The sequence below is a fragment of the Streptomyces anthophorae genome (assembly GCF_049310305.1).
Classification (GTDB): Bacteria; Actinomycetota; Actinomycetes; order Streptomycetales; family Streptomycetaceae; genus Streptomyces.
In genome coordinates this window covers 6,969,901-7,024,999 of the sequence record NZ_JBLWQQ010000001.1, presented here as the reverse complement: position 1 = coordinate 7,024,999, position 55,099 = coordinate 6,969,901, and the positions used below count along the sequence as shown (strand labels likewise).

The window sequence follows — 55,099 nt, the reverse complement described above, 5'->3', positions numbered from 1 at the left end:
GTCGAGGTCGGCGAGGAACTCGTCCTCGTGTCCCGGCAGGAAGCGGCCGTCGACGTGGGCGGTGGCCTCGCCGGGGATCACGTTGACCTTGTAACCGGCGCCCAGCTGCGTGGGGTTGGCGGTGTTGGAGAAGGCGGCGCCGATCAGCTTGGCGATGCCGCCGAGCTTGGCGACGGTCTCCTCCATGTCCTCCGGGTCGAGCTCGGTGCCGAGCGCGTCGCCGAGTTCGTCGAGGAAGGCGCGCGTCGTCTTGGTGACGCGGATCGGGAACGTGTGGCGGCCGAGCCGGGCGACCGCCTCGGACAGCTCGGTGATCGCGTTGTCCCGGTGGATCATCGAACCGTGCCCCGCGGTGCCGGCCACGGTCAGCTTCATCCAGTGCATGCCCTTCTGGGCGGTCTCCACAAGGTAGAGCCTGCGCTGCTCGTTCACGGTGAAGGAGAAGCCGCCGACCTCGCTGATCGCCTCGGTGACGCCCTCGAAGAGGTCCGGGTGGTTGCGCACCAGGTGGCGGGCGCCGAACACGCCGCCCGCCTCCTCGTCGGCGAGGAAGGCGAGGACGATGTCGCGCGGGGGCTTGCGCCCGGTGCGCAGCCGGTCGCGGACGACCGCGAGGGTCATCGCGTCCATGTCCTTCATGTCGACGGCGCCGCGGCCCCAGACGCAGCCGTCGGCGATCTCGCCGGAGAACGGGTGGTGGGTCCAGTCCGCCGCGTTCGCCGGGACGACGTCGGTGTGGCCGTGGATGAGGAGGGCGGGCCGCGAGGGGTCCTCGCCCTCGATCCGGGCGACCGTGGAGGCGCGGCCGGGGTGCGACTCGAAGATCTTCGGCTCGAGGCCGACCTCGGCGAGCTTCTCCGCCGTCCACTCGGCGGCCTTGCGCTCGCCCGGGCCCGAGTGGTCGCCGTAGTTACTGGTGTCGATCTGGATCAGTTCGCGGCAGAGGTCGACGACCTCGTCCTGCCCGGAGACCGCCCTGCCCGTGCTCGGCTCGCTCACGCTGGTTCCTCTCTTGCCGTGGATGCCTCTCATCCTCTCTCTCCCGACCTCAGGACCCAAGGCCGGGCACGTCTCGTCACGTGCCGTTCACAGGCGGGACCGCCCGGCCGGGGGGCTGATCGAGGCACTCGGAAACCCTGGTAATGTTCTCTGTGTCGCCGCGGGGAACACCCGCACAGAGGCGGCAGACACCTTGTCCGGGTGGCGGAATGGCAGACGCGCTAGCTTGAGGTGCTAGTGCCCTTTATCGGGCGTGGGGGTTCAAGTCCCCCCTCGGACACAGAGAAAGACCCCAGATGAATCTGGGGTCTTTTGCGTTGTCGCGGCACCGACGGCGGGGTGCGCTACGTCACGTGATGCAATGGTCGGCCACGAGACGGAACAGGGGTGGAGTGCGGCGTGTTGGCGAACGGTGGGCCCGATGCGGAGAATTTCCGTCCACTGGACGACCGCGATCCACGGACGGCGGGCGGATACCGCCTGATCGCAGGGCTCGGCTCCGGCGGCATGGGGCGCGTCTACCTGTCGCACACGCCGGGCGGCCGGGCCGTCGCGGTCAAGGTGATCAGACCCGAGCTGGCCGAGGACCCCGAGTTCCGGCGCAGGTTCCGCACGGAGGTCGCCGCCGCGAGCAAGGTGCACGGGCTCTACACGGCGCCGGTCGTCGACAGCGACACGGAGGGCCCGGTGCCGTGGTGCGCGACGGCGTACGTGCCGGGCCCCTCGCTCGCGCAGGCGGTGCGCGAGCACGGGCCGCTGCCGGTGGACACGGTGCTGCGGATGACGGCCGGGATCGCGGAGGCGCTGCAAGCGGTGCACGACGCGGGGATCGTGCACCGCGACCTGAAGCCCTCGAACGTGCTGCTGGCCTCCGACGGGCCCCGCGTCATCGACTTCGGTGTGGCCCGGGCGGCGGACGCGACGTCCGTGACGCGCAGCGGGGCGGCCGTGGGCACGGTCGCGTACATGGCTCCGGAGCAGGTGCTCGGCGGCTCCGCGAGCGGCTCCGCGGATGTGTTCGCGCTGGGCCAGACCGCGGTGTTCGCCGCCACCGGGAGCACGGCGTACGGGGAGGGCGAGCCGCACGCGGTGCTCTACCGGGTCGTGCACGAGGAGCCGGATCTGTCCAAGGTCCCCGAAGCCCTGCGGGAGTTGATATCCGGCTGCCTGCGCAAGGAAGCGGAGGACCGGCCGACGGTGACGGAGGTCATCGAGTCCGTCCAGGCGATACGTGAGGCGCAGCCCGGTGGCCCGGGTCCCGCGACGGACGCGTGGCTGCCGGGCGAACTCGCCGAGGGGATCGCGGCGCGTGCCGAGGGCGCCCGGGTGGCCGGGGCGGAACCGACGGGGCTCGCGACGCCGCCGCGCGGTGCCGCGAGTGGTCCCGGGACTCCCGGGAGTCCGGCCCCCGCCGGGGCGTTCGGGCCGCCCGTCGCGTTCGCCGAGGAGCCGCCCGCAGGCCCCGCCTCCGGCTCCCCCGCAGGCCCCGCGCCCGGCTCCCCCGCCGGGCCCTTCGGCGCCGAGACCGCCGCCGTGAGCACCGGCGCCCCGCGCAAGCGCTCGCGTGTCTGGTTGCTGGCGGCCGCCGGGGTCGCCCTTGTCGCGTGCGGTGCGGCGGCCGCGCTGTACTTCGTGCCGGGCGACGGGCCGCGGGACGACCGTGCGGGAGGGCAGGTGGCCTCGGGCGCGCCCGAGGCGACGGGGTCCGCGTCCCACTCGGCCTCGCCCTCGAAGCCCGGCTCGCCGAGCGGGTCCGCGTCACCGGGGAAGTCCGGTGGCGCCGCGCAGCCCGCGCCGTCGGGGGCGCCGGACGACGGCGCGTCGGCCGCTCCCCCGTCCCCCGGCACGAGCGAGCCGGAGACCTCGGAGCCGCCGGCCCCTTCGACGTACAACGGCATCGTGATGACGGACGGCCAGGACCTGTTCCTCGCCGACGAGCCGGTGCGGGCGAAGGCGGACGACGGGCAGCCGAGCGAGGATCTGGCCTACGACGTCTACGAGAACGGCGCCAAGCTGTCGCCGGGAACCGGGTCGGGGAGCACGCTCGCGCCGCTCCCGGCGGACCAGCCGGCCACCCCCGACGCGTGCCGCGAGGCGGAGGGGGCGCAGGACTTCTTCTGGGTCTACAACCTGTCCGTGGGGCAGCGGCTCTGCCTGGTCAGCGGCTCGGGGGACGTCGGTCTTCTGACGCTTCGGGGCAAGACGGAGGGCAAGAACGTGACCCTGGACGCGAAGGTGTGGCGGGCCACCGGCCAGTAGGCGCACCGCAGTAGGTACGAGAGAGCCCGCCGGACCGCGAGGTCCGGCGGGCTCTTTGTGTGTCGCTTACTTGGACTCGACGGCGTGGCCGCCGAACTGGTTGCGCAGCGCCGCGATCATCTTCATCTGCGGCGAGTCCTCCTGGCGGGAGGAGAAGCGGGCGAACAGCGACGCGGTGATCGCGGGCAGCGGCACCGAGTTGTCGATCGCGGCCTCCACCGTCCAGCGGCCCTCACCGGAGTCGGCGGCGTAACCGCGCAGCTTGTCCAGGTGGGTGTCCTCGTCGAGGGCGTTGACGGCGAGGTCGAGCAGCCAGGAGCGGATGACCGTGCCCTCCTGCCAGGAGCGGAAGACCTCGCGGACGTTGTCCACGGAGTCGACCTTCTCAAGCAGCTCCCAGCCCTCGGCGTAGGCCTGCATCATGGCGTACTCGATGCCGTTGTGGACCATCTTGGAGAAGTGCCCCGCGCCGACCTTGCCCGCGTGGACGTAACCGAAGTCGCCCTCGGGCTTGAGCGCGTCGAAGACCGGCTTGACCTTCGCGACGTTCTCCTCGGAACCGCCGACCATCAGCGCGTAGCCGTTCTCCAGGCCCCACACGCCGCCGGAGACGCCCGCGTCGACGAAGCCGATGCCCTTGGCCGCCAGCTCCTCGGCGTGCTTCTCGTCGTCCATCCAGCGCGAGTTGCCACCGTCCACGACGATGTCGCCCTCGGAGAGCAGCTCCCCGAGCTCGTCGATCGTGGACTGGGTCGCGGCACCCGCCGGGACCATCACCCACACCACACGCGGGCCCTCGAGCTTCTCGACGAGCTCCTGGAGGGAGGCGACGTCGGAGATCTCCGGGTTGCGGTCGTATCCGATGACGGTGTGGCCGGCGCGGCGGATGCGCTCGCGCATGTTGCCGCCCATCTTGCCGAGACCGATGAGACCGAGCTGCATGTCAGTTCACTTACCTTCAGTGCTAGTTAGGGCTGGTTGAGGCTACTTGCGGCCGCGCAGCGCGCGGTACGTGCTGACCAGGGACTGCGTCGAGGCGTCGAGGCCGGGGACCTCGGCGCCCTCGGTGAGGGCGGGCTCCACGCGCTTGGCGAGGACCTTGCCGAGCTCGACGCCCCACTGGTCGAAGGAGTCGATGTTCCAGATGGCGCCCTGGACGAAGACCTTCTGCTCGTAGAGGGCGATGAGCTGGCCGAGGACCGACGGGGTCAGCTCGCGCGCGAGGATCGTCGTCGTCGGGTGGTTGCCCTTGAACGTCTTGTGGGGCACCAGCTCCTCGGCGACGCCCTCGGCGCGCACCTCGTCCGGCGTCTTGCCGAAGGCGAGCGCCTGGCCCTGCGCGAACAGGTTGGCCATCAGCAGGTCGTGCTGGCCCGCGAGGGTGTCGGACAGCTCGTCGACCGGCTTCGCGAAGCCGATGAGGTCCGCCGGGATCAGCTTCGTGCCCTGGTGGATGAGCTGGTAGTAGGCGTGCTGCCCGTTGGTGCCGGGGGTGCCCCAGACGACCGGGCCCGTCTGCCACTCCACGCGGCGGCCCTGGCGGTCCACGGACTTGCCGTTGGACTCCATGTCGAGCTGCTGGAGGTACGCGGTGAACTTGGAGAGGTAGTGGCTGTACGGCAGCACCGCGTGCGACTGCGCGCCGTGGAAGTTGCCGTACCAGACGCCGAGCAGGCCGAGCAGCAGCGGCGCGTTGGCCTCCGCCGGGGCGGTGCGGAAGTGGTCGTCGACGAGGCGGAAGCCGTCGAGCAGTTCGCGGAAGGCGTCCGGGCCGATCGCGATCATCAGCGAGAGGCCGATGGCCGAGTCGAAGGAGTAGCGGCCGCCGACCCAGTCCCAGAACGCGAACATGTTGGCCGTGTCGATGCCGAACTCGGAGACCTTCTCGCCGTTGGTCGACAAGGCGACGAAGTGCTTGGCGACGGCCTTCTCGTCCCCGCCGAGCCCGTCGAGGAGCCAGGAGCGGGCGGCCTTCGCGTTGGTGATCGTCTCGATCGTCGTGAAGGTCTTGGACGCGATGATGAACAGCGTCTCGGCCGGGTCGAGGTCGCGGACGGCCTCGTGCAGGTCGGCGCCGTCGACGTTCGACACGAAGCGGAGCGTCAGGTCGCGGGCGGTGAACGGGCGCAGCGCCTCGTACGCCATCGCCGGGCCGAGGTCCGAGCCGCCGATGCCGACGTTGACGATGTTCTTGATCCGCTTGCCGGTGTGTCCGGTCCACTCGCCCGAGCGGATCTTGTCGGCGAAGACGGCCATCCGGTCGAGGACCTCGTGCACCTTCGGCACGACGTTCTCGCCGTCGACCTCGATCACGGCGTCGGCCGGGGCGCGCAGGGCCGTGTGCAGGACGGCGCGGTCCTCGGTCGTGTTGATCTTCTCGCCGCGGAACATGGCGTCGCGCTGCCCGAACACGTCGGTGGCGGTGGCCAGTTCCTGGAGCAGGGCGAGGGTCTCGTCCGTGATCAGGTGCTTGGAGTAGTCGATGTGCAGGTCGCCGACGTCGAGCGTGTAGCGCTCGGCGCGGGCCGCGTCCTTCGCGAAGAGGTCGCGCAGGTGCGTGCCGTTGAACTTCGCGCGGTGGTCCTCCAGGGCCGTCCACTGCGGGCGGCGGGTGAGGAAGGGGCCGTGAGAGGCGGTGTCAGGCATGTTGAACGGACTCCTTGGTGACTTTGCCGGGGGCGGCTGCCTGGAGGGCCACGGCGTACATCTCGTCGGCGTCGAGGCGGCGGAGTTCCTCCGCGATCAGCTCGGCGGTGGAGCGGACCTTGAGGGCGAGGGTGCGCTCGGGCTGGCCGGGGAGGGTCAGCTTGGCGAGCGGTCCTTCGGGGCGGTCGATGCGGATCTCGCCGTTCGGGGTGCCGAGGCGGACCGCGGTGACGACCGGGCCATCGGTGACGACACGCTCGACCGGGACGCCGAGCCGGGCGCCGAGCCAGCGCGCGAGGAGTTCGGCGCTGGGGTTGCCGGCCTCGGACTCGACGGCCGCGGAGACGACGTCGGTACGGGCCTGGTCGAGCGCAGCGGCCAGCATGGAGCGCCACGGGGTGAGCCGGGTCCAGGCCAGGTCGGTGTCGCCGGGCGCGTAGTGCGCGGCGCGCCGGTCGAGGGCGGCGAGCGCGTCCTCGTCGGCGTACAGGTCGGTGATGCGGCGGGCGGCGAGCGCGCCGAGCGGGTCCTTGGAGGGCTCGTCGGGGGCGTCGACCGGCCACCACACGACGACCGGGGCGTCGGGCAGCAGCAGCGGCAGGACGACGGAGTCGGCGTGCTGGCCGGTCTCGCCGTACAGGCGCAGGATCACCGTCTCGCCGGTGCCGGCCTCGGAGCCGAGGCGGACCTCGGCGTCGAGCCGGTTGCCGTGCCGGTCGCGGGGCAGGCGCTTGGTGCGCCGGATGACGACGAGGGTGCGCGAGGGGTGCTCGCGGGACGCCTCCTGGGCGGCCTTCGTCGCGTCGTACGCGTTCTCCTCGTCCGTGACGATGACCATCGTCAGGACCATGCCCACCGCGGGCGTCCCGATGGCCCTGCGTCCTTCGACGAGCGCCTTGTTGACCTTGCTTGCCGTGGTGTCGGTCAGGTCGATCCTCATGGCCTTCGCCAGCTCCGTCCGTCTCGTGCGAGCATCTCGTCCGCTTCCTTCGGGCCCCAGCTGCCCGAGGCGTACTGGGCGGGCTTGCCGACCTTGTCCCAGTGCTCCTCGATGGGGTCGAGGATGCGCCAGGACTCCTCGACCTCCTCCGTACGCGGGAAGAGGTTCGCGTCGCCCAGCAGCACGTCCAGGATCAGCCGCTCGTACGCTTCCGGGCTGGACTCGGTGAACGACTCGCCGTAAGCGAAGTCCATGGACACGTCGCGGATCTCCATCGACGTACCCGGCACCTTGGATCCGAAGCGCACCGTCATGCCCTCATCCGGCTGAACGCGGATGACGATCGCATTCTGGCCGAGTTCCTCGGTGGCCGTGTGGTCGAACGGGGAGTGCGGGGCGCGCTGGAAGACGACCGCGATCTCGGTGACGCGGCGGCCGAGGCGCTTGCCGGTGCGCAGGTAGAACGGGACGCCCGCCCAGCGGCGGTTGTCGATGCCCAGCTTGACCGCGGCATACGTGTCCGTCTTCGACTTGCGGTCGATGCCGTCTTCCTGGAGGTAGCCGGGCACCTTCTCGCCGCCCTGCCAGCCGGCCGCGTACTGCGCGCGGACCGTGGAGCCGTCCAGGTCGGCGGGGAGCCGCACGGACTTCAGGACCTTGAGCTTCTCGTTGACCAGCGACTCGGCGTCGAACGCGGCCGGCTCCTCCATCGCCGTGAGGGCGAGGAGCTGGAGCAGGTGGTTCTGGATGACGTCGCGGGCGGCGCCGATGCCGTCGTAGTAGCCGGCGCGGCCGCCGATGCCGATGTCCTCGGCCATCGTGATCTGGACGTGGTCGACGTAACTCCGGTTCCAGATGGGCTCGTACATCTGGTTGGCGAAGCGGAGCGCCAGGATGTTCTGGACGGTCTCCTTGCCGAGGTAGTGGTCGATGCGGAAGACCTGGTCCGGCGAGAACACGTCGTGCACGATCGCGTTCAGCTCGCGCGCCGACTCCATGTCGTGGCCGAACGGCTTCTCGATGACGGCGCGCCGCCACGAGCCCTCGGCCGCGTCCGCGAGCCCGTGCTTCTTGAGCTGCTGGACGACCTTGGGGAAGAACTTCGGCGGTACGGAGAGGTAGAACGCGTAGTTGCCGCTGGTGCCGCGCTTCTCGTCGAGCTCGTCGACGGACTCGCGCAGCTGCTTGAACGCGGTGTCGTCGTCGAAGTCGCCGGGGATGAAGCGCATGCCCTCGGCGAGCTGCTGCCAGACCTCCTCGCGGAAGGGGGTGCGGGCGTGCTCCTTGACCGAGTCGTGGACGACCTGGGCGAAGTCCTGGTCCTCCCACTCCCGCCGTGCGAAGCCGAGGAGCGAGAAGCCCGGCGGCAGCAGGCCGCGGTTGGCGAGGTCGTAGACGGCCGGCATCAGCTTCTTGCGGGACAGGTCGCCCGTGACGCCGAAGATGACGAGCCCGGAGGGGCCCGCGACGCGCGGCAGACGGCGGTCGCGGGGGTCCCTCAGCGGGTTCTGCCAAGCGGTGGAGCTCACTTGGACTCAGCCTCCGTCAGGCGGGAGGAGACGGTGGCCAGCAGGTCGTTCCAGGCGATCTCGAACTTGGCGACGGCCTCGTCCTCGAGCTGCTGGGTGACCTCGTCGAGCGAGATGCCGAGCGCGTCGACGGCCTTCAGTTCGGCGCGGGCCTGCTCGTAGCGGCCGGTGATGGTGTCGCCGGTGATCTCGCCGTGGTCGGCGGTCGCCTTCAGGGTGCCCTCGGGCATGGTGTTGACGGTGCCGGGCGCGACCAGCTCGTCGACGTACAGGGTGTCCTTGTACGCGGGGTCCTTGACGCCGGTGGAGGCCCACAGCGGGCGCTGCTTGTTGGCGCCGGCGGCCGCCAGCTTCGTGGCGCGCTCGACGGCGAAGGCCTGCTCGAAGGCCTCGTAGGCGAGACGGGCGTTGGCGAGGGCGGCCTTGCCCTTGGCGTCCTTGGCCTCGTCGGTGCCGATCTTGTCGAGACGCTTGTCGATCTCGGCGTCGACGCGGGACACGAAGAAGGAGGCGACCGAGTGGATCGAGGAGAGGTCGATGCCGCGCTCGTGGGCCTTCTCCAGACCGGCCAGGTAGGCGTCCATGACGGCCTTGTAGCGGTCGAGGGAGAAGATCAGCGTGACGTTGACCGAGATGCCGAGGCCGATGACCTCGGTGATCGCCGGGAGGCCCGCGAGGGTCGCCGGGATCTTGATCATCACGTTGGGGCGGTCCACGAGCCAGGCGAGCTGCTTGGCCTCGGCGATGGTGGCCTCGGTGTTGTGCGCCAGGCGCGGGTCGACCTCGATCGACACGCGGCCGTCACGGCCGTTCGTGGCGTCGTACACCGGGCGCAGGATGTCGGCGGCGGCGCGCACGTCCTGTGTGGTCATCATGCGGACGGCCTCGTCGACGGTGACCTTGCGGACGGCCAGGTCGGCGAGCTGCTCCTCGTAGCCCTCACCCTTGCCGATGGCGGCCTGGAAGATCGAGGGGTTCGTGGTGACGCCCACGACGTGGCTGTCCGCGATGAGCGCGGCGAGGTTGCCGGACTCGATGCGGGTGCGGGACAGGTCGTCCAGCCAGATGGAAACGCCTTCGTCGGAGAGCGACTTGAGGGGTGCGACGGCGTTGCTCATGTTCTGCTTCATCTTCTTTCGTACGTACTTGGGTTACGCAGGGGTCAGGCGCGGGCGGCGGCGAGGGACTCCTTCGCCTTCGCGGCGACGTTCTCGGCGGTGAAGCCGAACTCGGCGAAGAGCGTGCCCGCGTCGGCGGAGGCGCCGAAGTGCTCCAGGGAGACGATGCGTCCGGCGTCACCGACGTAGCGGTACCAGGTCAGGCCGATGCCGGCCTCGACCGCCACGCGGGCCTTCACCGACGGCGGCAGGACGGCGTCCTTGTACGCCTGCTCCTGCTCCTCGAACCACTCGACGGACGGCATCGAGACGACGCGGGTGGCGACGCCCTCGGCCTCCAGCTGCTCACGGGCGGCGACGGCGAGCTGGACCTCGGAGCCGGTCGCGATCAGGACGACGTCGGGGGTCTCCTTGGACGCCTCGACCAGGACGTAACCGCCCTTGGCCGCGTCGTCGTTGGCCTCGTACGTCGGCAGGCCCTGACGGGAGAGCGCCAGGCCGTGCGGGGCCGGCTTCTCGGTGCCGCGCTTGAGGATCTCGCGCCAGGCGATGGCCGTCTCGTTGGCGTCGGCCGGGCGGACGATGTTCAGGCCGGGGATGGCGCGCAGCGCGGCGAGGTGCTCGACGGGCTGGTGGGTCGGGCCGTCCTCGCCGAGGCCGATGGAGTCGTGGGTCCACACGTAGGTGACCGGGAGCTGCATGAGGGCCGACATGCGGACGGCGTTGCGCATGTAGTCGGAGAACACGAGGAACGTGCCGCCGTAGATGCGGGTGTTGCCGTGCAGCGCGATGCCGTTCATCTCGGCGGCCATCGAGAACTCGCGGATGCCGAAGTGCACGGTGCGGCCGTACGGGTCGGCCTCCGGGAGCGGGTTGCCCTTCGGGAGGAAGGAGCTGCTCTTGTCGATGGTGGTGTTGTTCGAGCCGGCGAGGTCGGCGGAGCCGCCCCACAGCTCGGGGATGACAGGGCCGAGCGCTTGGAGGGTCTTGCCGGACGCGGCGCGCGTGGCGACCTTGGTGCCGGTCTCGAAGGACGGCAGGGCGTCCTCCCAGCCCTCGGGGAGGCGGCCCGCGAGGACGCGGTCGAGGGTCGCGGAGCGCTCCGGGTTGTTGTTCCGCCACTCGGCGAGCTTCTTGTCCCAGGCGGCGTGCGCCTCGGCGCCGCGGTCGAGGGCCTTGCGGGTGTGCGCGATGACCTCGTCCTCGACGATGAAGGACTGCTCGGGGTCGAAGCCGAGGACCTTCTTCGTCGCGGCGATCTCCTCGTCGCCGAGCGCGGAGCCGTGCGAGCCCTCGGTGTTCTGCTTGGTCGGGGCGGGCCAGGCGATGATCGTGCGCATCGCGATGATCGACGGCTTGTCGGTGACGGCCTTGGCGGCGGCCAGCGCCTCGTACAGGGCCTTCGGGTCGACGTCGCCCTCGGCGGTCGGCTCGATGCGCTGCACGTGCCAGCCGTACGACTCGTAGCGCTTCAGCACGTCCTCGGAGAACGCGGTCGCGGTGTCGCCCTCGATGGAGATGTGGTTGTCGTCGTAGACGAAGACGAGGTTGCCGAGCTTCTGGTGGCCGGCGAGGGAGCTGGCCTCGGCAGAGACGCCCTCCTCCAGGTCGCCGTCGGAGACGATCGCCCAGATGGTGTGGTCGAAGGGGCTCTCGCCCTCGGGGGCCTCGGGGTCGAACAGGCCGCGCTCGTAGCGGGCGGCCATCGCCATGCCCACGGCGTTGGCGACGCCCTGGCCGAGCGGCCCCGTCGTGGTCTCGACACCGGCGGTGTGGCCGTACTCGGGGTGGCCCGGCGTCTTCGAGCCCTGGGTGCGGAACGCCTTCAGGTCGTCGAGCTCCAGCTCGTAGCCGGAGAGGAAGAGCTGGGTGTAGAGGGTGAGGCTGGTGTGGCCGGGCGACAGGACGAAGCGGTCGCGGCCGGTCCACTCCGGGTCGGCCGGGTCGTGCCGCATGGCCTTCTGGAAGATCGTGTACGCGGCGGGGGCCAGGCTCATCGCCGTGCCGGGGTGACCGTTGCCGACCTTCTGCACGGCGTCCGCCGCGAGGAGGCGCGCGGTGTCGACGGCACGCTGGTCGCGCTCGGTCCACTCGAAGGGGCCCTGGAAGGGGTCGAGTCCGTCCGGTGTCTGCGTGCTCATCTGTACAGCTTCCTTCGCATCCGTTGTCCTGCCGAGGTACCGAAAGGCACCGCTCGACCGGGACCAAAGTCCCAGGTCGAACCACCTACGAATGTAAAGGTCATACTTTTCGCTCGACAGGTGCCCCCGTGCCAGCGTTCGGTGAAAATGGGACAGGCAACCGGGCCCGAGCCAAGGAAAGTGAATGACGGAGCAGGACCCCTCACAGACGAGCGCACATCTGCGGGCGCCCACCGAAAATCGAGCGCAGATCCGCACCTATCCGTTCGACCCGAGCGCGAGCCTGTCCGGCGTCGGGATCCAGGTCGGGCCGATGGGTTCCGAGGGACCGTGGGCGGGCGGCGTCGGCCTGTCGCGGCGCGTGCACCGCATCGACTTCCACGTGCTGCTGTTCTTCCGCGAGGGCCCGGTCCGCCACATGATCGACTTCACCGAGTACGAGGTGGGGGCCGGGGACATCCTGTGGATCCGTCCTGGGCAGGTGCACGGGTTCTCGACGGAGGCCGCGTACGTCGGCACCGCGCTGACCATGCAGCCCGGGTTCCTGCCACGGGCCATCGTCGAGGCGACCGGGCTGTACCGCTACGACCGGCCGCCGCTGCTGCACCCCGATCCGGAGCAACTCGCGGCGATCGACGCCTCGTTGGCGCAGCTGCGCCGCGAGTACCTCGACACGACGACGCTGCCGCTGAGCCTGCACACCTCGGTGCTGCGGCACGCGCTGACGGCTCTGATGCTGCGCGTCGCGCACGTGTCGGCGCAGGCCGCGGCGGAGGACGACGGGACGCCGCAGCAGGACACGACCTTCACCCGGTTCCGTACGGCGGTCGAGCTCGGGTTCACGTCCAACCACAGCGTCAGCGCGTACGCCGACGAGTTGGGGTATTCGCGCCGCACGCTGGTCCGCGCGGTGCGGGCGGCGACGGGGCTCACCCCGAAGGCGTTCATCGACCGGCGGGTGATCCTCGAGGCCAAACGGATGCTCGCGCACACGGAGTTGCCGGTCGGGCGGATCGGGGTGGCGGTCGGGTTCGCGGACTCGGCGAACTTCTCGAAGTTCTTCCAGCAGCACGTGGGGGTGTCACCGGCCGGGTTCCGGGCGGAACAGGTGTGACGGTCGGCCGTGGTCGACGACTCGGGGTTCCGCCCCGGACCCCGCTGCTCAATCGCCGCAGGGGCTTAAAGTACGCCCCATGTCACGCACCACCACCTGCCCCTGCGGGCTCCCCTCCTCGTACGAAGACTGTTGCGGGCGCTATCACTCCGGCGCCGCCGCCCCCTCCGCCGAAGCCCTGATGCGGTCGCGGTACGCCGCGTTCGTCCGGCGCGACGGGGCGTACCTGCTGCGCACCTGGCACCCCGACACCCGGCCGCCCGGCATCGACTTCGCCGACGCCCCGAAGTGGACCGGCCTGGAGATCGTGGAGGCGGTCGACGGGTCGGCGTTCCATCAGCGCGGCACCGTCACCTTCCGCGCGCACTACCAGGGCGGCGAGCTGCACGAGCGCAGCCGGTTCTCCCGGGTCGACGGTGCGTGGGTGTACGTCGACGGCGACTTCATCGAGTAACTCCCGGGCGGGACACGGGAGTTCAGGGCGCCAGGATGTCCAGCTCGTGGAGCGCGCCCACCGCGATCTCGCGTGTGAGTTCCTCCGCGCGCTCCGCGTCCCGCTCCCGTACCGCCTCGGCGACCTTGACGTGCAGGCTGACCGCCGCCGGGTCCGGGTCCTCGAACATGACCTGGTGATGGGTGCGGCCCGCGAGGACCTCCGCCACCAGGTCACCCAGGTGGGCGAACATCTCGTTGCCGGATGCATTGAGGACGATCCGGTGGAACTCGATGTCGTGGCCGAGGTACGCCTCCAGCTGCTGCCCCCGTGACGTCGCCACCATGCCGAGCGCGCACTCGGTCAGCGCCGCGCACTGTTCCGCGCTCGCGCTGCGCGCCGCCAGACCCGCGGCGACCGGCTCCACCGCCGAGCGCAGCACCGTCAGAGAGCGCAGCTGGCGCGGGCGATCGGCGCCCGCGAGGCGCCAGCGGATGACCTGCGGATCGTAGACGTTCCACTCCTCGGCGGGCCGGACCGTGACGCCGACCCGGCGCCGCGAGGCCACGAGGTGCATCGACTCCAGGACGCGCACCGCCTCCCGCATGACCGAGCGGGACACCTCGAAACGCTGGGCGAGTTCATCCGTGCGCAGCACACTGCCGGCTGGGTACTCGCCCGCGGTGATCGCGGGACCGAGGCTTTCGAGTACGCGGGCATGCAGGCCCCGGCCCATGGTGGTCATGGGACAACCCTAGCCCCGAGCTCAATGGTCTGACTTTTACGTCACACCCTCTTGAATTAATCAGACCTATTGGGTTTCAGTGTGGTGTCACAGCGATGTCGACGAAGACAGCGAAGCGAGGCAGTACCCGATGAGCACCCCCCACGTCGTCGTGGTCATGGGCGTCGCAGGAACCGGCAAGACAACGATCGGTCCCCTGCTCGCCGAACGGCTCGGCGTTCCGTACGCCGAGGGCGACGACTTCCATCCCCAGGCCAACATCGAGAAGATGACGGCCGGCACTCCCCTGACGGACGACGACCGCTGGCCCTGGCTCGATGCCATCGGCCGCTGGGCGCACGGCCGCGCGGGGCTCGGCGGGGTGGTCTCCAGCTCCGCCCTCAAGCGCAGCTATCGCGACCGCTTGCGGGCCGAGGCCCCCGACGCCGTCTTCGTCCACCTCACCGGCTCGCGCGAGCTGATCGAGGACCGGATGGGCCATCGCGAAGGGCACTTCATGCCCACCTCGCTGCTCGACTCGCAGTTCGCCACGCTCCAGCCGCTCGCGGCGGACGAGGCGGGCGTGGCCGTCGATGTCGCGGGATCGCCGGAGGAGATCGCGGACCGGGCCGTCGCGGCCCTGGCCGAGCTCGACTCCCCCGCCACGACCCCGTAACCCCCCACACCGGCAAGTTCTCTCCCCCGTCCCCCCACTCGTTCTAGGGATTAGACCGTGACCAGACTCAGCGTCGAGATGCTGGCAGCGGACACCGTCGAGCCGATCACGTCCGCGGGCCATGCCCAGCTCGGGATCGCCGTGCTCGCGGGCATCGCCGTCATCGTCCTGCTCATCACCAAGTTCAAGATGCACGCCTTCCTGGCGCTGACCATCGGCTCGCTCGCGCTCGGCGCGTTCGCCGGGGCGCCGCTGGACAAGGTGATCGAAAGCTTCAGCGGCGGGCTCGGCGACACCGTCGCCGGGGTCGGCGTGCTGATCGCGCTCGGCGCGATCCTCGGCAAGCTGCTCGCCGACTCCGGCGGCGCCGACCAGATCGTCGACACGATCCTCGCCAAGGCCGGCAAGTCCGGTGGCAAGGCGATGCCGTGGGCCATGGTGGCCATCGCGGCCGTGATCGGCCTGCCGCTCTTCTTCGAGGTCGGCATCGTCCTGCTGATCCCCGTCGTCCTGATGGTCGCCAAGCGCGGCAACTACTCGCTGATGCGGATCGGCATCCCGGCGCTCGCGGGTCTGTCCGTCATGCACGGCCTGATCCCGCCGCACCCCGGCCCGCTCGTCGCGATCGACGCGGTCGACGCCAACCTCGGCCTCACGCTCGCGCTCGGCATCCTCGTCGCCATCCCGACGGTGATCATCGCCGGCCCGGTCTTCTCGAAGTACGCGGCCAAGTGGGTCGACGTCCCGGCCCCCGAGAAGATGATCCCGGCCCGCGCCTCCGACGAGCTGGAGAGGCGTCCGAGCTTCGGCGCCGCCGTCGCGACGATCCTGCTGCCCGTCGTGATGATGCTGTCCAAGGCCCTGGTCGACGTCATCGTGGACAACCCGGACGCCACCGTCCAGCGCGTCTTCGACGTGGTCGGCAACCCGATGATCGCGCTGCTCGTCTCCGTCGTCGTCGCGATGTTCACCCTCGGCCGCCCGGCCGGCTTCACCAAGGGCAAGATCCTCTCCACCACCGAGAAGTCGCTCGGCCCGATCGCGGGCGTGCTGCTCATCGTGGGCGCGGGCGGTGGCTTCAAGGGCACCCTGGTCGACTCCGGCGTCGGCGAGATGATCATGGAGATCTCCAAGGACTGGGGCCTCCCGACGCTGCTGCTTGCCTGGCTCATCGCGGTCGTCATCCGCGTCTCCACGGGCTCGGCGACGGTCGCCACGGTCTCCGCCGCCGGTCTGGTCGCGCCCCTCGCGGCCCATATGAGCGACACCCACACGGCGCTGCTCGTCCTGGTCATCGGCGCGGGTTCGCTGTTCTTCAGCCACGTCAACGACGCCGGTTTCTGGCTGGTCAAGGAGTACTTCGGGCTCAGCGTCGGCCAGACCGTGAAGACCTGGTCGCTCATGGAGACGATCATCTCCGTGGTCGCCGGTGCGCTGGTGCTGCTGCTGTCCTTGGTGATCTAGCCGAGGTCCAACGGCCCCGCAGTGCGAGGGCGTCCCGCCGGTCGGCGGGGCGCCCTCGCCGCGTTTCAGGGGGCGTCGAGCCACTCGCCGTGTTCCCGCGCCGCCCAGTCCCGGTCCACGAACCCCGTGCGCAGACCGCGGCGCGCCTGCGGATCGCCGACCGCCATGCCGATGTGCCCGGCGAGCACGATGCCGAGGGCGAGCGCCAGCCAGTCGTGCACGAAGGTGCTGCCGGTGCGCACGGCGAGCGGCGCGAGGTGCGTGAACCACATGAGCAGCCCCGTGCCGAGCATCACCAGAACGGCGCCTGCCAGCCACGCCGCCCACAGTTTCTGCCCGGCGTTGAACTTGCCCGCCGGGCGGTGGCCGGGGCGCCGGTGCAGCACCGCGCGCAGCCATTCCCTGTCGTGCGGGTCGAACCGGTTGAGGCGTCCCAGGTCCGCGCGGAAGGCGCGGGAGACGAGGCCCAGCACGAAGGGCGCCGGCAGCAGCAGGCCCGCCCATTCGTGGAGCGTGACCACGAGGTCGCGGCGGCCGACGAGTTCGGCGAGCTGCGGCACGTAGAGGCAGGCGGCCGTCGCGACGCACACACCCATCAGTGCGGCCGTGCCGCGGTGCACCCAGCGTTCGGCGCGCGTGAAACGGCGGACGGCGGCCGTGAGCCGCTCAGTTCGTGGGCTCATCGTCGCGTCCGTTCGAGCGGCCGACCCAGGCGTCGACGTCGTAGCCGCGCTCCTCCCAGTAGCCCGGCTGCACCTCGTCGGTCACGGTGATCCCGGAGAGCCACTTGGCCGACTTGTAGAAGTACATGGGGGCCGCGTAAAGACGCACCGGGCCGCCGTGCGCGTGCGTGAGGTCCTTGTCCCGCATGCGCAGCGCCACCAGGACGTCGGCGCGGCGCGCCTGTTGGAGCGTGAGGCTCTCGCTGTACGTGCCGTCGAAGCAGGTCAGGCGTACGGCCCTGGCGGTGGGGCGCACCCCCGCGGCGTCCAGGATCCGCGAGAGCCGTACGCCCTCGAAGGGCGTGCGCGGGACCCGCCAGCCCGTGACGCACTGGACGTCACGGACGAGGCGGGTCTGCGGCAGCGCCCTCAGCTCGGGGAGCGTGTACGTCGACGGGTGCGCGACCAGGCCGTCGACGGTGAGGCGGTAGGTCTCCGCGCTCTTGTGGGGGACGGAGGCGGCGACCGAGTAGTAGCGGAAGCCGCCGCCGTTCGGCAGCACGCCCGTGAGGCCGGTGGGGTCCTTCTGGGCGATGCCTTCCAGGGCGTGCTGGAGGGTGGGGGCCGCGGCGACGGTCAGGGCGCCGGCGCCCAGCATGCCCAGGACCAGGCGTCGGCCTACCGGGGGGCCTTGGTTCGGTGTCACGTTTCTGATTGCAGCACCGTGGGGGGACGGGAGCCAGGGGTTCCGGCCCGCCGTCAGGGTTTCGTCACCTTTGGTTGCGGTCGCGGGGCGCTGCCCCGGGCCCCGCGCCTCAATCGCCGGCGGGGTTTCAAAAGATCGGGGCTCTGCCCCGGACCCCGCTGCTCAATCGCCGCAGGGGCTGGATCAATCAACCACCGGAGGGGCTTGATTTTTGGTCCAACTGGAACGCCTCGTTGCCCAGGCCGATGCGGGCGTGGGCGTCGGGGTTCTTGCGGTGGAGGAGCACGCCGTGGGCCACGCCCGCCAGCGCGGCCAGGACGATGATGCCGGGGAGGATCCAGTTGAGCGGGGAGTCCGGGCCCGAGCCGACCAGGACGTCGAAGTCCTTGACCGTGTAGACGGCGATCACGAGGAGCGCGACGCCCGCCACGCCGGACGCCACGAGCCGCCAGGCCTGTGCCGCCGCGGCCCCGCGGCGCGCGAAGAACACGATGACGGCGAGGGACGCCGTGGCCATGAGGACGATGACGCCGAGCGCGCCCACGTTGCCGCCCCAGGTGAACAGGTGCAGGACCGGCGCCGTCGGGTCGCCGAACGGGCCCTCGTCGGCGATCGCGAAGCCGACGACCGCGATCAGCGCGATCACCGATTGCAGCACCGAGCCCTTGCCGGGCGCGCCGGTCGCCGTGTTCGTCCGCCCGAACCCGGCGGGCAGCAGTCCCTCGCGCCCCATCGCGAAGGCGTACCGCGCCACCACGTTGTGGAAGCTGAGCAGCGCCGCGAACATGCCCGTCACGAACAGGACATGGACGACGTCGGTGAACGCGCCGCCGAGGCGGTCCTCGGTGAGGCCGAAGAGGAGTCCCGCCGACTGCTTGCGGGCCGCGCCGACGATGCCGGAGGGCCCCGTCGCCACCGTCATCGCCCACGAGCTGAACGCGAAGAAGAGCGCGACACCGCCGACCGCGAGGAACATCACGCGCGGCACCAGGACGTGCGGCCTGCTGGTCTCCTCCGCGTACACCGGCGCCTGCTCGAAGCCGGTGAACGCGGCGATGCAGAAGCACAGCGCCGTGCCGAGCCCGACGCCCGAGAGGGTCTCCGGGTTGAAGGCGTGCAGGGACAGGCCCTGGGCGCCGGGGTCGCCGATGGCCGCGATGTCGAAGACGACCACGACGGCGACCTCGATGAGGAGCAGCACGCCGAGGACCTTCGCGTTCACGTCGATCTTCAGCAGGCCGAGCGCGCCGACGGCGAGGACGGCGGCCAACGCCGGTATCCACCAGGCGAGTTCGAGGTTCAGATACTGCTCGGCGAGGCCCGCGACCTCGTAGCCGAACAGGCCGAAGATGCCGACCTGGAGCGAGCTGTAGGCGACGAGCGCGACAAGGGCCGCCGCGGCGCCGGCCGTCGGGCCGAGGCCGCGGGCGATGTACGCGTAGAACGCGCCCGCGTTGTGCACGTGCCGGCTCAACTCCGCGTAGCCGACGCTGAAGAGCGCGAGGACGACGCCGAGGACGAGGAAGAGCAGCGGCTGGCCGACCACCCCCATCACCGCGAACGTCGTCGGCATGACACCCGCGACGACGAGCAGCGGCCCGGTCGCGGCCAGCACGGAGAGCAGCAGCCCCGCCGTACCGAGCCGCCCGGCGCGCAGCGCGCTCGTCTCGCCCAGATACGTGTGAATGGCCGGATCCGCCGCGGTCTCGGGCGGTCGCTCGCTCGCGCTCATGGGGGACGTTCCTTCCTTCGTGAAGAGTGGAGTGTGCTCTACACCGAGCCGAGCGCGGCGCCGCGCGCGACCCGGAACGCCTCGTACGGGTCCCGGTCCGGATACGACCAGGGGTACGGCGTGCTGTGCCGGCCGATCCGGTGGAACAGAGCGGCCGCCTCGGCGGGGCGGCCCTCGCAGTACTTCGCGTGCGCCAGGTAGTTGAGGTCGATGCGGCCGCGCGGGTGCGGCGCGCCGGGCCGTTCGCGCGCGGCGCCCCACTCCAGCCACCAGTCGAACGCCGCCTTCAGGACGAGCCGGGCGCGCCGACCCGACCAGTGGCCGGACGCCTTCGGGTCGTCGGCGAGCACGCCCGCGCGTGCGAGCACCCGGTAGCGCTCGGCGTGCGCGACGACCGGAAGGACCGCCAACGGTGAGTCGGGAGTGGCCTGTTCGCAAGCCCAGGACGCGAAGTCGTACACCTCGTGCAGCGGGTCCTGCCCGACGTCGGCGCGCCGCTCGGCGAGCCGCGCGACCATCAGATGGTGCGCGTGGTGATGCCCGGGATGCCGCAGGCGCACCTCGTCGAAGAGCCGCACGACGTCCTCCTCGGCCCCCAACTCCCTTTCCAGGAGCATCAGTCCGAGCAGCGGCGTCGGATCCTCGGGCACGAGTTGCGCCGCCTGCGCGCACGCCGCGCGCGCCTTCTCGGGGCGGTCGCGGCCCTCGACGGCGCGCAGTACGCCCGCGCAGGCCAGCAGGACGACGGCGTCGGTGGAGTCGGGTTCGGCGAGCAGCCAGTCGCGGGCCCAGATCCGCGCGGTGGGTTCGCCCGCGAGGCCCAGGACCCGGTGACCGCGCAGGTCCCAGTCGCTGCCGGTGGCGCGGAGCAGGGACCGGGCCTCGGTCCAGCGGCCCCTGGCGAGGGCGGAGCGGGCCGCGACGAGTTCGGCGTCGTCGAGTGCGGGGTCGCCGAAGGGAGGGGCGTGCGCGGGCCTCTTGCGGGAGCGCCCGAGCGGAGGCGGGGGTGGGGGCACCGCGGCGGGGTCCTTACGACTGTTCAGATGTGGGTGGGGTGGACGGCAAGACGATGATCAAGCACAGCAAACCGGTACGGAGGTGTCCGCGTCAAGGGTGGCCGGTGACGTACCTCACCAACTGCTCGAAAGAGCAGGTGAGTTCAGTGGTGATATGGGTGGCGCCCGCCGCTCGCGCGCGGGTGGCCGCGCGGGCCGCTATCGTCGACAGCGTGTCCGTTCTCGTCCTCGTCCTCGCCGTGAGCGCGGCGTTCTGTCTGGGCATCGGTTTCGTCCTCCAGCAGAACGCGGCGGTGCGGGCCCCGCTCGGCGACTTCCTCTCGCCCCGGCTGCTGCTCGACCTGATGCGCGTGCCGCGCTGGCTCGGCGGGATCGGCCTGATGGTGTGCGGGATGGTGCTCGGCGCGCTGGCCCTCGGCCAGGGTGAGGTGACCCTCGTCGAGCCGCTGCTCGCCACGAACCTCCTCTTCGCGCTGCTGCTCTCGCGCCGCCAGACGAGAGCGCCGCTCGGCCGGCAGGGCTGGGCGGGGCTGCTGCTGCTCGCGGGCGGCGTCACGGCGTTCATCGTCGCCGGGCAGCCGCGGGGCGGCAGCGCGGTCACCGACCCGCTGCGGCACTGGCTGATCGTCGGCGCGATGGTCGGCGGGGCGCTGGCCCTCGCGGCCCTCGCCAAGCGCTCCCGGCTGACCGCGGGGCCCGCGCTGCTCGCGGTGGCGGCGGGACTGCTGTACGGGGTGCAGGACGCGTTGACGCGGGTGAGCGGTCAGCGGTTCTCCGCGGGCGGCTGGCCGGAGCTGTTCACCGGCTGGCAGCCGTACGCCGTACTCGTCCTCGGGGTCACGGGGCTCGTCCTGGTGCAGAGCGCGTTCGAGACGGCGCCGCTGCGGATGTCGCTGCCCGCGCTGACGGCGGCGCAGCCGCTGGCCGGGATCGCGTGCGGCGTGGGCTTCCTCGGCGACCGGCTGCGGATGGACACGGGGGCGCTCGCGTGGGAGGCGGTGGGCCTGGCCGGGATCGTGGTGGGCGTCGTCCTGCTCGGGCTGCACCCCGCGATGCCGGGCACCGCCGCGGCCGGAAGGGACCGGGTGGGCGCCCCGCTGTAGTCACCCGCCTAGCCTGCCGTTCATGAACCCCGCTGAAGAGATCCTCGACATCGTCGACGAACAGGACCGTGTCGTCGGGCAGTCGCCGCGCGGCGAGGCCTACGCGAAGAACCTGCGCCACCGCTGTGCCTTCATCCTCGCCAGGAACCCGGCCGGCGAGATCTTCGTGCACCGCCGCACCCCCACCAAGCTCGTCTTCCCCTCCCACCACGACATGTTCGTCGGCGGGGTCGTCGGCGCCGGGGAGACGTACGACGAGGCGGCGCTGCGCGAGGCGGAGGAGGAGCTGGGCGTGAGCGGACTGCCGCAGCCCACCCCGCTGTTCAAGTTCCTGTACGAGGGCGGTGCCGGGCAGTCCTGGTGGTCGTACGTCTACGAGGTCACCTTCGACCTGCCGGTGCACCCGCAGGCCGAGGAGATCGACTGGCACGCGTTCCTGAGCCCCGAGGAGCTGGAGCGCCGGATCGGGGAGTGGGACTGGACGCCCGACGGGCTCGCGGCGTACGAGCGGTGGAAGACGCACAGGTGAGCCGCGGGCCGTGGGAACCCCGCGGGTAATGTGCCCCGGGTGATCGAATTTGTACGCAGTATCCGTCTCTGGTTCGCCCCGGAGCGGATCAGGGACGAGGGTGACACCCCCGACTACCGCTTCTCGCTGGCCAACGAGCGCACCTTCCTGGCGTGGGTGCGCACGGCGCTCGCGCTGATCGGCGGCGGTTTCGCCGTGGACCAGTTCCTGCCGGACCTGCGCTGGGGGTGGCGGGTCGGCCTCGCGCTCGCGCTGCTCGGGGCGGGCGCGCTGTGCGCGCTGCGGGCCGTGGGGCACTGGGTGCGCTGCGAGCTGGCGATGCGGCGCGGCGAGGACCTGCCGGTGTCGAAGTTCCCCGCGGTGCTCGGCGTGGTGGTGGCGCTCGTCTCGGTGGCCATGGTCGTCATCGTGTTCGTCGGGTGGGAGGGGTGAGCGGGGCGGACGCGCCCGTGCGCGACCCCGGGCTCCAGCCCGCCCGGACGCGGCTCGCGTGGCGGCGTACGACGCTGTCGGGCACGGTCGCGGCGGTGCTCGCGGTGAAGGCGACGCTGAACAGCGGCGTCGGGCCCGCCCGGTTCGTGGCCACGGCGCTGTGCCTGGTGCTGTGGCTCGGCTTCGTGGCGGTCGCCCACCAGCGGATCACCGGGCTCGCCCAGAACGAGGCGGCGCCGCCCGTGATGACCCGACGGCAGGCGGCGGCCGCCGCGCTGTGCACGGTGGCCATCACGCTGTGCGCGGCGGTGCTCATCGCGTGAGGCACGTGAGGCATGTGTGGGCGTGGGATCACTCGTCCCAGTCGACCGTGACCACGACCTTCCCGCGCGTGCGGCCCGTCTCGATCAACTCGTGGGCGCGCGCCGCCTCCTGAAGCGGGAGCACCTCGTCGACGTGCACCGTCACCACGTCGGCCTCGGCGAGCTCCGTGAGGCGGGCGAGGTCGGCGGCGTCGGGGCGCACCCAGCAGTAGCGGCCGCCGAGCCCGATCACGTCGCCGTCGGCGATGGAGGCGAGCCGGCCGCCGGGGGCCAGCAGTTCCGCGGAGACCCGCAGCGTCTCGCCGCCCACCGTGTCGAACGCCGCGTCGACGCCCTCCGGGGCCAGCGCCCGGACCCGTTCGGCGAGGCCGTCCCCGTAGGTGACCGGTTCCCCGCCGAGTTCCCGCACGTAGTCGTGATTGCGTTCGCTCGCGGTGCCGATGACCCGGGCGCCGAAGTGCCGGGCGAGCTGCACGGCGAACGAGCCGACGCCACCGGCGGCCGCGTGCACCAGGACCACGTCGCCCTCCCGCACCTCCAGGCCGCCGGTCAGCACCTGGTACGCGGTGAGCCCGGCGAGCGGCAGGCCCGCCGCCTCCTCGAACGTGAGGTTGCGGGGCTTGCGGGCGAGGGTGCGCACGGGCGCGGCCACGTACTCGGCGAAGGTGCCGCGTGACAGGAAGTCCTCGCGTACGTAGCCGATGACCTCGTCGCCCGGCGCGAACTCGGTGACGGCGACGCCGGGCTGCACCACCACGCCGGACACGTCCCAGCCCGGGATCACCGGGAAGACGGGGTCGAGCAGCCCGTCCAGGTGCCCGGCGCGGCAGTGCCGGTCCACGGGGTTCACGGCGGCGGCGCGCACCTTCACCAGGACCGAGTCGGGCCCCACCTTGGGGTCGCGGATCTCGCCGTATTCGAGGACTTCGGGGCCGCCGTACGAGCGGTAACTGATCGCCTTCATGGCCGGAGGCTCCCATAAGCACAGATAAGGGGCATTCCGGACTAGCCTGGGAGGGTCAGCCCAGGACGCCAGTCACGTCACCGAAGGTGAGCGCCATGACCACCCTCCACCAGGAACACCCCGCCCACGAGCACACGCACGGCCCGTCCTGCGGTCACCAGGAGGTGCCGCACGGCGACCACGTCGACTACGCGCACGACGGGCATCTGCACGCCCAGCACGGCGGGCACTGGGACGAGTGCGAGCCGGCGGGGCACGTCGCGCACGAAGGGCACGAACACCGGCACGGCGCGGGCTGCGGCCACGAGTCGGTCACGCACGGCGACCACGTCGACTACCTCCACGACGGCCACCGGCACGCCGAGCACGCGGGGCACTGGGACGACCACTGATCCCGCGCACCACCGAAAGGGCCCGGCACTTCGCGCCGGGCCCTTTCCGCCGCCCTGGCAGCGCGGCACCACCCGCCGTAAGAACGATCACGTTTCCGGGAGGCTCTGGACGCCATACCGACTGGTCGGCATGATGGCAGCCACTGTAGCCAGGACACGGCCCACATACTGCCCCGGATTCTCGGAGGACCGCGATGAGTCACCCCCAAGGCCTCGACCTCGACCAGCTGCGCGCCCATCTCGACAGGGAGCGCCCTGGCCTGGTCGCCGGGCCGCTGACCGGGCGGCTCATCGAGGGCGGGCGCTCGAACCTGACGTACCAGGTGAGCGACGGCACCACGAAGTGGGTGGTGCGCAGGCCGCCGCTGGGGCACGTGCTCGCGACCGCGCACGACATGAAGCGGGAGCACCGGGTGATCGCGGGGCTGCACCCGACGAACGTGCCGGTGCCGGAGCCGGTGCTGCTCTGTGAGGACGAGAACGTCATCGGGGCGCCGTTCTACGTCATGGAGTTCGTCGACGGGACGCCGTACCGGACCTCCGACCAGCTCGCGCCGCTCGGTCCCGAGCGGACCCGGGCCGCCGTGCTCGGGCTCGTGGACACGCTCGTCGATCTGCACGCGGTGGACCCCGCCGCGGTCGGGCTCGGCGACTTCGGGCGGCCCGAGGGCTTCCTCGACCGGCAGCTGCGCCGCTGGGGCAAGCAGCTGGACGCGTCCCGCAACCGTGACCTCGCCGGGATCGACGAGCTCCAGGCGGCGCTCGGCCGCGAGCTGCCGACCTCGCCGGCGCCGACGATCGTGCACGGCGACTACCGGCTCGACAACGTGCTCGTACGTCAGGACCCCGACGGGGTCGACCGGATCAAGGCGATCCTCGACTGGGAGATGTCGACGCTCGGCGACCCGCTCACGGACGTGGGTCTGCTGGCGATGTACAGCGCGCGGCTCGACATGCCGGACTCCCCCATCTCGACGACGGCCTCGGCGCCGGGCCACCCGTCCCCCGCCGAGCTGATCGAGCGCTACGCCGAGCGCTCGGGCCGCGACGTGTCGGCGATCTCCTGGTACACGGCCTTCGCCTGGTTCAAGCTGGCCGTGATCCTGGAGGGCATCCACTACCGCTACACCCTCGGCCAGACGGTCGGCGCGGGCTTCGACCGCATCGGCGAACTGGTCCCGGTCTTCATCAGCCACGGCCTGAACACCCTCAAGGAGGGCTGAGCGGGCGGCGTCCTAGGGCCGCAGCGCCCGCAGCAGGAGGTCGGCCAGTTGGTCCGCCAGCTGCTGCGGCGTCAGCGGCCCGTCCGGGCGGTACCAGGTGGACAGGTGGTGGATCGAGCCGAAGTGGTAGTCGACCACCAGGTCGGCCGGCGTCTCGGTGGTGAAGACGCCGGTCCGCTGGCCCTCTTCGATCAGCGCGCGGAAGCGCTCGTGGTAGCGGCGCCGCTCGGCGCGCACCTGCTTGTTCTTCTCCGGGCTCAGGTGGTGCATGGAGCGGAAGAAGATCGACGCGTCGTCGAGGTTGTCGATCGTCGTGACGACCACGTCCGCGGCGGCGTCCCGCAGCCGCTTCTCGACCGGCTCGTCCCGGTCGGCGAACGCGTCGAGCCGCTCCTGCTGGAGGCGCAGCACGCGCGCGTACACCTCGTGCAGCAGATCGTCCTTCGAGCCGAAGTAGTGGTAGAGGGCGCCCTTCGTGACGCCCGCCGCCTCCACGATCTCCTGTACCGACGTGCGGTCGTAGCCGCGGTCGGCGAAGAGCCGGGTGGCGGCCGCGAGGAGTCGCCTGGGGACGGGCGCGCCGTCGCCGTCGGTCGTCCTGGGCACTGCCGCCACCTGCCTTTCCATAGTTCTCAGCCTTGTCCTGACGGGGAACGCAGTTCCCGTCGGAGGATCTTCCCACTCGCCGTCTTCGGCAGGTCGACGAGCACCTCCACCTCGCGGGGGTACTTGTAGGCCGCCAGGCGTTCCTTGCAGTACGCCGACAGCTCCTCGGGGCTCGCCTCCGCCCCCGGACGCAGGCTCACGTAGGCCTTCACGCTCTCGCCGCGGTACGCGTCGGGGATGCCGACGACCGCCGCCTCGCGCACGGCGGGGTGGCCGTACAGGACGTCCTCGACCTCTCGGGGCCACACCTTGAATCCGGAGGCGTTGATCATGTCCTTCTTGCGGTCGACGACGTACAGCCACCCGTCCTCGTCCATGAAGCCGATGTCGCCGGTGCGCAACTCGCCGTCGGGGAAGCCCTCCTGGGTCGCCTCCGGGCGGCGCCAGTACCCGGGCACGACCTGCGGGCCGCGCACCGCGATCTCGCCGTGCTCGCCGAAGGGGACGTCCGCCCCGTTGTCGTCGACGATCCGGACCACCGAGTCGGGACCGGGCACGCCCACCGCGAGGGTCCCCGACGCCGGGTCGACCGGCGCCTCGACGCCCGGCGGCACGGACGCGCAGGGCGCCGTGCATTCGGTGAGCCCGTAGCCGTTGTGGATGTACGGGCCGAAGGAGGCGCGGAACTTCTCCACCAGAGCGGGCGGCACCGGCGCGCCGCCCGAGGAGATCGAGTGGAACGACGCGAAGTGCTCGCGGGTCGCCTGCGGCTGCGCGCCGAGCGCCATGAAGGCGGTCGAGGGGCCGACCGTGTACGCGGGCCGGTGCTCGGTGAACGCGTCGAGGACGACGCCCGGCTCGAACCGGTAGGCGAGCGCGAGCGTGCCCGCGTTGGCGAAGGAGGCGACGAGCTCGCAGACCATGCCGGTGATGTGGAAGAGCGGCGCGAGCGCGAAGTAGACGGCTCCTTCGGGCAGGCCGAGGCCCGTGCGCTGGCGTTCCGCGTTGAAGGTGATGTTGCGGTGCAGGTTGGTGGCACCCTTCGGGGTGCCGCTGGTGCCCGAGGTGTAGCTGATCAACGCGATGTCGTCGCCGGTGAGTTCGCGCCCGGGCGGCGCCTTGTGGCCCGCGTGCGCGACCGCGACGAGGTCGTCCGCGTCCGAGGCCGCCGGTTCGACCCGCTCGAAGTTCAGCACCCGCTCGTCGCCGCGCGTCTGGAGGTCCAGCTCGCAGGCGGTCAGCGCGATACGGACCGGGGAGTCGGCCGCCGTCTCGCGCAGATACGACGCCCAGGCCCGGTCCGAGCAGACGATCCCGGTCACCTCGGCGTCGTGCAGGACGTGCCGCACCTCCCCCGCCTTGTACATCGGGTTCACCGGGACCACGACCGCGCCCGCCTTGAACGCGCCGAGCAGCGCGAGCACGAAGTGCGGCGAGTTCTGCAACATGATCGCGACACGGTCGCCGCGCTCCAGGCCGCGGGCGGCGAGGTGACCGGCCACGGAGTCGGAGAGCGCGTCCACGTCGGCGTACGAGAGGCGGCCGTCGAAGTAGGCGAGTGCCGTGCGGTCCGGAGCGCGGCGCACCGCGTCGGCGAAGGCGTGCACGACGGTGGCTGCCGGGGTGATCGGGGCCTTCTGCGCCTCGTTGAGGACGCCGAGCCAGGGCCTGGCCTCGTAGATCGAACCGGTCTGTCCCTGCGAATCGTGCACCATCGTTCTCCTTCGAAAGCTCCCCGAAAGCTCCGGCCTGCCGGGCAGACTAACCAGTCGGTATGTCGTGGCGAAAGAGCTTCGTGGTGTCGGTTCGTTCCGTGGCGGGGATTCCCGGACTAGCGTGCGGGGCCAGGCCAGTCCCGAAGATCACGGAGGTTCAGCATGAACGTGTCGAGACGAGGGCTGCTCGCGGCGGGGGCGGGCGCCGCGGGTGGCTTGGGCATCGGCGGGGCATCGGCGAGCGCCGCCCCCGGCATCGGCGGCCCCCGGCTTCGCACCGGCTTCGAGCGCCTGGTGGACAGCGGCTACGCGCCGCTCTCGGGCCAGAAGGTCGGCATGGTCACCAACCCGACCGGGGTCACCCGCGACGTACGGCACATCGTCGACGTGATGCACGCCGACGAGCGGGTCGACCTGCGGGCGGTGTTCGGGCCCGAGCACGGGTTCCGCGGCACGGCGCAGGCGGGCGGCTCCGAGGGGAAGACCGAGGACCCGGCGACCAAACTCCCGGTCTACGACACGTACTTGAAGAGCGGTCAGGCGCTCGCCGACATCTTCACGCAGTCCGGCGTCGACACGATCGTCTTCGACATCCAGGACGTGGGCGCGCGCTTCTACACGTACATCTGGACGCTCTACGACTGCATGGAGGCCGCGCAGCTCGCCGACAAGCGGTTCGTGGTGCTCGACCGCCCGAACCCGGTCACCGGCCGGAACGCCTACGGGCCCATCCTGGACCGCAAGTTCGCGAGCTTCGTGGGCCGCCGCGAGATCGCGCAGGCGCACGGCATGACGGTCACGGAACTGGCCCGCCTGTTCAACGCCGAGTACCTGGAGCACCCGGTCGAGCTGGAGACGGTGCTGATGAGCGGCTGGAGGCGGCGCGACTTCTACGACGCGTCCGGGCTGCCGTGGGTGCCGCCGAGCCCCAACATGCCGACGCCGGACACGGCCCTCGTCTACTCCGGCACCTGTATGTTCGAGGGCACGCTGCTCTCCGAGGGACGCGGCACCACCCGCCCCTTCGAACTGCTCGGCGCCGAGGGCATCGACGCGCGGTGGGCGGCGGCCGCCAATGAACTCGGCCTGCCGGGGGTGCACTTCAGGGAGGCGTACTTCGCGCCCACGTTCTCGAAGTTCCAGGGCAAGACGATCGGCGGCGTCCAGATCCACGTCGACGACCGCGAGGCGTTCGAGCCCGTACGCACCGGCATCGGCCTGCTGGTGACGGCCAAGAAGTCCTGGAAGGACTTCGGCTGGCGGCCCGACAACGCGATCGACCGGCTCACCGGGTCCACGCGGGTGCGCACGATGGTCGACGCGGGCGCCTCCACGGACGAGATCGTCGGGGCCTGGCAGCAGGAACTCGCCGCGTTCCGGGGCGTTCGGCGCAAGTACCTCGCATACAAGTGACCGTCAAGTAACCGGCATCTCGGAATCCGGGACGGGCATTCCGAGATATTGACTGGACCGTACACGGACAACGACAGTCTGCTCGTGCTCAAAGACGAATCGACCAGGGAAGACTCCGCAGAGGCGGAACCGGCGCGGGCCTCCGAACCGGAGAGCCTGCGCCGTGTGGCCGTGGCCAGCTTCATCGGCACGGCCATCGAGTTCTACGACTTCTACGTCTACGGAACGGCCGCCGCGCTCGTCCTCAACGCCGCGTTCTTCCCGAACCTCACCCCGATCAACGCCACCCTCGCCTCGTTCTCGACGTACGCCGTCGCGTTCGCGGCCCGCCCGATCGGCTCGCTGATCTTCGGTCACTTCGGCGACCGGATCGGCCGCAAGTCGGTCCTGGTGGCCTCGCTGCTCCTGATGGGCCTGTCGACGGCCTTCGTCGGCCTGCTGCCCGGGTACAGCACCCTCGGCCTGTGGGCGCCGGTCCTGCTCGTGCTGCTGCGCTTCCTTCAGGGCGTGGGCCTCGGCGGCGAGTGGGGCGGGGCCGCGCTGCTCGCCGTGGAGCACGCGCCGCGCGGCAAGCGCGGGCTGTTCGCCGCGTTCCCGCAACTCGGCCCGTCCGTGGGCTTCTTCGCCGCCACCGGCATCTTCTGGCTGCTCTCCGAGTCGCTCTCGGACGAGGCGTTCAAGAGCTGGGGCTGGCGCATCCCGTTCCTGCTGTCGTTCCTCCTCGTGGCGGTCGGCCTGTTCGTCCGCCTGAAGATCAGCGAGACGCCGGTCTTCGCCAAGGTGATGGCGGAGCAGGAGGCCAGCAGGGCACCGGCCTTGGAGGTCTTCAAGCGCCACCCGAAGGAGATCCTGCTCGGCGCCGGCGGCATGATCATCGCGTACGGGCTCTTCTACACGGCCACGACGTACTGCCTCGCCTACGGCACCACGACGCTCGGCGTCCCGCGCTCCACGATGCTCGCCGTGTCGCTCGTGGCCTGCCTGTTCCTCGCGGCCGGCACCTGGCTCGCGGCGACCCGCTCCGACGCGGGCGGCCGCCGCAGGATGGTGCTCATCGGTTCCTGCCTCGCGATCGTCTGGGGCCTGGCCCTGTTCCCGCTGATGGACACCGAGAAGCCGGTGCTCATCGCGCTCGCGCTCGGCGGCGCCCTGTTCTGCATGGGCGTCGTGTACGGGCCGATGGGCGCGTACCTGCCGGAGCTGTTCGGGGCGAAGGTGCGCTACTCCGGCGCCTCCTTCGCGTACAACCTGGGCGGCGTCCTGGGCGGCGCGGTATCGCCGCTCATCGCGACGCGGTTGCAGAGCGCGCTCGGCTCTTCGTCGGTGGGCTGGTACGTCAGCGCCATGGCCGTCGTGTCACTGCTGTGCGTGCTGGCCCTTCCGGAGACGAGGGAGCGTCAACTCACCTGACATGTCCGTCAATTGACGGCGGAACATCTGGCCAACCCCCGGGTACGGCGGGACGATGCGCGGCACGCGTTGCCGCACGACGCCTACCACGGGGGTTCGCCATGTCCGCACCCAAGGCACGTCAAGCACCAGAAGTCCACGTACGGCCCTACTGGGAGCTAAGGTTCGACGCCGACGGCGATCCGGACCCGCAGCAGCTCGCCAGGCTCCTGCGCGAGGCCCACCAGGTGCGCGATCTGGTGGTCTTCACGCACGGCTGGAACAACGACCGCTCCATCGCGACCCGCCTGTACGACCGCTTCTTCGCGCCGTTCCCCGCCCTCGCGCCCCGCGCCTCCCTCGGTTACGTGGGGGTGCTGTGGCCGTCGATGCGGTTCACGGACGAGCGGATCCCGGACTTCGACCGCACCGCGACGCCCGCATCGTCGGCGGTTTCGCGGACCACGCTCGACAAGGGGACACGGCAGGCGCTCGTCGAGACCTTCCCGCGCAGCGAGCCCGTCGTGGAGCTGCTGGCGCGGCGCCTGGAGGAGCAGCCCGCGAGGGCGTCCGCCTTCGACGAGTTCGGCGGTCTGGTACGGCAGTTGGTCGGGGTGGCCCCCGCGGCCGCCGCGGCCGACCTCACGGAGGACCGCGAGCAGCACCGCGTTCCGGCGATGCTGCACGAGGACACCCGGACCATGTGCCTGGAGTTCGCCATGGGCCTTGAGATGACGGCCGGACCGCCGAGCGGCACGACGTTCGGGCCGCCGAGCGGCGCGGACTTCCTCCGGCCGTTGACGACCATGGGCGCCAAGGCCTGGCTGGGCGCGCACGAACTGCTGCGTCAGGCCACGTACTTCGCGATGAAGCGGCGGGCCGGGAAGGTCGGCCAGGCCGGGCTCGGGCCCGCGCTCGGCCGGCTCGCCGAGCAGGCGCCCGGGGTGCGGGTGCACCTGGTGGGGCACAGTTTCGGCGCGCGGCTCGTCTCCTTCGCGCTCGCCGGGATGCCGGAGTCGGCCCGCAACGTGAAGTCCGTGACGCTCCTTCAGGGTGCCTTCTCGCACTACGCGTTCGCGGGCCGGGGCGCCCTGAAGGGGCGGCAGGCGCGCGTGGACGGCCCCCTGGTGGCGTGCTTCTCGCGGTACGACACCGCGCTGAGCGTGATGTATCCGCTGGCCTCGCGCCTCGCGGGCGACGACAGGTCACTGGTCGACCTCGGCGAGCGGTGGGGCGCGCTCGGGCACGACGGTTTCCAGGACGTCGACGGCGCGGTCCGCTTCACGCTGGCCGACGTGCTGCGGGCCGGGGTGCCGGGCGCGGGCTGTGTGAGCGTGGACGCGGCGCAGGTGGTGCGCGATGGGCCCCCGCCCTCGGGGGCCCACAGCGACATCTGCCACGCCGAGTTGGCGCGGGTGGTGCTCGGTGCGGGGCGGGTCACCACGTAGGCGGCCCGCCCCTGGGCGCTGCCCGTGCCCTACCTGTGCGCAGGGAACTCCACGACCTGCTGGTACGTGGGCCGGTTCTGCCACTGGATGTTGCGGTGCGTGATGCCGCCGACGGCGCGGTGGCCGATGCTGTCGGCGCACCACTGGTCGCCCGCCTTGCAGGTGTCGTCGCCGGGGTACACCTCGGTGACGGGCTTGGCGGCGGCCTCGGCCAGCGTGGCGAGCAGGGCGTCCCGACAGGCCGAGAGGTCGCCGGAGCCGCAGTAGGCGGCGCCGAGCTTCCCCTTCACCGGTTCGCCGAGCACGGAGCGCAGGTCCTTGTCGGCGAAGCCCCACCAGCCGTACTGGAAGGCCGATCCGGCATGCGAGCCGGTGGGCCCGTGTCCGGCGGACGGCGCCTCGTCGACGGACAGTTGCGAGGTCAGGGACTTGTAGAGGTCGTCGCCGAGGCCGGGCTTGAACTCGGCCTCGACCATCAGCGGCCACCAGGCGTCCATGATCCGTACGGCGTCGGGGTGGGCGTAGGTCTTGGACCCGGCGGACGTCTGGTTGCGCTGCGCGCCCGCCTTCTCCCAGGCCTCCAACTGCTGGACGGCCTTGGTGAGCTGCGGGTTGTCGAGGTCGCCCAGCGGCTTGCTGCGGATGACCTTGAGCATCTCCGGCAGCACCTGCTCGCCGCGCAGGTCGGTCACCGCGGCTTCCTCCATGGCCCGGGTGAGCGAGGCGCGGGTGACACCGCCGCGCTCGGTGAGCTTCTTCACCCGGTCGTTCAGGAGGTCGGCCCTGTGGACCGCGCCCATGCTGAAGTTGGGTGACGAGAAGCCCTTGGCCTGCTTGTTGTTCCAGGAGACGTAGTAGTCCTGGTCGACCGAGTTCGGGTGCTGGGACGGGGGCGTCTGGGCGGACGTGTTGTTCGCCGGGTCGAAGTCCTTCCACTCATAGGCCTGTTCGCCCCGCACCGGCAGCGACATGTCGACGTCCTTGGCGCGCACCGGGTTGGTGCCGCTGTTGTAGTACGCGATGTCGCGGGAGTCGGCGTAGAACCAGTTGAACGCGTAGTTGATGTGCTGCGCCGCCTTCTGGAACGACGCGGCGTCCGTGACGTAGGACGGATCGTTCAGCATCTGGAAGCCGAGGATCGAGTCGGCCTCGTGGCGGTACGTGGAGCGGAGCGCCGTGTAGGCGACGGGTTTTCCGTCGACGGTCGCGCGGTGGCTGACGATCCCGTACTTCGTCCGGAAGACCTGCATCCGGTAGGAGCCCGCGGCCGTAGAGTCGGCGATCGTCGGCTTCCAGGCGTTCTTCTTCTCCATCTTCTCCATGGGCGTGCAGGTGCCCCGGTACATGTACGAGGTCGACTGCCTGGTGGGCGCGGAGCCGTCGGCCTCGCACAGCGGGACCGCGTACGTGTCGGTGATGTCCTGGGTCGCCGAGGTCGCGGACCACGCGTAGTCCTGGCCGCGGCCGAGCTGGACGTACATCCCGACGCCGGCGAAGGAGACGCCGCGCGCGCTGATGCCGGGGCCCTGGAGCTCCTGCATCATCAGCAGCTGTGGCGCGAAATAGCCGGTCTGCGGGCCGAACACGGCGACCGGGTTGCCGGAGGCGGTGTGCTTTCCGGAGACGAGGAGGGCGTTGGACATGCCCTTCTTGGACGCCGAGCGCGTGAACAGGTCGGAGGGCAGCACCCCGTCGTCGTTCATGCCCTGGAGCGGCTTGAGCTTGGCGGGTGCCTTGACGGGGTCCTTCTTCACCGCCGCCGACTTCGTCGCGGCCGAGCCCTGCCGGTCGTACACGAGGGGCTCCTTCTCGACCGAGCCCTTGTCGGGGAGCGCCTGCCCGCGCGCGTTCTCGGGCTTCTCGCCGTACGGGAAGCGGGTGCCGTCGTGGATCGTGGTGACGGTCTCCGGGTCGTCCCGGCCGCGGAACGACTCCCACACCTGGGTGCCCTTCTCGACGCCGTACTTCTCCTGCGACTTGAGCAGCGAGAGGGCCGCGTCGACCTCTCCGCCGCCGCCGTTGCCGAAGAGTCCGCCGACCACGGAGGCCAGCGCGATCATGTCGGTCACCTTGAACGGCTGGATCTCGCCCACGTTCGTGATCGCGTCGACCTTGCCGGTGAGCACGTACTCGCCGGGGAAGTAGCGGCCCTTCTTCGACTTCTCCCGATAGGCGTTCAGGCCGTCGATATAGGCCTGTGCGTCGTCCATGGCCTGCTTGCCGCGGGCCCCGCCGGTCTTCTTGATGGAGGCGACCTGCTGTTCGAGATCCTTTTCGGTGTACGGGGCCTGCGGCCAGAACTCCTGCTCGAGTCCCTGGTTCGCGAGGGCGCCGCCCGCGAACGACGTCAATTCGCCGCGGCCGATGTGCCGGAACAGGTCGATCAGCCAGAGGCGGTCCTGACCTGCGGCGAAGCCGGCCCCGAATTCTGTTCCGTAGCGCGAGGAACCTTTGATGTGGGGTACGCCGTTCTTCTTGTCACGGGTGATCGTGACGTCCTCGCGGGGGCGGGTGACCGATCCGACCTGATCATCCTTGACGCCGAAGGAGGAATCGTTGAAGAAGTTCGTGAGTGTGTCGTCGGTGAGAGACGGATACCCGGACGACAGCGCGTCATAGGGACCGAGTTGATCGTCGGCGTGCGGAGGCTGGGTACCCAGCAATTTGTTGCCGAGGATCTGGGCGAGTGTGGCGCTGCCGTTCGCACCGGGCGGCAGGATGTCCCCGCACTGGCCCTTGCAGTAGTCGGCGGCCGGTATCGGTTCGTCGGCGGCGGCGGTCGCGCTCGACGCGCCCGCGGTCGGGACGGGAGAGAGCAGTCCCGCGGTGAGCACGAGCGCCGCGACGGCCGTAACTCTCTTCGTAAGGCTTCTGTACAGGGTGGTGCGTGGAATGCGTCGTCGCATGCCTGATCCTCCCGACGATGGTGAGCCGGAGGTTACCGACGGTTAGCCGCGGACAGAAGATGAACATGCGTCACGTTTTCGGAATCAGCACAGGGATCACTCAGGTACTCCCCGGCCTCAGAAGGTGACAGTGATGGGCCCCATCGGAAATCGGATGGGACTCGGTGGCCTTCGGGGGGATCCGAATCGCGTGTCGATACGTCTACTCGGCGATGTCGCTTCATGGCTGCGGCGACGCCGACGTACGTGTGTGACGGAGGTGCAGGGCGATGGCCGGATTCCGAAGTCTGGCGAGACAGGTGCGCGATCCGCTGAGCGATCTGGCACTGCGGCGCTATTCACTGCGCAAGTGCCTTGAGAGATTTGCCCCTTACGGGCACCGAGCGACCTGGGACCACCTCTGCTCCCGGGCGGGGTTCGACCCCGAGGACCGCTCCCCCGACCCGGCCCGCCTCGTCGCGGCCCTTGAGGAGCTGGAGGAGGCGCGGGCCGTCTGGCTCGCGTACGAAGTCGCCTTCGCGGAGCGCAGGCGCAAGGAGAAGCACGACGGGCTGCGCCGCCCGGGCAGCGTGGACGACTGGCACCGGCTGACCTGGGGCGGCTTCGGAGTCGCCTGGTGCGACGACCCCTCCGTGCATCCCACGGAGCCGCTGGCCGAAGTGCTGCGCAGGCTCATCACCGCACTTGAGCGCGAACCCGGCGCGTGCTGCCCCGTGTGCACGGGCAGCAGCCTGGTCTGGCAGCACGATCTCGCGCACGAACCCTCCTCGGGCCCCGTGTGCACCCGCTGCGGCATCGTCGTGCCGCGGCCCGTCCTGACACCCATGGCACTGGCGGAGGCCAGGCTGGCGCGGCTGCTTGTCTCCGCGTAGCGACCCCTCGGCACCAGGTGACGTACAGCGCGACGGGGGTGCGGCCCCGACTCCGGCGCACCCCCCGATCTAGTTCGACGTGCCTTCCAGGCGCTGCCGGTTGAGCAGGTACCTGGGCAGGTACGGCAGGTCGGTGCGGACCGGGAAGTCCATGTCGTACGCGAGGCACGCGAGCGCGAGCGGGCCGAGCGCCACGCGGGCACGCGGCGCGGCCGACTCGCCCCAGTAACCGGCGTGCTGCACAAGGGATTCCGCGAGCGCCTCGCCGAAGGCCTCGTGGTCGTGCGTGAGCAGCCGGTGGAACAGCGCGACGGGCTGATAGTCGACGAGGTTGAGGAAGTCCTTCGGCGCGAGGGTCGCGGTGTCCGGGTGCGAGGCCTTGATCGTGGTGACGAGCAGGTCCACGACGTCGTCGACGGGGCGGCGCAGCCAGTGGCTCTGAAGGACGTCGATCCAGTGCGGCACGTAGTCGTCGACGGGCGCACCGCCGCGCAGCGAGTCGAGCGGCACCTGGCACAGGCGTGTGGTGCGCTCGCGGTCGCGGGTGACGAGGGTGAGGTAGAAGGCGTCGAGCCAGGCGCGGGCGGCGTCGCCGACCGCCGCCAACTCCCCGCTATCAGCCGGGAGTTCACTGCCCTTGCCGTCGGCGAACAGGGCGCATCCGTGCCGCTGCGCCGCGAGCCAGGCGTCCCACGTCTCGACGCGGGCGGCGTCGGGGTCGGCCTCCGCGTGCGCGAGGGCGTCGGCGAGCGCGGCGGCGAAGGGCTCCTTCTCGGCTTCGGGCGCGGGCGGCCCGGCGGAGGCGAGCCGTCCCGCCCGGTCGAGCGCGCTCAGCGCCCGCATCACGTCGAGGAGTTCGCGCGGCGGCCGCTGTGCGACGGTGCGGGCCTCGTCGTCGATGTCGGTGAGCGAGGTGAGGCGTCCGTCGTGCCACCAGTAGACGCGGGGCGAGAGCGGTCCCGGCCCTTCGCCGTGGGCCCGGACGGCGTACGTGGCGAGGTCGCCCAGGGCATCGGCCGCGCCGCCGTCGACGATCGGGTGGAAGGCGAGCAGGTGCCGGGTGGGCACGGCGACGAGGGCGCCCGCGTCCGGCATCCGCCGCCCGGTGACCTCCGCGACGACCTCGGGGAGCACGACGGCCTTCGTCGCAACCGAGTGCGCGTCGCCGTACACGGAGTAGAGGACGGGGTGACCGTCGAGCCGCACCTCCTCGTGCCGCATCGGCGCCCGGGTCAGCGCGCGCCGCGCGGCGGCCCACAGCTCGTCCGCTCCGGCCCGCGCCACGTCCTCCTCGGTCAACAGGCGTACGGAGTCGGGCCCGTCGAGCGCGAGCACGAGGCGCAGCCCTTCGGCGACCTCGCGCGTGTCCAGCGGCGCCGCCGGGCCGACGGCGTCCGCCGGCACGAGCCGCAGACACGTCCCCGCCAGCAGTTCCCCGGCGTCCTCGCCGCCTTGTGAGGCGTCCGCGAGCGCCGCGAAGTGCGCGTCGACGAGCGCGGGCCAGTCGTCCTCCGCCGCCTCTTCGCACCGCCGCGCGAGGTTCGCCAGCGGGAAGAGGTGACCGTCGCGCTTGACCGCGTCGCCGACCAGGGCGAAGCCCGAATCCGCCCCGTATCGCGCCCGCACGCACTCGGCGACGAGCGCCCTGAGCCGCTCGGCCCGCGGTGTCGCGAGCATGGGCAGGTGCGAATCCGGAGCCTCGTTCTCAATCACGGTGGCGACTCTACGAGGCGTGGGGCACCCGAAGCGGGCCAATCCGGAAGACCGGCCCGAACCGGAGCGGCGGCCCACCGGACTCCGTCACGGGGTGAGGACGTCCGTCTGGATCGCCAGTTTGAACTCGGCCAGCGTGATCGGCACCTTCAGCGGGGTGTCGCCGGAGCGTGCGGAGACCTTGAAGCCGACCGGGGTGCCGGGATGCACGAACATCTGCCAGGTGTACGAGCGGAACTGCCCGCCGCCCGTGGGCGAGATGTCGGTCGTGGCGGTGGAGTCGTAGCCGGTGCCCAGCGGGTCGCGCACGAAGCGGGCCCGGTACTCGCTCGCGCGGGTGTCCGCGCCCCAGAAGACCAGCGCCGACAGCGTGCCCCAGCCGTCGTGGCTCGGCCAGATGAGACCCGAGCGGGCGTCCGGATACCTCGACGAGCCGCCGCCGCCCGCCGGGTCGTGCATGGCCCACGGGTCGTAGGACTCCTCGGCGCCCGCGTACGGGAAGCGCACCAGGTGGTAGCCGTCGTCGTCGTAGACCAGCGATTGCGGGCCCGAGCGGTCGGACTCGTACTTGAGTGAAGTGATCGCCACTGCCATGCCGTTCGGCCTCCCCCGTCGCGACTCGTGCGACGCATGGTCGCGCCAAGTGCCGGTGTCGACAAGGGGTGTGACGGACTACTGTGCGGCGACGCCCACGACGAGGACCCGCGTGCCCGGCTCCAACGGGCGCCAGCGGTGGGCGAGTCCGGCGGCGCAGTACAGCGTGTCGCCGCGCTCCAGGACGTAGTGGGTGTCGTCCACCTCGGTCTCGATCGAGCCGTCGGCGACGTACATGACCTCGTCCCCCGCGTGCCGGAAGACCCGGTCCCAGTCGTGGTCACCGGTGAACTCCAGGGCGTGCAGCCGCTGTTCACCGCGGACGAGCGGGCGCGCGCCGTCGGCCATCGCGGGCTTCTCCGCCGCACGCACCACGTCGACCGGGCGGGGCGGCTCGGCGGACGCGAGGAGTTCGACGGCGGTGGTGTCGAGGGCGTCGGCGATGCGCTGCAACGAACTCATGCTGGGGCGCGAGCGCCCGTTCTCCACCTGGCTGAGGAACGGGACGGAGACCCCGGCGCGGCGGGCCACCTCGGCGAGCGTCAGCTCCAGGCCGCGGCGCCTGCGTCGAATGCCCGGTCCCACGTTCATGAACTTGTAACGCCCTTTCGCCTCGGCCCCTGTTCCCCGCAGCCTACCGTCGTGGTTAACTACTTAACCAGTACTTAAAAAAGTTAACCACTCGCGTCGCCAGCCGACGTCACCACTGGATGGAGGGCCTCCATGGCTCGTGTGGACCAGAACCAGCGCCGCCGCCGCGGCACCGGACTCCTCGCCCTCGACGAGGACGCGGCGTTCGGCGGCTACACGCTCTTCGCCCCGCTGACCGGCACCGGCGAGGTGTACCTGATCGACCTGCACGGCGAGGTCGTCCACCAGTGGAACCTGCCGAACCGCCCGGGACGGCACGCGCGGATCCTGGAGAACGGGAACCTCGCCTACAACGGCGTGCTGCCCGACGAGCCGGCCCTCTTCCCCATGTGGCACAAGTACCGCGGCGGCCTCATGCAGGAGATCACCCCGGACGGCACGGTCGTGCGCGAACACCGCGACCCGCTCCAGCACCACGACGCGCACCACTACGGCGACGGCCGGATCCTCTACACCGCGCTGGAGCCGCTGACCGGGGACGCCGCGGCGGCCGTGCGCGGCGGCGTACCGGGCTCGGAGGCCGTCGACGGCAAGATCTGGGCGGACACGATCGTCGAGGTCGACGCCGAGGGGAACACCACCTGGGAGTGGAAGGTCTCCGAGCGCCTCGGCCGCGAGGACTTCCCGCTCCACCCGGACTACGCCCGCGAGCACTACCCGCTGATCAACAGCGTGCTGCCGCTAGCCGACGGGAACATCCTCGCAAGCTTCCGCTCCGTGTCGGCCGTCGTCGTCATCGAGCGCGCGACGGGTGACATCATCTGGCGCTCCGAGCCGGGCGTGGTGTCCCAGCAGCACTGCCCGACCGAGCTGGCGAACGGGAACTTCCTCGTCTTCGACAACGGCGTCTTTCGGCCGCACTGGGACGTGCCGTTCAGTCGCGTCATCGAGATCGAGCGGTCCAGCGGCAAGATCGCGTGGGAGTACCACGACCCGGCGCGCGAGTCCTTCTTCGCGCCGTTCATGGGCAGCGCCCAGCGCCTCCCGAACGGCAACACCCTGATCACCGACTCCCCCGCGGGCCGCCTCTTCGAGGTGACCGAGGACGGCTATCTGTGCTGGGAGTACATCGTCCCGTTCTTCGGCGGCTACTCCGAGGAAGAAGTCCGCAAGCTGTTCCCCTCGGAGCCCAACGCGGTGTTCCGCTCCTACCGTTACAGCGCGGCCGAGCTGCCGTGGCTGAACCGGTGACCGCCACGGACGCACATCCCGACATGAGCACAGCACCGGTCGACGAGCGCCTGCCCCTCAAGCGCCTCGTCCCCCTCGCCTGCCAGCACCTGCTGGCGGGCGTGGCAGCGCCCGTCTCCTCCGTCATCCTCATCGCGACGACGCTGAAGCTGTCGACGACGCAGACCGCCTCGCTGCTCAGCGCGACCCTCGTGCTGTGCGGCGTGGGCGCGCTGCTTCAGTCGCTCGGGGTGGTGGCGCTGCGGGTCGGCGCCCGGCTGCCGTTCCTGATGCTGCCGGGCGGCGCCGCGGTGGCGATCTTCCTTCAGATCGCGCAGGAGTACGGCCCGGCGACGGCCTCGGGCTCCGTCCTGGTCGCGGCCGCTTTCCTGCTCTGCGTGCTCCCGTTCTACGGGCGCCTGGTCCGGCTGTTCCCGCCCCTGGTCATGGGCACGACGGTCGTCCTCATCGGCATCAACATGATCAAGGTGACCGCGCCGATGGTCGCCTCGGGGCCCGGCCTCGGCTTCGCGACGCTCGGCGTGATCGCGGTGTTCTTCCTCGTCCTGCGCGGTGTGTGGCGGCAGATGGCGGTGCTGCTCGGCCTGGTCTGCGGCACGGTGATCGCCGCGCTCATGGGCACCGACATCGAGGTGGCGCACGGCGGCACATTCGCGCTGCCCGACCCCTTCCCGTACGGCGCCCCGCACTTCGACCTGCTGGCCGCCATCCCGCTGCTCGTCTTCGCGCTCGCCTCGCTCGCCGAGGCCACCGGGCAGACCGTCCTCAACAGCGAGGCCGTCGGCCGCAGCCCCGACGCGGGCCGCGACGTGCCGCGCATCGCCCGCGCCGACGCGCTCGTCTCGCTGTTCTCCGGCGTCTTCGGCACGTCGCTGATGGTGACCAGCGCCGAGAACATCGGCATCGTCCAGCTCACGCGCGTCCGCAGCCGGTTCGTGACGGCGGCGGCCGGTGTGCTGCTGATCGTGTGCGGCCTGATCACGCCGCTGACCCGCGTCCTGGCGGCGATCCCGGAACCGGTCGTGGGCGCCGCGGGTCTCGTCATCTACGCGGTGATCGCGGTCATGGGCTTCGGCATGCTCTCCCGTACGGACCTCTCGCACGGGACCGACAGCGTCGTCATCGCGCTCGCGCTCGTGATCGGCATGCTGCCGATCGTGTCCCCTGAGATGTACGCGGAGCTGCCGACGTGGGCCCGCACGCTGTTCGGCAGCGGGGTCGCGGCCGGAGCCATCGCGGCGGTGGTGCTCAGCGCCGTCTTCCGCGCCCTCGGACCGAGGCTCGCGCCTACGAAGCCGGACGCTCCCGGCGCTCCCCCATCAGACGGGAGCCCGTGAGGCGCTCGCCGAAGACGTCGTCCGGGTTGGACAGGACGCAGGTCTCCAGGGACAGGCACCCGCAGCCGATGCAGTCGGTGAGGTGGTCCCGCAGCCGGCCCAACTGCTTGATCCGCTCGTCCAGTTCGGACCGCCAGACCTCCGAGAGGCGCGCCCAGTCGTCCCGGTTCGGGGTGCGCTCCTCGGGGAGTTCCGCGAGGGCGTCCCGGATCGTGGCGAGCGGGATCCCGACGCGCTGCGCGGCCCGGATGAAGGCGACGCGCCGCAGGGTGTCGCGGCAGTAGCGGCGCTGGTTGCCGGAGGTGCGGGTGCTGGTGATCAGACCCTTGGACTCGTAGAAGTGCAGCGCCGAGACGGCGGCCCCGCTGCGCGCCGACACCTGGCCGACGGTGAGCTCGTGGATCTTCTCCGGAATCTGTGGCACCCGGCCGAGCCTAGTCGGCGCGGCCTCGCGTTGTTAGAGTGCCGAGTGGTCTGAGCAAGCGCTTAGACAAGTCTCCTGGGAGGTCACTGAACATGGCGGAGCCGCGCGTTTTCAAGGACGTCGACGACCTGAAGGGCGCCGTGGGCGAGCAGCTCGGGTACAGCGACTGGGTCGAGATCGAGCAGAGCCGCATCGACAAGTTCGCCGACGCCACGGGCGACCACCAGTGGATCCACGTCGACCCGGAGCGCGCGAAGGAGGGCCCCTTCAAGACGACCATCGCGCACGGCTACCTCACCCTGTCGCTGCTGCCCCTCTTCGGCCCGCAGCTGATGAAGGTCGAGGGCATGAAGATGGGCGTCAACTACGGGACGAACAAGGTGCGCTTCCCCGCCCCCGTCCCGGTGGGCTCGCGCCTTCGCGCCACCGCCAAGGTCACGGACGTGGCGGACGTGACCGGCGGCGTGCAGGTGACCGTGGCGTTCAGCGTCGAGCGCGAGGGCGGCGACAAGCCGGTGTGCGTCGCGGAGTCGGTGTCCCGCTACTACCTCTGAGTCCCGGCTACCGCCTGGGCGCACCCACCATGCGCAGCACGAGGTCGGCGTAGAGCGCGCCGACCTCGTCGGGTGTCCGCTTGCCCTCCGCGTTGAACCAGCGGGCCACGTCGATGCAGAGCGAGAGCACCGCGACCGTGGTGCCCGGCACGTCGGGGACGTCGAACTCGCCCGCCTTCACACCGTCGTTGATGATCTCCCGCACGGAGGCGTCGCTCTGCCGGCGCAGTGCCACGATCTCCGGCCGGTTCTCCTCGCCCAGCGAGTCCAGCTCGTACTGGACGACGCGCGCGGTCATGTGGTGCCCCGCGTGCCAGCGGACGAAGGTGCGGACGGCCTCCGCAAGGCGCTCGGCGGCCGTGCCCTCGCTCTCGACCGCCCGGCGCAGGATCGCCAGGGCCTTGTCGTGGCCGATCCGGCTGATCTTGAGGAGCAGCTCTTCCTTGGTCTTGTAGTGGATGTAGAGCGCGGCCGGGCTCATCCCGGCGCGGCTCGCGATGTCGCGGGTCGTGGTCGCGTGGTAGCCGCGCTCGGCGAACGCCTGCACCGCCGCGACGAGCAGCCGCCGGGCCGCGTCGGGCGTGACGTCGACCCACGGCATCTCGTCCGCGGCCTCGTCGATACCGCGCTCGTCCTGCGTCATCGCTGCACTCACATCCTCCCGTGGGTCCGGTGCCACACCCTACCCTCCGGGGTGAGCGAGCGCTTAGGGTCCGGTTTCCGGGAACCCGTCGCGACTCACTCGGAGTCCGCCACCATGTCGGCCAGGATCGTACGCGCCGTGTCCAGGCCGAGGTCCGGGTGGAGGAAGGCGAGGCGGGCCACCGTCTCGCCCTCCCACACCGTCGGCACCACGAAGGCGATCTGCCGCTCCAGGAGCCGCCGCGACCAGGCGTCGTAGTCCCGCGGCCCCCAGCCCGTGCGGCGCAGCAGCACCACCGAGAGCTCGGGCTCGCGCAGCAGTTCCAGGCCGTCGGTGGCGCGGATCAGCGCGGCGCTCTCCACCGCGAGCCGGTGCCCGGCCTCGACGGCCTCCCGGTAGGCCTCCGTCCCGTGCACCGCGAGCGAGAACCAGAGCGGAAGGCCGCGGGGGCGGCGCGTGAGGTGGTACGCGTAGTCGCTCGGGTTCCACTCCTGCGGGGCGTCGGTGTGGATGCAGTCCAGGTAGGACGCGTCCTGGGTGTGGACGGCGCGGGCCAGAGCCGGGTCGCGGTACAGCAGGGCGCCGCAGTCGAACGGCGTGAACAGCCACTTGTGCGGGTCGATGACGAGGGAGTCGGCGTGCTCGATGCCGGCGAACCGCTCGCGCAGCCGGGGCGAGAACAGGGCGCCGCCACCGTAGGCCGCGTCGACGTGGAACCACAGGCCGTGGTCGCGGGCCGCGTCGGCGATGCCCGCGAGGTCGTCGACGATGCCGGCGTTGGTGGTGCCCGCGGTCGCGACGACCGCGACGACGCTCTCGGGATCGCCGTCGGCCGCCAGCGCGGCGCGCACCGCGTCCCCGGTCAGCCGGTGGTCGTCGGTGGGCATCACGAGCGCACCGACGCCCATGATCCGCAACGTGCTGCCGATCGAGGAGTGGGCCTGGTCGCTGACCGCGATCCGGGGCCGCTCCACGGGTCGGCCGTCGGAGGTCCGGGCGGTGTCCCTGGCCACCAGGAGCCCGGACAGGTTGCCCGCCGACCCGCCGCTGACGAAGCAGCCGCCCGCGCCGCCCGGCAGGCCCGCCAGCTCGGCGAGCAGCCGCAGCACCTGGTTCTCGGCGGCGACGGCTCCGGACGCCTCGAGCCAGGAGACGCCGTGCAGCGAGGAGGCGGACAGCACCATGTCGAAGAGGGCGGCCGCCTTGGTCGGGGCGCCGGGGATGAACGAGAGGAAACTCGGGCTGTCGCAGGAGACGACGGTCGGCTCTATGTGCTCGGAGAACAGCCGCAGCACGTCGCCGGGGGCGGCCGGGCCACTGCCCAGCGCGCCCTTGAGTGCGACGTCGAGCTCGGCCGCGTCGCCGAGCCTGCCGAGCGGCGCCGGGTCGAGGCGCAGCCGGTCCTCGACGTGGTCGAGGACCGTGCGGGCGAGGGCTTCGTCATGGCTGTGCAAGGTGCCGTACCTCCAGGGGCGGGGGCCAGGGAGTCCCGGGGCGTCAGGGGATCCCGGTGGGCACGGCTCCTTATTTGGATTCGTCCGGACCCATTTCGGAGGCTAACCAGAACCCGGGCCCCTGGTCAACGAGTTCGGCCCCGGGGGCCGCCCACCCCGTCAGTTCGCGCCGCTCTCCTCGAAGTGGTCGAGCAGCGCGAGGAACTGCCGGCCCGAGTCCTCCAGGTGCTCGCGCATCCGGGCCTCCGCGGTCTCCGCGTCACCGGCCAGGACGGCGAGCGCGATGGCCCGGTGCTCCTCGCTGAACACCCGCGAGAGGTCCCGCTCCGGCGGGTAGACGAGGGTCCAGTCGCAGTCCAGCCAGAGCGCGTTGCCGCGCACGAACATCTCGGCGCGGGCCCGCTCCACCGCCTCGCCGAGCACCTCGTTGCCCGCCGCGGCGGCGACCGCCAGATGGAAGCGCGAGTCGACCTGGTGGTAGGCGGCCAGGTCGGCGACCTCCTCGTCGAGCATCCGCACGAGCGCCCGCCGGTCGGCGGTGGAGCCGCGGCGCGCCGCGAGCCCGGCCGCGAAGGGTTCGACCGCCGTCCGGTACTCCATGTAGTCGCGGATGGTGGCCCTGAAGTCGGCGGCCACCGCGGCCCGTTCGCCCTCGACCGGCGGAGCGGGGCGCACCCGGGTCCCGCCGGAGCGGCCGAGCGTGGTGACCACAAGACCTTCCTCGGCGAGCCTGCGCACCGCCTGGCGGACGGTGTTGCGCCCGACACCGAGGGACGCGGCGAGCTCGCGCTCGGCGGGCAGTCTGCTGCCGGGAGCGAAGCCCCCGAGGGCGATGCGCTTGCGCAGGATCTCGGTGACCATGTCGCGCGAGGGCCTGCGCTGCCCCGGCCGCTCCAGCGGATCGGCCCCGCGCCCCGCAGCGCCCGCACCGTCGGCCCCGCTCCCGGCTCCCGCCTTCACCACGCGTCCTCCCGGTCGTCCCGTCGCGGTCGGTGTCCCGGACGCGAACTCGCCCGTCCCGAAACCCTATTGGATTCGCTGCGAACCCTATTGACAGGGCTTCTCCCCCGCTCGTAGCGTCCCGATACCACTTTATGGGTCCACTCGAACCCATACTCCTTGGCCCTTGTCCCCCGGTCGGCCGTCCCCGCCCCCGCGCTCCCCCACGGGCCCGCCGTCCTGCCCTCCTGCCCTCCTGTCCTCAGAAGGAGCCCGGCCCATGACGACTCCCCCCGCCCGACCGGCCACGGACGCGGAAGCCCCACCCGCGACCGAGGCCCGGCGCAGCCCGCTGAGCATCGCCACCGCCACCCTGATCGGCACCAGCGTCGAGTGGTACGACTTCGGCATCTACAGCACCGCGGCCGCCCTTGTCTTCCCCAAGCTGTTCTTCCCCGAGATGAGCCCCGCGCTCGGGCTGCTCAGCTCGTTCGCCACGCTGGCCGTGGGCTCCCTGGGACGGCCGCTCGGCGCGATCCTCTTCGGCCACATCGGCGACCGCTACGGCCGCAAGCACGCCCTCATCGGCTCGCTGCTCCTCATGGGTGTGTCGACGTTCCTGATCGGCGTGCTGCCCAGTTACGCGGTGGCCGGCGCGCTCGCCCCGGCGCTGCTGCTCGTCATCCGCGTCCTCCAGTCGCTCGCGGTCGGCGGGGAGTGGGGCGGCGCCGTCCTCTACGCGGTGGAGAACGCGCCGCCGCACCGCAAGGCCCTGTACGGCTCGTTCCCGCAGATCGGCGACGGGATCGGCTTCTTCCTCGCCACCGGCGTCTTCACGCTGGCCTCGCTGCCGGGCCACGAGGCGCTGCTCGCGTGGACCTGGCGCATCCCCTTCCTGCTGTCGAGCGTGCTCGTGCTCACCGGCCTCGTCATCCGCAGCCGCCTCGAGGAGTCGCCCGAGATCAAGGAGGCGCTGCGCGCGGAGCGGGAGGAGGGCGGCGTCGCCGCCAGGCTGCCGCTCCTCGACGTGGCGCGCGGCTCCTGGCGCACGTGGCTGCTGGCCACGGGCGCCTTCCTCGTCACCATCGGCGGCTTCTACGTGATCGTCACGTTCATGTCCGCCTACGCCGTGTCCCACCTGGGCTTCACCGATGCCCAGACCTCGGCCGCGGGCATGTTCGCCTCCGTCGTCGTGATCGTCTTCACTCCGCTCACCGCGCTGCTCGGCGACCGGTTCGGCGTCCGGCGCGTCACCCTCGTCGGGATGGCGGCCCATCTGGTCGTGGCGTTCCCGATGTTCTGGCTCGCCGGCTCGCACAGCGTCGTGGGCCTGTGGGCGGGCATGGGGCTCGGCATGCTCGCCAGCACCATCGCGTACGCGACCGTCGGCACGATGATCACCGAGTGGTTCCCGCCGCGCGTGCGCTACACGGGGCTCTCGCTCGGGTACCAGATCGCCGGCCTGATCGGCGGCGGCGCGATCCCGCCACTGGCCCAGTGGCTGGCCGGTTCCGCGGGCGCCTCCTGGACCCCCGTCGCGGTCCTGTTCATCGTGATGGCGCTGGTCAGCATCGGCTGCGTCGCCCTCCACCGGCGCATGACCGCGCCGGACTCCGCCCCGTCCGCCTCCGACACCGTGCCGCAGGAGATCCGATGACCGACGCCACAGCCCGTCCCGCCGCGAGCGCCGCAGGGCGGGCCCATCTGGAGCGGCGGGCGGCCGGCGCCGCGGCCACGGCCCCCGACTGGTCCTCCCCGTACGCGGGGGCGGATCCCGGGGTGCACGCACGGATCGACGCCGCGGTCGAGGACCTCGGCGGGGAGCTGCTCGGGCTCGCCCGCGCCCTGCACGCGGACCCCGAGCCGGGCTTCGAGGAGCACCGCGCCGTCGCGCGCGTCGCCGAACTGCTGCGGACCCACGGCGTCACGGCACGGACCGGGGTGCACGGACTGCCCACGGCGCTGCGGGCCTCGGCCGGTCCGGGCGGCGGTCCCGCCGTGGCGGTCCTTGCCGAGTACGACGCGCTGCCCGGCATCGGGCACGGCTGCGGCCACCACATCATCTGCGCCGCGGCCGTCGGCGCCTTCCTCGCCCTGGTGCCCGTACTGGAACGGACCGGCGGCACGGCGGTGCTGCTCGGCACCCCGGCCGAGGAGAACGGCACCGGCAAGGAACTCCTGGCCCGCGCCGGGGCGTTCGACGGGATCGACGCCGCCGTGATGATCCATCCCTCGTCCGGGCCCGACCTGTCCGACGCGCCCTTCCTGGGCCTGCGCGAGGTGGTCGTCGAGTACACGGGGCTCGCCGCCCACGCCTCCGCCGCACCGTTCATGGGCCGCAACGCGCTGGACGCGGTGGTCGCCGCCTACCAGGGGGTCGCCGCGCTGCGCCAGCACATCCTTCCGGACGACCGCGTGCACGGCGTGATCACCGACGGCGGCTCGCGCCCCAACGTCGTGCCCGAGAACGCGGCGGCCCACTTCTATCTGCGGGCCGCCACCGTGGAGGGCCTCGCGGAGCTGTCCGACCGGGTCCAGCGGATCTTCGAGGGCGCCGCGGCGATGACCGGCACGGCCGTCGCCACCCGCTGGGACGACTGCCCGCCCTGCGTCCCGGTCCGGCACAACGGCGTCCTCGCGGCGCGGTTCGCCCAGCACCTGACGGGCCGGGGCCGCACGGTGCTGCCCGGCAGCGCCGCGCCGGACTCCGCGCTCGGCTCCACGGACCTGGGCAATGTCAGCGTCCGCCTCCCGGCCATCCACCCCATGCTGTCCGTCGCCCCGGCCGGAACGGCCCTGCACACCGCCGACTTCGCGGCGTGCGCGCGGGGCGCGGAGGCCGACCGGGCGGTCCTCGACGGCGCGGCCGCCCTCGCCCGCACGGCCGCCGACCATCTGTCGGACGGCGCCCTGCGGGCAGCGGTGGAAAGGGAGTTCACGGCCGCGGGCGGCGCACTGGACGTCCCGAAACTGCTGTCCGCCCCGACGGCGGCCGCCGTCACACCACCGGCTTGAACGGGTCGTGGTCCGCCAGGATCTTCTCCAGGCGGGCCTGGTCGACCCGGCTCACGATCTGACCCGCCTCCTGGCGGTCCCGGATCACCTTGGCCAGCGTGAAGGCCGAGGTCGTGAGGTACAGGACGGCGATCGCCAGGAACGCGCGGATCCAGCCGCTGACGTCGAGGCTGTAGATGCCGATGGCCGTCGCTGCGAGAGCGACGACGAACGATGCGACGGCCTGTCCGTAGAAGGCGACCGTGTTCTGCTGCTTGACCGGAGTCTCACTGCTCATGCCGTACAGCATCGGGCGGACGGGCCCGAAGCCCCATCCGCCCGCGTACTCAAGTACGTACTCAGAACGCCGATACGCCCGTCAGCGCGCGGCCGATGATCAGCTTCTGGATCTGGCTCGTGCCCTCGTAGAGGGTCATGACGCGGGCATCGCGCAGCAGCTTGCCGACGGGGTACTCGTCGATGTAGCCGTAGCCGCCGAAGACCTGGAGCGCGTTGTTCGCCGCGCGGACCGCCGCCTCGGACGCGAACAGCTTCGCCTTGGACGCCGCCGTCGCGAACTCCTCGCCGCGGTCGATGAGATCGGCGACGCGCCAGGTCAGCAGGCGGGCCGCGTCCACGTCGACGGAGATGTCGGAGATCAGCTCCTGCACCAGCTGGTACGAGGCGATGGACTTGCCGAACTGCTCGCGCTCGCCCGCGTATCCGACGGCCGCGTCCAGGGCGGCCTGGGCGATGCCCACGCATCCGGCGGCCACCGACATCCGCCCCTTGGCGAGCGCGGACATGGCGATGGAGAAGCCCTTGCCCTCCGGGCCCATCAGCGCGGAGGCGGGGACGCGGACGTCCTCCAGGACCAGCTCGGCGGTGGTCTGGCCGCGCAGGCCGAGCTTGCCGTGGATGGTGTTGCGGGTCAGGCCCGGGGTGTCCGTGGGGACCAGGAAGGCGGAGATGCCCTTGTGGCCCGGGGTGTCGTTGGTGCGCGCGAAGAGGAGGACGACATCGGCCCAGGTGCCGTTCGTGATGAAGATCTTCGTGCCGTTGATCACCCAGTCCCCGTCGGCACCGCCGTCGCGGACCGCACGCGTCTGGAGGTCGGCCGGGTTCGAGCCGTGCCCCGGCTCGGTCAGGCCGAAGCAGCCGAGCGCCTCACCGGCGGTGAGCCTCGGTATCCAGTGCCGCTTCTGCTCCTCGCTCGCCCACTGCTGGATCGGCTTGGTGACCAGGCCCAGGGAGACGGAGACGATGCCGCGCACGGACGAGTCGCCGCGCCCCAGCTCCTCCGTGACCAGCGTGTACGCGAGGTGGTCGCCGCCCGAGCCGCCGTACTCCTCGTCGATGGTCAGGCCCAGGAAGCCGACGTCGCCGAGCTTCTTGACGATGCCCCGGTCGACCTCCTCGGCCCGGTCCCACGCCACCACGTTCGGCGCGATCTCCCGGTCCACGAAGTCCTTGGCGAGCCGGCGCACCGCCGTCTGCTCCTCGCTCAGCTCCAGGTTCATGGCCACTCCCGTGCGCATCGAATCGTAAAGCAGTTAATTAGCACTGCTAGTTTTTGGCTTGCAGCCCTACTATGTGCCGCATGGCCCGACCGCGCAAGCCCCTCCTGAGCAGAGATCGCATCGTCGACGCGGCCCGCACCCTCGTCGACACCGAGGGCCTCGCGGCCGTCTCGACGCGCCGGCTCGCCGCCGAGCTCGGGGTGAGCGGGCCCTCGCTCTACAACCACTTCCGCACCAAGGATCAGATCCTGGAGGCGGTCGCGGACTCGGTGAGCGCCCAGGTCGACCTGTCGATGTTCGACGCCGACGACGAGCGGGACTGGCGCACCGCCCTGCACGACTGGGGCGTCTCCTACCGGTCGGCGCTGCGCGCGCACCCGAACATCGTCCCGGTGCTCGCGCGGGGCCCCGGGCACCGCCCGGCCGGACTGCGGCTCGCGGACGCGGTGTTCGGCGCGATGGTCGACGCCGGGTGGCCGCCGCCGCAGGCCACGTCGATCGGCGCGCTCATGCGGTACTTCGTGACGGGCTCCGCGCTCGGCTCGTTCGCGGGCGGCTTCCCCGACGACGAGGCGGCGTACGACCCCGCCGACTATCCGCACCTCGGGCAGGCGCATCTGCTCGCAGAGCGGCAGGAGATCGTCGACGACCGGGCCTTCGAGACGGGCCTCACGGCGCTGCTCGACGGGCTGGCCGTGCAGTACGAGCAGGTGGCCACGGCCCCTTCCGCGGGCCCCGACCGCTGACGTTCCGGCCGTCGACCGCCGACGTTTCGGCCGCCGCCGAAGCGTGCCGGGGCCATCCTTGACACATGGCCGCCTCGAAGGAACCCGGCGCTCCGCGCCTCGCCGCCCTCGCCTCGCTGATCGCCGACGAGACGCGGGCCGCCTGTCTGCTCGCGCTGCTCGACGGCCGGGCCTGGACGGCGGGCGAACTGGCGCGGCACGCGGGCGTCGCGGCGTCGACCGCGAGCGAGCACCTCGGCAAGCTGGTCGCGGGCGGGCTGCTCGCCGAGGAGCGGCAGGGCCGCCACCGCTATCTGCGGCTCGCCGACGAGCGGGCCGCGCAGCTCCTGGAGGGCCTCGCCGGGTACGCCGCGCCGGACGGCGGAGAGCGGCCCGCCACGCTGCGGGCGGCGTCGGCGCGGACCGCGATGGCGCGCGGGCGGACCTGCTACGACCACCTGGCGGGCCGGCTCGGGATCACGGTCACCGACGCGATGGTCGAGCGGGGGCTGCTGCGGGCCGGTGTCGACTTCTCGACCTTCGCGCTCACCGACGCGGGGCACGGCTGGTTCCGGGCGCTCGGGGCGCCGCTGGAGCCCGGCCCGCGCAGGCCGCTGGCCCGCGGCTGCCTCGACTGGACGGAGCGCCGCCCGCACCTCGCCGGACGGGCGGGCGCCGCGCTGTGCGCCCACGCCTTCGCGGCGGGCTGGGTCGAGCGGATCGGCTCCGAGCGGGCGGTGCGGGTGACCGGGGCCGGGGAGCGGGCGCTGCGGGCCGAGCTGGGGGTGGCGGCGCCGCACTGAACCGGCGCCGTGGCGCGATTCCGCCCCCGGCCAGGGCCTTTCACGGAAGTAGCTGTAACGTACATTCGCCGGGCCGGGAAACATCTTCGTAACACGGGAGCGGCGCATGGCGCAGACGGCGGATGCCGCGATTCACCAGGAAATCGGGCAGAGTTGGGCGACCGGTTGTAGACAGTTCGCGCTGCGCGTGCTGCGCGGGATCGGCCAGGTCACGTTCCTGCCGCGCGCGCTCACGGGCGCGCTGTTCGCCGCCGCCCTGTTCTCCGCCGGGTGGGAGTACGGGCTCTACGGGGTCGGGGGCGCGGCCGTCGGCACGCTGGTCGCGGCGCTGCTCGGCGTGGACAAGGAGCGGCTCACGATCGGCATGGAGGGCTTCAACGCCTGCCTCGTGGGCGTGAGCTGCGCCGTCTTCCTCAACCCGGACCAGCTGTCCTCGGTGCTCGTGGCCCTGCTCGGCTGCGCCGCCGCGACCGTGGCCACCGCCGCGGCGGGGCGGGCCCTCGGCGCGTGGGGGCTGCCCGCCCTGACGCTGCCGTTCTGCCTCGTGGCGAGCGTCATCACGCTGGCCGCGCCCGGGTTCGCGCGGGTGTGGACCGGCGGGGGCGGCATCGCCGCGTTCCCGCAAGCGGTCTCCGGGGCCAGGACCGGGATCCGACTCGACGACGCCGTACGGGGGTTCCTCGCCGGATTCGGCCAGATCTTCCTGATGCCGCAGTGGTACGCGGGGGCGCTGGTGCTCGCCGGGCTGCTGGTGGCCGGGCCGCGCGTCGCGGGCGTGGCCTGCCTCGGGAACGTCGCGGGCATGGCGACCGCGTGGGCCCTCGGCGAGCCCGCCGCGCAGCTCGCCGACGGCACGTCCGCGTACAACGCGGTCCTCGTCTCGCTCGCCCTGTGCGGCGTGTTCCTGAAGGCCACGCCCCGCACGATGGCGTACGCCGTCGCGGGGGCGGTGGCCGCGACGGTGTGCGCCCCGGCGTTCGGGGCGCTCGCCGCGCCGGTGGGCGGTCACATGTTCACGTGGCCGTTCGCGCTGACGACGTTGGTGTTCCTGGTCGCGGCGAGGTCGTTCCCTCGGTTGACCCGTTCAAGCCCCTGCGGCGATTGAGCAGGCGGCGCCGTGGTCGAGGCCTCGGGGCTCCGCCCCGGACCCCGCTGCTCAATCGCCGCAGGGGCTTGATGTGCCCGGGCACGCTTGATGGGCCCACCGCGGGGGCTTGCGGAGGTCAGGCGGACTCGAGGGCCGCGACGTCCAGTTTGCCCATCTTCATCATCGCGGCGAGGACCCGACCGGCCCGGTCCCTGTCGGGGTCGGCGAGGAGTTCGGGCAGGCGGCGCGGGACGATCTGCCAGGACAGGCCGTACTTGTCCTTGCACCAGCCGCACGGGCCCGGCTCGCCGCCGTCCGCCGTGAGGCGCTCCCAGAGCCGGTCGACCTCCGCCTGGTCCTCACAGTCGACGGAGAGCGACACCGCCTCGTTGAACGTGAACTCGGGCCCGCCGTCCAGCGCCTGGTACTCCGTGCCCGCGAGGCGGAACGACACGACGACGCCCGATCCCGGCTCCTGGGAGCCCTCGTCCCCGAAGTGCTGGACCTCCAGGACCTTCGAGTCGGAGCCGGGGAAGAGCGACAGGTAGAAGTCGACGGCCTCCTCCGACTTCCCGTCGAACCACAGACAGGGGCGGATTTTCTGGATGCTCGCGGACATGGGGCGCCTCCTGGTTCCCGTGCCGGCACGGTGCCGGTCTGTATCAGGCTTCTCCTTCTACAGACCGGCCGCACGCCGGGAACTCATCGGCAGAAGTACGGCTAGAACACGACCAGCGCCCGGCCGCCCTTGCCCGCCACCATGTTGTCGAACGCCGCCGGGATCCCGTCCAGGGCGATCCGCTCGGTCACGAGCGTGCTCAGGTCGAGGCGGCCCGCGCGGATGTGCTCAGCGAGCACCGGCAGGTCCTGGGCCGGGTCGCAGTTGCCGTAGACGCAGCCGGACAGCGTGCGGCCCCAGTGGAAGATCTCCAGGGCGTTGAACGTGACCTGCTGGTCCTTGCCGCCGATGCCGACGACGGTGGTGCGGCCACCGCGGCGCGTCGACTCCCAGGCCGTGCGGATCGTCACCGCGCGGCCCACGCACTCCACCGCCACGTCGACGCCCTGCTTGGCGGTCAGGGCGCGGATCTCGCGGGCCGTGTTCTCCGACGCCACCACGTAGTCCGTGGCGCCCGCCGCCCGGGCGAGGGCCTCCTTCTCCGGGGAGACGTCGACCGCGATGATCTTCGAGGCGCCCGCGATGCGCGCGGCCTGGAGCGTGGCGAGGCCGACGCCGCCGACGCCGTACACCGCGACGGTCTCCCCCTCCCGTACGCGCGCGGAGTGGTGCACGGCGCCGTATCCGGTGAGGACCGCGCAGCCGAGCAGGGCCGCGTCGGTGAGCGGGACGCCGTCCGGCACCGGCAGGAGGCAGTTCGCGGCGACGACCGTCTCCTCGGCGAACGCGGCGACGTTCAGGCCGGGGTGGAGGTCACTGCCGTCGGAGGCACGCTTCGCGTGGATGTCGGCCGCGCCCGCGAGCGCGTTGGCGCACAGCCAGACCTCGCCGAGCCCGCAGGCGTGGCAGTTGCCGCAGGAGGGCGCCCAGTTGAGGACGACGCCGTCGCCGGGCGCCACGTGCGTCACGCCCTCGCCGACGGAGACGACGGTGCCCGCGCCCTCGTGGCCGAGGACCGCGGGGACCGGGACCCGCATGGTGCCGTTGGTCAGGGACAGGTCGGAGTGGCAGACCCCGGCGGCGGCCAGCCGCACCCGGACCTGGCCGGGGCCCGGTTCGGGCAGGTCGATGTCGGCGATCTCCAGCGGGGAGCCGACGGCGGGCAGTACAGCGGCGCGGACCATGATGAGCACAACTCCCTGAGCGAGTGCGGGGTGTCACGTACGTGCCCAGCCAAACTAGCGTCGCTAGTTTCAGGGGTCCAGGGGGTACCGCGCGCGACCGGGCACCCGGTCAGTGCCGCTGGCGCTCCTGCTCGCGTCGGCGCAGGCGGGGAGAGCACGCCCTCTTGGGCACGGAACCGCGCCCGGCGCCGCCCCTGACCCCGAGCCCCGCCGCCACGAACAGCAGCCCGCCCAGCATCACGAACGGCGCCGCCGTCCCCGCCACGCCCGCGATCAGACCGGCGGACGCGGGGGCCGCGACCTGTCCGAGGCGGTTCCCGGTCAGCCGGAGCGCCAGGGCGGTGGAGCGGGCCTCGGCGGGGGCGGCCTGGACGACCGTGGTCATGGAGAGCGGCTGGCCCACGCCGAGGCAGAAGCCGAGGACGACCAGCATCACGCCGAGCGCCCACACCGGCACGGGCAGCGCGATGCCCGCGCACAGCAGCGCCGCGAGCAGGCACGTGGTGGCGATCAGGGCGGTCCTGCCCAGCCAGTTGATGAGCGGGGTCATGACCAGGCGGCAGGCGACCGTCGCGCCCGCGCGCAGGCTGAGCAGCACGCCGACCACGGAGGGCGCGATCCCCCGGTGCTCGCCCACCACCGGCAGATACGCGGTGAGGATGTCGGTGGCCGACAGGACGGCGAGGCTGATGAAGATGCCGCCGGGCACACCGCGGGTGCGCAGGATGCGGTGCACGGGGACCTTGGAGGCCTCCTTCGCCCGCGCATCCGTCCGCGTACCGCGGGACTCGATGCGCCACAGCGAGGTGACGGCCAGCGCGCAGACGCCCGCCGACACGAGGAGCGCGAGGGCGCTCGTGCCCGCCATGTCCTGGCCGTCGATGAGGGCGCCCGCGGCGATCGGCCCGACGAGCTGGCCGAGGGAGGCGCCGATGGTGAAGTGGCCGAAGTTGCGGTCCTGGTCCTCGGGCGCGGACTGCCGGGCCACGATCGACTGGGCGCCGATGACGAAGCACAGATGCCCGAGCCCCATGACACCGCTCCAGGCGGCCATCGCCACCAGTGTGTCGGCGAGTCCGCTCAGCGCGCACCCGCCCGCGATGAGGACGACCCCCACCGGGAGCAGCGGCGCGCACCGACCGTGGTCCGTGCGCCGACCGAGCGGTACGGCGGCGAACAGCGGGAGCAGCGCG

51 protein-coding genes and 1 tRNA gene (2 of these 52 running past the window's edge) are annotated in these 55,099 nt (G+C 71.7%); 24 read left to right on the top strand and 28 right to left on the bottom strand.

Annotation, left to right across the window (positions count from 1 at the left end):
• Positions 1–999, bottom strand: the 5' portion of a protein-coding gene (locus tag ACNYS0_RS31895) for a M20/M25/M40 family metallo-hydrolase (RefSeq protein WP_422478506.1). Its footprint begins 327 nt before the window's first position; 999 of the gene's 1,326 nt are visible here — the first part of the coding sequence; its start codon is at positions 997–999; the stop codon falls past the left edge of the window.
• Between the two features lie 195 nt (positions 1,000–1,194).
• On the opposite strand from ACNYS0_RS31895, the gene ACNYS0_RS31890 reads away from it, so the two are divergent.
• Together ACNYS0_RS31890 and ACNYS0_RS31885 are read left to right on the top strand one after the other, a co-directional pair.
• Positions 1,195–1,279, top strand: a tRNA-Leu gene (locus ACNYS0_RS31890).
• Between the two features lie 119 nt (positions 1,280–1,398).
• Complete coding sequence (locus ACNYS0_RS31885) at positions 1,399–3,258, top strand: protein kinase domain-containing protein (RefSeq protein ID WP_422478504.1); 1,860 nt, start codon at positions 1,399–1,401, stop codon at positions 3,256–3,258.
• Positions 3,259–3,324: 66 nt separating this feature from the next.
• Here the strand turns inward: ACNYS0_RS31885 and gnd are convergent, their stop codons facing one another.
• The 6 genes from gnd to tkt are packed head-to-tail and all read right to left on the bottom strand — an operon-like array spanning position 3,325 to position 11,632.
• Positions 3,325–4,200: a phosphogluconate dehydrogenase (NAD(+)-dependent, decarboxylating) gene (gnd, locus tag ACNYS0_RS31880; protein WP_422478502.1), complete on the bottom strand. Its 876-nt coding sequence runs from the start codon at positions 4,198–4,200 to the stop codon at positions 3,325–3,327.
• Between the two features lie 42 nt (positions 4,201–4,242).
• Positions 4,243–5,904, bottom strand: coding sequence for a glucose-6-phosphate isomerase (gene pgi / locus ACNYS0_RS31875; protein WP_422478500.1), 1,662 nt, complete (start codon positions 5,902–5,904; stop codon positions 4,243–4,245).
• Positions 5,897–6,844: a glucose-6-phosphate dehydrogenase assembly protein OpcA gene (gene opcA / locus ACNYS0_RS31870; protein WP_422478498.1), complete on the bottom strand. Its 948-nt coding sequence runs from the start codon at positions 6,842–6,844 to the stop codon at positions 5,897–5,899. Before opcA ends, pgi begins: the two co-directional genes overlap by 8 nt.
• Positions 6,841–8,373: a glucose-6-phosphate dehydrogenase gene (gene zwf / locus ACNYS0_RS31865; RefSeq protein ID WP_422478496.1), complete on the bottom strand. Its 1,533-nt coding sequence runs from the start codon at positions 8,371–8,373 to the stop codon at positions 6,841–6,843. Before zwf ends, opcA begins: the two co-directional genes overlap by 4 nt.
• A complete protein-coding gene (gene tal / locus ACNYS0_RS31860) occupies positions 8,370–9,491 on the bottom strand; it encodes a transaldolase (protein WP_422478494.1) in 1,122 nt (373 codons plus the stop codon). The genes zwf and tal overlap by 4 nt, the downstream gene beginning before the upstream one ends.
• Before the next feature lie 44 nt (positions 9,492–9,535).
• Positions 9,536–11,632, bottom strand: coding sequence for a transketolase (gene tkt / locus ACNYS0_RS31855; protein ID WP_422478492.1), 2,097 nt, complete (start codon positions 11,630–11,632; stop codon positions 9,536–9,538).
• Positions 11,633–11,816: 184 nt separating this feature from the next.
• On the opposite strand from tkt, the gene ACNYS0_RS31850 reads away from it, so the two are divergent.
• Complete coding sequence (locus ACNYS0_RS31850; protein WP_422478490.1) at positions 11,817–12,746, top strand: helix-turn-helix domain-containing protein; 930 nt, start codon at positions 11,817–11,819, stop codon at positions 12,744–12,746.
• Positions 12,747–12,825: 79 nt separating this feature from the next.
• The gene (locus tag ACNYS0_RS31845; RefSeq protein WP_422478488.1) at positions 12,826–13,200 is read left to right on the top strand and encodes a YchJ family protein; all 375 of its coding nucleotides are present in this window, start codon (positions 12,826–12,828) and stop codon (positions 13,198–13,200) included.
• Positions 13,201–13,222: 22 nt separating this feature from the next.
• Here ACNYS0_RS31845 and ACNYS0_RS31840 read toward each other — a convergent pair whose 3' ends face one another.
• The gene (locus tag ACNYS0_RS31840; protein WP_422406298.1) at positions 13,223–13,924 is read right to left on the bottom strand and encodes a FadR/GntR family transcriptional regulator; all 702 of its coding nucleotides are present in this window, start codon (positions 13,922–13,924) and stop codon (positions 13,223–13,225) included.
• A gap of 130 nt (positions 13,925–14,054) precedes the next feature.
• On the opposite strand from ACNYS0_RS31840, the gene ACNYS0_RS31835 reads away from it, so the two are divergent.
• Together ACNYS0_RS31835 and ACNYS0_RS31830 are read left to right on the top strand one after the other, a co-directional pair.
• A complete protein-coding gene (locus ACNYS0_RS31835) occupies positions 14,055–14,579 on the top strand; it encodes a gluconokinase (RefSeq protein WP_422406299.1) in 525 nt (174 codons plus the stop codon).
• A gap of 57 nt (positions 14,580–14,636) precedes the next feature.
• Positions 14,637–16,043, top strand: coding sequence for a GntT/GntP/DsdX family permease (locus tag ACNYS0_RS31830; RefSeq protein ID WP_422478486.1), 1,407 nt, complete (start codon positions 14,637–14,639; stop codon positions 16,041–16,043).
• Between the two features lie 65 nt (positions 16,044–16,108).
• On the opposite strand, the gene ACNYS0_RS31825 is transcribed toward ACNYS0_RS31830, so the two are convergent.
• From ACNYS0_RS31825 to ACNYS0_RS31810, 4 genes are all read right to left on the bottom strand, one after another.
• Positions 16,109–16,726: a cytochrome b/b6 domain-containing protein gene (locus tag ACNYS0_RS31825; protein WP_422478484.1), complete on the bottom strand. Its 618-nt coding sequence runs from the start codon at positions 16,724–16,726 to the stop codon at positions 16,109–16,111.
• A complete protein-coding gene (locus ACNYS0_RS31820) occupies positions 16,710–17,363 on the bottom strand; it encodes a molybdopterin-dependent oxidoreductase (protein WP_422482833.1) in 654 nt (217 codons plus the stop codon). The genes ACNYS0_RS31825 and ACNYS0_RS31820 overlap by 17 nt, the downstream gene beginning before the upstream one ends.
• A 235-nt stretch (positions 17,364–17,598) precedes the next feature.
• A complete protein-coding gene (locus tag ACNYS0_RS31815; RefSeq protein ID WP_422478482.1) occupies positions 17,599–19,143 on the bottom strand; it encodes an APC family permease in 1,545 nt (514 codons plus the stop codon).
• Between the two features lie 38 nt (positions 19,144–19,181).
• The gene (locus ACNYS0_RS31810) at positions 19,182–20,159 is read right to left on the bottom strand and encodes a hypothetical protein (protein ID WP_422478480.1); all 978 of its coding nucleotides are present in this window, start codon (positions 20,157–20,159) and stop codon (positions 19,182–19,184) included.
• A gap of 212 nt (positions 20,160–20,371) precedes the next feature.
• Here ACNYS0_RS31810 and ACNYS0_RS31805 point away from each other — a divergent pair, with 212 nt between their 5' ends.
• The 4 genes from ACNYS0_RS31805 to ACNYS0_RS31790 are packed head-to-tail and all read left to right on the top strand — an operon-like array spanning position 20,372 to position 22,546.
• The gene (locus ACNYS0_RS31805; RefSeq protein WP_422478478.1) at positions 20,372–21,262 is read left to right on the top strand and encodes a DMT family transporter; all 891 of its coding nucleotides are present in this window, start codon (positions 20,372–20,374) and stop codon (positions 21,260–21,262) included.
• A 22-nt stretch (positions 21,263–21,284) separates the two neighbouring features.
• The gene (locus ACNYS0_RS31800; RefSeq protein WP_422478476.1) at positions 21,285–21,791 is read left to right on the top strand and encodes an NUDIX hydrolase; all 507 of its coding nucleotides are present in this window, start codon (positions 21,285–21,287) and stop codon (positions 21,789–21,791) included.
• 39 nt (positions 21,792–21,830) lie between these two features.
• The gene (locus ACNYS0_RS31795; RefSeq protein ID WP_422478474.1) at positions 21,831–22,223 is read left to right on the top strand and encodes a YidH family protein; all 393 of its coding nucleotides are present in this window, start codon (positions 21,831–21,833) and stop codon (positions 22,221–22,223) included.
• Positions 22,220–22,546 carry a DUF202 domain-containing protein gene (locus tag ACNYS0_RS31790; RefSeq protein ID WP_422478472.1) on the top strand — a complete coding sequence of 109 codons (327 nt, stop codon included), beginning with the start codon at positions 22,220–22,222 and terminating at the stop codon, positions 22,544–22,546. The genes ACNYS0_RS31795 and ACNYS0_RS31790 overlap by 4 nt, the downstream gene beginning before the upstream one ends.
• Positions 22,547–22,574: 28 nt before the next feature.
• Here ACNYS0_RS31790 and ACNYS0_RS31785 read toward each other — a convergent pair whose 3' ends face one another.
• On the bottom strand, positions 22,575–23,510 hold the full coding sequence (locus ACNYS0_RS31785) for an NADP-dependent oxidoreductase (RefSeq protein ID WP_422478470.1): 936 nt from the start codon (positions 23,508–23,510) through the stop codon (positions 22,575–22,577).
• A gap of 95 nt (positions 23,511–23,605) precedes the next feature.
• On the opposite strand from ACNYS0_RS31785, the gene ACNYS0_RS31780 reads away from it, so the two are divergent.
• Positions 23,606–23,902 carry a hypothetical protein gene (locus tag ACNYS0_RS31780; protein WP_422478468.1) on the top strand — a complete coding sequence of 99 codons (297 nt, stop codon included), beginning with the start codon at positions 23,606–23,608 and terminating at the stop codon, positions 23,900–23,902.
• A 194-nt stretch (positions 23,903–24,096) separates the two neighbouring features.
• A complete protein-coding gene (locus tag ACNYS0_RS31775; RefSeq protein WP_422478466.1) occupies positions 24,097–25,125 on the top strand; it encodes a phosphotransferase family protein in 1,029 nt (342 codons plus the stop codon).
• A 12-nt stretch (positions 25,126–25,137) separates the two neighbouring features.
• On the opposite strand, the gene ACNYS0_RS31770 is transcribed toward ACNYS0_RS31775, so the two are convergent.
• Positions 25,138–25,731, bottom strand: a complete 594-nt coding sequence (locus ACNYS0_RS31770) for a TetR/AcrR family transcriptional regulator (RefSeq protein ID WP_422478464.1) — start codon at positions 25,729–25,731, stop codon at positions 25,138–25,140.
• Positions 25,732–25,757: 26 nt separating this feature from the next.
• Positions 25,758–27,446 (bottom strand): class I adenylate-forming enzyme family protein, encoded by a 1,689-nt coding sequence (locus ACNYS0_RS31765; RefSeq protein WP_422478462.1) that lies wholly within the window; start codon positions 27,444–27,446, stop codon positions 25,758–25,760.
• Between the two features lie 162 nt (positions 27,447–27,608).
• On the opposite strand from ACNYS0_RS31765, the gene ACNYS0_RS31760 reads away from it, so the two are divergent.
• The 3 genes from ACNYS0_RS31760 (at position 27,609) to ACNYS0_RS31750 (ending at position 31,696) form a co-directional block, all read left to right on the top strand.
• On the top strand, positions 27,609–28,859 hold the full coding sequence (locus ACNYS0_RS31760) for an exo-beta-N-acetylmuramidase NamZ family protein (protein WP_422478460.1): 1,251 nt from the start codon (positions 27,609–27,611) through the stop codon (positions 28,857–28,859).
• Between the two features lie 84 nt (positions 28,860–28,943).
• Positions 28,944–30,269, top strand: a complete 1,326-nt coding sequence (locus ACNYS0_RS31755) for an MFS transporter (protein WP_422478458.1) — start codon at positions 28,944–28,946, stop codon at positions 30,267–30,269.
• Positions 30,270–30,370: 101 nt separating this feature from the next.
• On the top strand, positions 30,371–31,696 hold the full coding sequence (locus tag ACNYS0_RS31750; RefSeq protein ID WP_422478456.1) for an alpha/beta hydrolase family protein: 1,326 nt from the start codon (positions 30,371–30,373) through the stop codon (positions 31,694–31,696).
• A 29-nt stretch (positions 31,697–31,725) separates the two neighbouring features.
• Here ACNYS0_RS31750 and ACNYS0_RS31745 read toward each other — a convergent pair whose 3' ends face one another.
• Positions 31,726–34,602 (bottom strand): penicillin acylase family protein, encoded by a 2,877-nt coding sequence (locus ACNYS0_RS31745; protein ID WP_422478454.1) that lies wholly within the window; start codon positions 34,600–34,602, stop codon positions 31,726–31,728.
• A gap of 269 nt (positions 34,603–34,871) precedes the next feature.
• On the opposite strand from ACNYS0_RS31745, the gene ACNYS0_RS31740 reads away from it, so the two are divergent.
• Positions 34,872–35,474 (top strand): hypothetical protein, encoded by a 603-nt coding sequence (locus ACNYS0_RS31740; protein WP_422478452.1) that lies wholly within the window; start codon positions 34,872–34,874, stop codon positions 35,472–35,474.
• Between the two features lie 69 nt (positions 35,475–35,543).
• Here the strand turns inward: ACNYS0_RS31740 and ACNYS0_RS31735 are convergent, their stop codons facing one another.
• The 3 genes from ACNYS0_RS31735 to ACNYS0_RS31725 all read right to left on the bottom strand — a co-directional run bounded on the left by ACNYS0_RS31735 (position 35,544) and on the right by ACNYS0_RS31725 (position 38,372).
• Positions 35,544–37,187 (bottom strand): immunity 49 family protein, encoded by a 1,644-nt coding sequence (locus ACNYS0_RS31735; RefSeq protein ID WP_422478450.1) that lies wholly within the window; start codon positions 37,185–37,187, stop codon positions 35,544–35,546.
• A gap of 87 nt (positions 37,188–37,274) precedes the next feature.
• Positions 37,275–37,781 (bottom strand): hypothetical protein, encoded by a 507-nt coding sequence (locus tag ACNYS0_RS31730; RefSeq protein WP_422478448.1) that lies wholly within the window; start codon positions 37,779–37,781, stop codon positions 37,275–37,277.
• A 78-nt stretch (positions 37,782–37,859) separates the two neighbouring features.
• A complete protein-coding gene (locus ACNYS0_RS31725) occupies positions 37,860–38,372 on the bottom strand; it encodes a helix-turn-helix domain-containing protein (RefSeq protein WP_422406320.1) in 513 nt (170 codons plus the stop codon).
• Positions 38,373–38,504: 132 nt separating this feature from the next.
• Here ACNYS0_RS31725 and ACNYS0_RS31720 point away from each other — a divergent pair, with 132 nt between their 5' ends.
• Both ACNYS0_RS31720 and ACNYS0_RS31715 read left to right on the top strand, forming a co-directional pair.
• Positions 38,505–39,623 carry an arylsulfotransferase family protein gene (locus tag ACNYS0_RS31720; RefSeq protein WP_422478446.1) on the top strand — a complete coding sequence of 373 codons (1,119 nt, stop codon included), beginning with the start codon at positions 38,505–38,507 and terminating at the stop codon, positions 39,621–39,623.
• Positions 39,624–39,646: 23 nt separating this feature from the next.
• On the top strand, positions 39,647–40,960 hold the full coding sequence (locus ACNYS0_RS31715; RefSeq protein ID WP_422478444.1) for a uracil-xanthine permease family protein: 1,314 nt from the start codon (positions 39,647–39,649) through the stop codon (positions 40,958–40,960).
• Here ACNYS0_RS31715 and soxR read toward each other — a convergent pair.
• Positions 40,911–41,384: a redox-sensitive transcriptional activator SoxR gene (gene soxR, locus ACNYS0_RS31710; protein WP_422406323.1), complete on the bottom strand. Its 474-nt coding sequence runs from the start codon at positions 41,382–41,384 to the stop codon at positions 40,911–40,913. The two genes, ACNYS0_RS31715 and soxR, sit on opposite strands and share 50 nt — an antisense overlap.
• 92 nt (positions 41,385–41,476) lie before the next feature.
• Here soxR and ACNYS0_RS31705 point away from each other — a divergent pair, with 92 nt between their 5' ends.
• On the top strand, positions 41,477–41,938 hold the full coding sequence (locus tag ACNYS0_RS31705; protein WP_422478442.1) for a MaoC family dehydratase: 462 nt from the start codon (positions 41,477–41,479) through the stop codon (positions 41,936–41,938).
• Between the two features lie 7 nt (positions 41,939–41,945).
• On the opposite strand, the gene ACNYS0_RS31700 is transcribed toward ACNYS0_RS31705, so the two are convergent.
• The 3 genes from ACNYS0_RS31700 to ACNYS0_RS31690 all read right to left on the bottom strand — a co-directional run bounded on the left by ACNYS0_RS31700 (position 41,946) and on the right by ACNYS0_RS31690 (position 44,998).
• Complete coding sequence (locus ACNYS0_RS31700; protein WP_422430136.1) at positions 41,946–42,581, bottom strand: TetR/AcrR family transcriptional regulator; 636 nt, start codon at positions 42,579–42,581, stop codon at positions 41,946–41,948.
• Between the two features lie 95 nt (positions 42,582–42,676).
• Positions 42,677–44,035: a pyridoxal phosphate-dependent decarboxylase family protein gene (locus ACNYS0_RS31695; protein ID WP_422478440.1), complete on the bottom strand. Its 1,359-nt coding sequence runs from the start codon at positions 44,033–44,035 to the stop codon at positions 42,677–42,679.
• A gap of 159 nt (positions 44,036–44,194) precedes the next feature.
• Positions 44,195–44,998: a FadR/GntR family transcriptional regulator gene (locus ACNYS0_RS31690; RefSeq protein WP_422478438.1), complete on the bottom strand. Its 804-nt coding sequence runs from the start codon at positions 44,996–44,998 to the stop codon at positions 44,195–44,197.
• 256 nt (positions 44,999–45,254) lie between these two features.
• Here ACNYS0_RS31690 and ACNYS0_RS31685 point away from each other — a divergent pair, with 256 nt between their 5' ends.
• Positions 45,255–46,631 carry an MFS transporter gene (locus tag ACNYS0_RS31685; protein ID WP_422478436.1) on the top strand — a complete coding sequence of 459 codons (1,377 nt, stop codon included), beginning with the start codon at positions 45,255–45,257 and terminating at the stop codon, positions 46,629–46,631.
• Positions 46,628–47,989, top strand: coding sequence for a M20 family metallopeptidase (locus tag ACNYS0_RS31680; protein ID WP_422478434.1), 1,362 nt, complete (start codon positions 46,628–46,630; stop codon positions 47,987–47,989). The genes ACNYS0_RS31685 and ACNYS0_RS31680 overlap by 4 nt, the downstream gene beginning before the upstream one ends.
• Here ACNYS0_RS31680 and ACNYS0_RS31675 read toward each other — a convergent pair.
• Both ACNYS0_RS31675 and ACNYS0_RS31670 read right to left on the bottom strand, forming a co-directional pair.
• Complete coding sequence (locus ACNYS0_RS31675) at positions 47,973–48,266, bottom strand: YiaA/YiaB family inner membrane protein (RefSeq protein ID WP_385759380.1); 294 nt, start codon at positions 48,264–48,266, stop codon at positions 47,973–47,975. The two genes, ACNYS0_RS31680 and ACNYS0_RS31675, sit on opposite strands and share 17 nt — an antisense overlap.
• Positions 48,267–48,327: 61 nt before the next feature.
• A complete protein-coding gene (locus ACNYS0_RS31670) occupies positions 48,328–49,488 on the bottom strand; it encodes an acyl-CoA dehydrogenase family protein (protein WP_422482832.1) in 1,161 nt (386 codons plus the stop codon).
• An 80-nt stretch (positions 49,489–49,568) separates the two neighbouring features.
• Between ACNYS0_RS31670 and ACNYS0_RS31665 the strand changes: the two genes are divergently transcribed.
• The 3 genes from ACNYS0_RS31665 (at position 49,569) to ACNYS0_RS31655 (ending at position 52,121) form a co-directional block, all read left to right on the top strand.
• A complete protein-coding gene (locus ACNYS0_RS31665) occupies positions 49,569–50,234 on the top strand; it encodes a TetR/AcrR family transcriptional regulator (RefSeq protein ID WP_422478432.1) in 666 nt (221 codons plus the stop codon).
• 65 nt (positions 50,235–50,299) lie between these two features.
• Positions 50,300–51,016 (top strand): ArsR/SmtB family transcription factor, encoded by a 717-nt coding sequence (locus ACNYS0_RS31660; RefSeq protein ID WP_422478430.1) that lies wholly within the window; start codon positions 50,300–50,302, stop codon positions 51,014–51,016.
• 106 nt (positions 51,017–51,122) lie between these two features.
• Positions 51,123–52,121, top strand: coding sequence for an urea transporter (locus ACNYS0_RS31655; RefSeq protein ID WP_422478428.1), 999 nt, complete (start codon positions 51,123–51,125; stop codon positions 52,119–52,121).
• A gap of 118 nt (positions 52,122–52,239) precedes the next feature.
• Here ACNYS0_RS31655 and ACNYS0_RS31650 read toward each other — a convergent pair whose 3' ends face one another.
• From ACNYS0_RS31650 to ACNYS0_RS31640, 3 genes are all read right to left on the bottom strand, one after another.
• Positions 52,240–52,710, bottom strand: coding sequence for a VOC family protein (locus tag ACNYS0_RS31650; protein WP_422482831.1), 471 nt, complete (start codon positions 52,708–52,710; stop codon positions 52,240–52,242).
• Positions 52,711–52,823: 113 nt separating this feature from the next.
• Positions 52,824–53,906, bottom strand: a complete 1,083-nt coding sequence (locus tag ACNYS0_RS31645) for a Zn-dependent alcohol dehydrogenase (protein WP_422478426.1) — start codon at positions 53,904–53,906, stop codon at positions 52,824–52,826.
• A gap of 109 nt (positions 53,907–54,015) precedes the next feature.
• A protein-coding gene (locus tag ACNYS0_RS31640) for an MFS transporter (RefSeq protein WP_422478424.1) crosses the window boundary here: on the bottom strand, positions 54,016–55,099 show its 3' portion. It continues 143 nt past the right edge of the window; only the last 1,084 of its 1,227 coding nucleotides appear in the window; the start codon falls outside the window, past its right edge; the stop codon is at positions 54,016–54,018.

Excerpts from the sequence above, each read along its gene's own strand:
- gnd (WP_422478502.1), bottom strand. The coding sequence starts at position 4,200 with ATGCAGCTCGGTCTCATCGGTCTCGGCAAGATGGGCGGCAACATGCGC.
- pgi (WP_422478500.1), bottom strand. The coding sequence starts at position 5,904 with ATGCCTGACACCGCCTCTCACGGCCCCTTCCTCACCCGCCGCCCGCAG.
- opcA (WP_422478498.1), bottom strand. The coding sequence starts at position 6,844 with ATGAGGATCGACCTGACCGACACCACGGCAAGCAAGGTCAACAAGGCG.
- tal (WP_422478494.1), bottom strand. The coding sequence starts at position 9,491 with ATGAGCAACGCCGTCGCACCCCTCAAGTCGCTCTCCGACGAAGGCGTT.
- tkt (WP_422478492.1), bottom strand. The coding sequence starts at position 11,632 with ATGAGCACGCAGACACCGGACGGACTCGACCCCTTCCAGGGCCCCTTC.
- ACNYS0_RS31850 (WP_422478490.1), top strand. The coding sequence starts at position 11,817 with ATGACGGAGCAGGACCCCTCACAGACGAGCGCACATCTGCGGGCGCCC.
- ACNYS0_RS31845 (WP_422478488.1), top strand. The coding sequence starts at position 12,826 with ATGTCACGCACCACCACCTGCCCCTGCGGGCTCCCCTCCTCGTACGAA.
- ACNYS0_RS31840 (WP_422406298.1), bottom strand. The coding sequence starts at position 13,924 with ATGACCACCATGGGCCGGGGCCTGCATGCCCGCGTACTCGAAAGCCTC.
- ACNYS0_RS31835 (WP_422406299.1), top strand. The coding sequence starts at position 14,055 with ATGAGCACCCCCCACGTCGTCGTGGTCATGGGCGTCGCAGGAACCGGC.
- ACNYS0_RS31825 (WP_422478484.1), bottom strand. The coding sequence starts at position 16,726 with ATGAGCCCACGAACTGAGCGGCTCACGGCCGCCGTCCGCCGTTTCACG.
- ACNYS0_RS31820 (WP_422482833.1), bottom strand. The coding sequence starts at position 17,363 with ATGCTGGGCGCCGGCGCCCTGACCGTCGCCGCGGCCCCCACCCTCCAG.
- ACNYS0_RS31815 (WP_422478482.1), bottom strand. The coding sequence starts at position 19,143 with ATGAGCGCGAGCGAGCGACCGCCCGAGACCGCGGCGGATCCGGCCATT.
- ACNYS0_RS31800 (WP_422478476.1), top strand. The coding sequence starts at position 21,285 with ATGAACCCCGCTGAAGAGATCCTCGACATCGTCGACGAACAGGACCGT.
- ACNYS0_RS31785 (WP_422478470.1), bottom strand. The coding sequence starts at position 23,510 with ATGAAGGCGATCAGTTACCGCTCGTACGGCGGCCCCGAAGTCCTCGAA.
- ACNYS0_RS31780 (WP_422478468.1), top strand. The coding sequence starts at position 23,606 with ATGACCACCCTCCACCAGGAACACCCCGCCCACGAGCACACGCACGGC.
- ACNYS0_RS31775 (WP_422478466.1), top strand. The coding sequence starts at position 24,097 with ATGAGTCACCCCCAAGGCCTCGACCTCGACCAGCTGCGCGCCCATCTC.
- ACNYS0_RS31765 (WP_422478462.1), bottom strand. The coding sequence starts at position 27,446 with ATGGTGCACGATTCGCAGGGACAGACCGGTTCGATCTACGAGGCCAGG.
- ACNYS0_RS31760 (WP_422478460.1), top strand. The coding sequence starts at position 27,609 with ATGAACGTGTCGAGACGAGGGCTGCTCGCGGCGGGGGCGGGCGCCGCG.
- ACNYS0_RS31750 (WP_422478456.1), top strand. The coding sequence starts at position 30,371 with ATGTCCGCACCCAAGGCACGTCAAGCACCAGAAGTCCACGTACGGCCC.
- ACNYS0_RS31745 (WP_422478454.1), bottom strand. The coding sequence starts at position 34,602 with ATGCGACGACGCATTCCACGCACCACCCTGTACAGAAGCCTTACGAAG.
- ACNYS0_RS31740 (WP_422478452.1), top strand. The coding sequence starts at position 34,872 with ATGGCCGGATTCCGAAGTCTGGCGAGACAGGTGCGCGATCCGCTGAGC.
- ACNYS0_RS31730 (WP_422478448.1), bottom strand. The coding sequence starts at position 37,781 with ATGGCAGTGGCGATCACTTCACTCAAGTACGAGTCCGACCGCTCGGGC.
- ACNYS0_RS31725 (WP_422406320.1), bottom strand. The coding sequence starts at position 38,372 with ATGAACGTGGGACCGGGCATTCGACGCAGGCGCCGCGGCCTGGAGCTG.
- ACNYS0_RS31720 (WP_422478446.1), top strand. The coding sequence starts at position 38,505 with ATGGCTCGTGTGGACCAGAACCAGCGCCGCCGCCGCGGCACCGGACTC.
- ACNYS0_RS31715 (WP_422478444.1), top strand. The coding sequence starts at position 39,647 with ATGAGCACAGCACCGGTCGACGAGCGCCTGCCCCTCAAGCGCCTCGTC.
- ACNYS0_RS31705 (WP_422478442.1), top strand. The coding sequence starts at position 41,477 with ATGGCGGAGCCGCGCGTTTTCAAGGACGTCGACGACCTGAAGGGCGCC.
- ACNYS0_RS31700 (WP_422430136.1), bottom strand. The coding sequence starts at position 42,581 with ATGACGCAGGACGAGCGCGGTATCGACGAGGCCGCGGACGAGATGCCG.
- ACNYS0_RS31685 (WP_422478436.1), top strand. The coding sequence starts at position 45,255 with ATGACGACTCCCCCCGCCCGACCGGCCACGGACGCGGAAGCCCCACCC.
- ACNYS0_RS31680 (WP_422478434.1), top strand. The coding sequence starts at position 46,628 with ATGACCGACGCCACAGCCCGTCCCGCCGCGAGCGCCGCAGGGCGGGCC.
- ACNYS0_RS31675 (WP_385759380.1), bottom strand. The coding sequence starts at position 48,266 with ATGAGCAGTGAGACTCCGGTCAAGCAGCAGAACACGGTCGCCTTCTAC.
- ACNYS0_RS31670 (WP_422482832.1), bottom strand. The coding sequence starts at position 49,488 with ATGAACCTGGAGCTGAGCGAGGAGCAGACGGCGGTGCGCCGGCTCGCC.
- ACNYS0_RS31665 (WP_422478432.1), top strand. The coding sequence starts at position 49,569 with ATGGCCCGACCGCGCAAGCCCCTCCTGAGCAGAGATCGCATCGTCGAC.
- ACNYS0_RS31660 (WP_422478430.1), top strand. The coding sequence starts at position 50,300 with ATGGCCGCCTCGAAGGAACCCGGCGCTCCGCGCCTCGCCGCCCTCGCC.
- ACNYS0_RS31655 (WP_422478428.1), top strand. The coding sequence starts at position 51,123 with ATGGCGCAGACGGCGGATGCCGCGATTCACCAGGAAATCGGGCAGAGT.
- ACNYS0_RS31645 (WP_422478426.1), bottom strand. The coding sequence starts at position 53,906 with ATGGTCCGCGCCGCTGTACTGCCCGCCGTCGGCTCCCCGCTGGAGATC.